Source organism: uncultured Sphingomonas sp. (assembly GCF_913778135.1).
Lineage (GTDB): Bacteria > Pseudomonadota > Alphaproteobacteria > Sphingomonadales > Sphingomonadaceae > Sphingomonas.
Genome location: NZ_CAJYVU010000012.1, coordinates 1 through 57671 on the forward strand (window position 1 = coordinate 1; position 57671 = coordinate 57671).

A 57671-nucleotide genomic window follows, 5' to 3' on the forward strand; every position below is an offset into this window, starting at 1 on the left:
ACCATGGGCTGTTGACGGACATGACGAGCGGTACCGGCGTGACCAGCAAAGCGTAGACGAGCAGCGCCGATTTGCGCGCGGCGTTGACGCTCCAGCCGCGCGCCATCAGTCGCGCGGGCAGCACGCCACCGCTGATCGCGCCCATTGCGGCGAGGCCGTAGGTCAGCGCGATCGGCCAACCGAGCGTTCCCTGCTGCAACCCGAACAGGCGGTGGAACAGGTCGGGCAGCCACAGCAGCATGAAGAACCACACCTGATCCGACAGCACCTTGGCGATCGCGATCGCGAGCGTGCGGCGGCTGCGCAGGATGTCGCGCCAGCGGACCGGCGCGGCCGTGATCGCGTCGAGCGCGACGGGCCGCACACGCAGCGCGAACCAGACCGCGACCCAGACGAGCCCGAGCCCGCCCGCGAGCAGGAACGCCGACTGCCACCCGAACGCGACCGCGAGTGGCGGAATCAGCGCGGGCGTCAGCACCGCACCGACGTTGGGCGCGGTGTTGCCGATGCCGAGCGCGATCTGCCGGTCGCGATGGTTGAAATAGGTGGCGGCGGATTTCACCGCGGCGGGCGTGCCGATCGATTCGGCAACGCCGAGCACGACGCGCGCGCCGAGAAACCCGGTAACGGTGGTCGCGAACGCGTGCGCCATGCCCGCGAGGCTCCACACGCCGACACCGATGCCGAACCCGCGCCTGAGCCCCACGCGGTCGATGAACCAGCCGGTCCCGAGGAAGGCGAAGGCGGTCGCGACCTGGAACGCGGTGCCCATGTTGGCGTAATCCTGATCCGACCAGCGGAACTCCGCCTCCAAGGTCGGTTTCAGCAGTGCCAGGATCTGTCGGTCGACGTAGTTGAGCATGATCGCGACGAACACCATCGCGACGATCACCCAGCGCGCGCGATTGCCCGCCTGCGCTTCAGCGTCGCCTGTCATGCCGTCCCTCACCGCGTCCGCCGCCATGTCCCTCTCCCGATTTGATTGACGACAACGTTGTCAGAGTGCGTGTGCTTAGGCTAGTCCCCTTCCACTCTAGCACTGGGATCGACGATGGCCGCTACACGTTCTGCCTCCCTGCCGATGGCGGCCGACCTGTACGGCGACCTCGAACCCAGCCCCAAGGCGACGTGGCGCGACCATGTACCGGGGTTGATCATCGTCGCGGCGGGGACGCTGTCAGCCGGTTTCATCTCGGACCATTACGGCGCGCCGCTGACATTGATGTCGCTGCTGATCGGGCTGGCGCTCAATTTCCTGTCGGCAGACGCGCGACTGACTCCGGGGCTGGCGTTCGCGTCGCGCTCGCTGCTGCGCTGGGGCATCGTGCTCGTCGGGCTTCGCGTCACCTTCGGGCAGATCGTGGCGCTGGGTCCGGTCGCGCTGCTGGCGGTGCTGGTCATCGTCGCGATTACGATCGGGTGCGGCGTGCTGGTGGGTCGCCGCCTCGGCTTCAATGCGGCGTTCGGGACATTGGCGGGCGGCGCGGTCGCAATCTGCGGGGCTAGCGCGGCGATGGCGCTGGCGACGACGCTGGGCGAGCGACGCGCGAGCCAGGCGCAGCTGACCCTGGTGCTGGTCGGCATTTCAGCGCTGAGCGCGCTCGCGATGGTCACCTACCCGTTCGTCGCGCACTGGCTGCACATGAGCGACCTGAAGGCGGGATTTCTGCTCGGCGCGTCGATCCACGACGTGGCGCAGGCGCTGGGCGCGGGTTATTCCTACTCGGACGCCGCGGGGCAGATCGCGGCGATCGTCAAGCTGACGCGCGTCGCGCTGCTCGCGCCCGTGCTGGCGATCGTGGCGATGTTCCTGCCGCGCGGCGAGAAGTCGGGCAAGCGGCAGGGGCTGCCGTGGTTCGTGGTCGGCTTCTTCGTGCTGGCGGGGGTCAACTCCACCGGCGTGATCCCTGCGCTCGTCACCGGGACCGCCGAGCGCGTGGCGGCCGGGCTGCTCGCCGCCGCGGTGACCGCGACCGCGATCCGCTCGCCGCTGTCGCAATTGCTGGAGGCGGGGCCGCGGCCGATGCTGGTGATCGCAGCGTCGACCTTGTGCGCGTTCGTGCTGGCGCTGGGCGCGGCGATGTTCCTGATCGGCTAGCTCACCGATCGTTCAGTCGGTCGAGTCGCGTACCATCAGCGCGTGGGGCAGTTCGCGCTGCTCGAAGGTTTCTTCCGGTGAGAGCAGCAGGTCGGCGGCGTTCCAGGCGAGATCGCGCACTGGCTGGCGCATGGTGGTGAGCGGCGGCCAGACGTAGCTGGCGAGCGGATCGTCGCCGAAGCCCGCGATGGCGAGCTCGGCGGGCACCTTGACCCCGCGCCGGTGCGCGGCGGCGAGTGCGCCGGCCGCCATGTCGTCCGACGCGGCGAAGATCGCGCTGGGCGGTTGGCCGAGCGACAGCATCGCCTCCGCCGCGCGTGCGCCGCTGGCGAAATCATAGTCGCCCTGCTCGATAAGCGCGGGATCAAGATCGATCCCCGCCTCCGCTAGCGCCATCAGATAACCCTCGTAACGCTGCGCGCTGGTGGCGAAGTCGCGCTGGCCGAGGATGTGACCGATGCGGCGATGCCCGAGCGAGAGCAGGTGGCGCGTGACCTCGGCCGCGGCGGCGCGATTGTCGATGAAGACCGCCGCGCTCGCCTCCGGCCGGTGACCAGGTGAGACGCGTACGACGCGGACGCCGCGTTCTTTTAAAAAGTCGAGCACCTCGTCGTGGTCGCTGACCGGCGGGGTCAGGATCAGCCCGTCCAGGTGGCTGGTCGCGACAAGCGCCTCGACCTCCTCGAGCAGCCGGCCCGAATTGCGGTCGTACGGCTGCGCGATCATGCGGACGCCGTCGGCCTCACAACGATCACGAATGCCGGTCTGCATCGCGTAGACGTAGGCGGGGCTGGGGTTGTCGCAGATCAGCCCGATCTGGAAACTGCGTCGCCCGGCGAGCGAGCGCGCGGCGAGGCTGGGGCGGAAGTTGAGCGCGCGCACCGCCTCCTCGACCTTCTCGCGCGTGGCGGCGCCGACGTAGCGTTCCTTGTTGAGCACGCGGCTGACCGTCTTGATCGACACGCCCGCGCGTTCCGACACGTCCTTGATCGTCGAGCGCACCAATTTCCCCCGCTTAGCCCGCTGTAGTGCACGCCCTAACCGAGCAGGACAATGGCCGAGGCGTCAGTGCGCGGGCGGCAACGCCTGCTCGACTAGTGGTGCGAGGCGGTCGGCGATGCGGTTGACGCCCTTCGCATTAGGGTGGACGCGGTCAGCCTGCATCAGCGCCGGGTTGCCGATCACGCCGTCGAGGATGAAGGGGTAGAGCCGGTCGCCGTCGCGCCTCGCCAGATCGGGCCAGATCGTGTCGAATGCGGCGACGTAGTCGGGACCGAGGTTGGGCGGCGCGCGCATGCCGGTCAGCAGCACCGGCAGGCGGCGGTGTTTCAATTCGTCCAGCATCGCAGTCATGTTCGCACGTGTCTCGGCCGGTGAGATCTGGCGCAACACGTCGTTGCCGCCGAGCCCGAGCATCACGAGGTCGGGCGCGCGCTTCTGCTGGTCGAGCACGAACGCCAGCCGCTCGCGCCCCGCCGCGGTCGTGTCGCCCGAGACACCCGCGTTGACGACGGTCGCATTGATGCCGACCCGCCGTAGCCGCGCCTGGATCGCGTCGGGCAGGCTCTGCCCGCGGTCGAGGCCGTAGCCGGCATACAGGCTGTCACCGAAAGCGAGGATGACGCGCTCGGGCCCCTGCGGCCGCGCGACCTCGGCGGGCGCAGTCGCGGCCGCGTTCGCCGCTTCGTTTACGGTTGCGGTAGGCTCCGAGGGTTGACGCTCGCAACCCGCGACCGACATGGCGCAGAGCATAACGGCCGCGATGCGCGTCACCGACCTGGCTGGGAACAAGGGTGTTTTCCTCATGGCGACCGATACCGACACTTCTATGGTGATCGACGCGCGTGATGTCACCTTGACGCTGGGCGAGACCGCGGTGCTGCGCGACATCTCCTTACGCGTTGCGCGCGGCGAGAGCGTCGCGCTGCTGGGCAGTTCGGGATCGGGCAAGTCGTCGCTGATGGCGGTGCTGACCGGGCTAGAGCGCGCGAGCGGCGGCAGCGTGATCGTCGACGGGCTCGATTTCGGCGCGCTGGGCGAGGACGAACTGGCACGGGCGCGTCGCGGGCGGATCGGCATCGTGCTGCAGGCATTCCACCTGCTGCCGACGATGACCGCGCGCGAGAATGTCGCGGTGCCGCTGGAACTCGCCGGCGCCGCCGACGCATGGGGGCGTGCGGCGGAGGAACTCGCCGCGGTCGGGCTGTCGCATCGGCTCGACCATTATCCGGCGCAGATGTCGGGCGGCGAGCAGCAGCGCGTGGCGATCGCGCGTGCGCTGGCGCCGCGCCCGCCGATCGTCTTCGCCGATGAGCCGACCGGCAATCTCGACACCGCGACGGGTGCCGCGGTGATGGACCTGCTGTTCGCCAGGCAGGAAGCGCTGGCGGCGACATTGGTGGTCATCACGCACGATCACGCATTGGCGGCACGCTGCGACCGCGTCGTGACGCTCGCCGACGGGCGGATCGCGTGAGCGACACTCCGAATGGCGTCGGCGGCAGCGTCGGCGGCAGCGGCTGGCGTTTCGCATGGCGTGTGGCGCGGCGCGAGCTCGATTGGCGGTTTAGGGGCCTGCGCATTCTGGTCGTGTGCCTGTTCCTCGGGGTCGCGGCGCTCGCGGCGATCGGCGGGCTGGCGGCGGCGGTCGGCGGCGAACTGGCATCACGCGGCGCGACGATCCTGGGCGGCGACGTGGAGCTGTCGGTGTCGCAACGCCGAGCAACCGCGGCAGAGCGCGCCTTGTTCGCGGCCGCGGGGCGCGTGTCGGAAACGATCCGCATGCAGGCGAACGCCGTCACGGCGCGCGGCGGCGCCCCGATTCAGCTGAAGGCTGCCGACGCCGCCTACCCGCTCTATGGCCGAGTGCGACTGAGCGACGGACGACGCGTCACGCATCCGGCGGACGGTGCGGCGTGGATCACGCCCGCGCTCGCCGACAGGCTGGAGCTGCGCCGCGGCGCGATCTTGCGTCTTGGCAGCGCCGTTGTGCGTGTCGACGGGGTGGTCTCGGATGAGCCCGACCGGCTGGCCGAGGGCTTCACGCTCGGCCCGGTCGTGCTCGTATCGCTGAAGACGCTGGAGCGGACCGGACTGGTCCAGCCGGGCAGCCTGTACGACACGCGCTATCGGGTCCGCCTGCCCGCCGGCACCAGCCCCGACGCGGTCGCGGCACGCGTGACGCGCGCGTTTCCGGCCGGCGGTTGGGAAACGAAGACGCGCGACCGGGCGTCGCCCGGCGCATCGCGCTTCGTCGATCGCATGGGCGAATTCCTGACGCTGGTCGGGCTCGCCGCGCTGGCGATTGCGGGTATCGGCGTCGGCGGTGGCGTGTCGTCGTTTCTTGCCAGCCGGCGGAGCGCCATCGCGACGCTCAAGACGCTGGGCGCGACGGGCGGCGACATGGCACGCGTCTTCGCGCTTGAGATCGGCGTCGCCGCCGCGATCGGCATCGGCGCAGGGATCGTGATTGCGATCGCGGTGATCCCGCTGCTCGGCGAGCTGCTCGGTCGCGTGCTGCCGATTGCGGGCGGGTTGGGGATCGCGCCCTGGCCGTTCGCCCGCGCGGCATTGTACGGCGCGTTGATCGCCACCGCGTTCGCCGCACCACCGATCGCGGCGGCGAGCGCGACGCCGGCGGCGGGGCTGCTGCGCGGCGCGCTCGCGCCGGTGCGCGCGGTGCCGTGGCGGGCGCGGCTGGTTGCGTTCGTGGCGGGAGGCGCGGCGGTTGCGCTCGCCGTCTTCACCTCGGACCAGCCGGTGCTCGCGGCCGGTTTCCTCGCGGCGCTGGCGGCGACGCTGCTGCTGCTGGCGCTGCTGGGGTACGCCGTGCGCGTGATCGCTGCGCGGCTGCCGGCGCCGCGGCGGCTGCTGCCGCGCCTCGCGATCGCCGCGCTGCACCGGCCGGGTGCGCGAACCGGCGCGCTGGTGGTCGCGCTCGGCCTCGGGCTGACGCTGTTCGTGCTGCTGACGGCGATCCGCACCAGCATCGACGCGGCGATCGCGACTACGGTGCCAGCACGCGCGCCCGCGCTGTTCGTGCTCGACGTGCCGCGCGATCGGGAAGCGGCGTTTCGACGCACCGTCGCAAGCGTTGCGCCGGGTGCGGAGGTGCGCACCGTGCCGCTGCTGCGCGGGACGATCACCGCCTACGGCAATACGCGCGTCGCCGACCTGAAGGAATTGCCCGAGGGCGCATGGGCATTGCGCGGCGAGCGTGGGCTGACCTACGCCGACGCGCTGCCCGCCGGTAGCACGATCACGGCGGGCAAATGGTGGCCGCGCGGCTACGCCGGACCGCCGCTCGTGTCGGTCGACGAACGGTTGGCAAAGGCACTCGACCTGCATCTGGGCGAGCCGCTGACGATCAGCGTGCTGGGGGTCGAGCGCAGCGCGCGGATCGCGTCGTTCCGGCGCATCCAGTGGGACACGCTCGGCTTCAACTTCGTGCTGGTGTTCTCACCCAATACCCTCGCCGACGTGCCGCACAATCTCGCCGCGACGATCGACGCGCCCGCCGCGCGCACGAGCGCGATCACCGCCGCGCTGCTGGCGCCCTTCCCTTCATCGTCCGCGATCGAGGTGGGCGGCGTGCTGTCGCAGGTGCGCGACCTGGTGAGCCAGATCGCGCTCGCGATTGCCGCCGCCGCGGGGGTGGCGGTCGCCGCGGGCGTGGCGGTGCTGGTCGGCGCGATTGCGGCGGCGCGTGAGGCGCGGACCTATGACGCGGTGGTGCTGCGCGTGCTGGGCGCGACGCGAGCGCAGTTGATCGCAGGTCAGGCAATCGAGTACGCGCTGCTGGGCGTGGTGGTGTCGGTTGTCGCGCTGCTGATCGGCCTGTCGGGCGCATGGTACGTCGTGACGCAGATGTTCGACTTTCCCTGGGCACCCGATCCAGTCGCGGTCGCGCTGACGCTGGTCGGCGGGTTGGGCGCGACGATGCTGATCGGGCTGGCCGGCGCGTGGCCGATCATGCGCGTGCGGCCCGCGCGGGCGCTGCGCACCATCTGATCCGAGGCTTGAGAGGAAGCATGCACAATTCGTGGGGTAGCAGTGGCGCGACGCCGACGCTGACCGGCACGCGCGACGAGCGCGAGGCGCAACGCGCAGAGGCAAGGACGCGCCGCGCGGCCGAGCGGATCGCGGCGGCGGAGGCGCGAACCGAGGCACGCGCGAGCGCGCGCGACACGCAGTCGTCGATGCGCGAACAGCAGCGCGAGCAGCGCCGCATCGAGGAGGAACAGCGCCGCGCCGCCGCCGCCGACGCGCGCGATGCACGGCCAAAGCGGCGCAGCAGCACCGGCTCGCTCGCACGGACGGGACACGCGACCGAGGAGCGCGACACGCGGCATTATGCGACCGAGCTCGACCTCGATCGATTGCGCTTGCTGGCGCGGCGCGGTGCCTCGGTCGCGGCGCTCGCGCACGCGTTCAAGATCAGCGAGGAGGCGGTCGCCGCGGCGCTGGCGGCTTAGGTCCCCGCGAGCGAGTCGAGCGCGGCGGCGATCCGCACGCGCGTGGCGGCGTCGCGCGTCACCTCCAGCATCGCGCCGAGGCTGGCGCGCGCGGCAGCGATGTCGCCGTCCATCAGCGACAGGCGCGCATGTTCCCACCAGACGTGCGGGTTGCCCGGCGCAAAGGTCGTCATCCGCGCGAACAGCGTCAGTGCACGCCCCGGATCGCCGCCACGCTCGGCACGAGTCGCCTGATTGATGAGCAGGCGGACGAGCACGTCCCGATTGGACATGGCGGCGACGTGATCGGCGCGCGGCACTGCTGCCGCGCCCAGCATCCGCTTGAGCAGGACCGACAAGCCCGCCTGGCTCATCTCCTGTCCGTCGTTGAACGGATCGATCAGCACGGGCGCGGTCGGCGGGCCGACCTGCGCCAGCACGTGGCCGGGCGTGTTGAGCACGTCGGCGGTCCAGCCGACGCGGCGCGCGGCGGCGACGTAGAGGATGGCGAGGCTGATCGGCATGCCGCGGCGGCGGTCGACGACGCGGATCAGGTCGGCGTTGTCGGGATCGTCATAATGGTCGCGGTCGCCCGAGAAGCCGAACTCGCCCGCTATCACCTGCGCCAGCGCGGCGCCCTGCGTGCTGGCAGAGGGTGCGACGTCGGAGAGCGCGGCGACCCGCTCAGTAATCGCGGTCAGCACCTCGGCATAGGGTTCGAGATCGACGTCCGGGTGATCGAGCGCGGCGAGTTCGAGCGCGGCGGCGTCGAGCTGGATCGTCTCGTCCTCGACCAGACCCAATTGTACGATGGCGGCATCCATGATGGCATGGACGGCTTTGCCGCGGGATGGTTCCTGCGCCATCGCGAGGCGCGGGCGTGGAACGGAGCGGCAACGCGGGTCGTCTGTGTGCGGAGCTAAGCGCGGGAGGGAGCAGGGTGAAGATCGCGACCTTCAACGTGAACGGCGTCAACGGTCGCCTGCCCGTGCTGCTGCGCTGGTTGAACGAGGCCAAGCCCGACGTGGTCTGCCTGCAGGAGTTGAAGGCTCCAGTGGCGAAGTTCCCGGCGGCGGCGCTGCGCGACGCCGGCTATGAGGCGGTGTGGTTGGGTCAGCCGCGCTGGAACGGCGTCGCGATGTTGAGCCGCATTGGCGCGATCCACCCGACGCAGCGCGGGCTACCGGACGATCCCGATCCGACGCAGCGCCGCTACGTCGAGGCGGCGGTGAACGGCGTGATCGTGGCAAGCCTGTACGTGCCGAACGGCAATCCGCGGCCGGGCGCACGGTTCGACTACAAGCTGGCGTGGTTCGACGCGTTGATCGCGCGGGCGCAGATGCTGATCGACAGCGGGGCGCCGGTGGTGCTGGCGGGTGATTTCAACGTCATCCCCGGCCCTCGCGACGTCTACGCGCCCGAACGCTGGGCGGAGGATGCGCTGTTCGCGCCCGCGGCGCGTACCGCGTTCGCGCGGTTGCTGGCGCAAGGATGGACCGATGCGCTGCGCCACCTGCACCCGGATGCGACGCTGTATACCTTCTGGGATTACCTGCGGAACGCCTACGGGCGCGATGCGGGAATGCGGATCGACCATCTGCTGCTCAGCCCCGCGCTCGCCGCGCGATTGTCGGACGCAGGCGTCGACCGGCACGTGCGCGGCTGGCCGCACGCGAGTGACCACGCGCCAACGTGGATCACGCTCGACGACGATGGCGAAGCACGACGTTGATGCTGTCGGGTGAAGAGGTGATCGCGCGCGCCACGAAAGTAGCCGCTGCGTTCCGCGCGACCTCACGCGGCAGTGCGCGGGCGGGTTACTCGGTCTACCTGATCCTGCTGCACAATCCGGCGCGACGGCAGCAATGGGGCATCTACGTCGGGCAGACGGTGCGCGACCCCGACCAGCGCTTCGACCAGCACAAGGCCGGGTACAAGGCGAGCGGCGCGGTACGGCGCTTCGGTGTCCAATTGCTGCCCGAGGCGGTCGCTCACCTGAACCCGATGGAGCGATGGGAGTCGATCGAGCTGGAAGAAGCGATTGCGGGCGCGATGAAGGCGGGCGGGATCGGCTGGATCGAGGGAGGCCATTAAGCCACCCCATATGTGCGATTGATTTGCAATAGCGCGGTGGCTATAGCGCGGTGGAGGGCGCCGCCGGCGCGTTACTGGAAAACGAGACGATGACGCGCACACCCTGGGACATGGTCGAGAACGCGCGGTGACGGCCGCCCTGCTCTTCGTGATCGCGTGCGGCATCGGTCTGGTCCGGCTCGGCTGGAGCGGACCCGGAGTGGCGGCGGCGCTCGGCTGGGCAGTGACGGCAGCGGCGCTTGTCGCGCTCACGTGGGCGGATGGTGCGTGGGGGCTGTCGGTCGGCGTGGTCGTCGGCATGGCGGCGGCGCTGGCGTGCGTTCTGTACGCCGGCTGGTCCTCCCCGGTTCGCGAGCGCCGCGCAGCCCGGGAAGCGCCCGCGATCTCGATCCCGCATCACCGCCGCGACGTGCTGCGGCGGTTGGCCGTGTTCGCACTGGCCGTGCCGTTCGCGTTCGCCGCGGCGCAGTGGCTCGCCTTCGGGGCTCAGGCGGCGGTGCGCGGCGGCGGCGAGCTCGACAGCGACTCGGTCGTGCTGACGCTGTTCCTGCAACCGGTGATCTGGACCGCATTGCTGACGGTGCAGCTGACGCGTGCACGGCCGTCACAGATGGTCGCGGCGCCGCTGGTTGCCGCAATCGCGGGCACGATCCTGTGGGGTGCGGCGTGAGCGCGTCGCCGGTGTCGCCGCGCCAGACGCTGGTCAAGCGCGCTTTGGGTGGCCACGCCGCGATCGGGCTGCTCGCCAGCGCGTTGATCTACATCATCTGCCTGAGCGGCACGTTGGTGGTGATCCACGACCGCTGGCAGCGCTGGGAACAGCCGGACGTGCCGGAGATGATCGCGCTGGCACCGGCGGCGGTGCAGCGCGCGATCACGGGCGCGGTGGCGCGCGAGGCAGGCAAGCCGGCGACGACGCACCTGTACGTGCGGATGCCGAGCACGGAATTGCCGCGCGCGTCCGTCACGACCGACTCGGGCGGATGGTACGTCGACGCGGACGGCCGGATCGTCGCGCGGGAGGGGCATGCCTGGACCGACTTCATGATCGCGATGCACGAGTACCTGCACCTGCCGATGACGTGGGGCCTGATCCTGGTCGGTGCGCTGGGCGTGATGCTGTGCGCGCTGGTGACGACGGGGGTGCTGGCGCATCCGCGCATCATCCGCGACGCCTTCTGCTTGCGCGCGCGCCACGACGCCCAGCTCGCACGCGCCGACTGGCATAATCGGCTGGGCGTGTGGACGCTGCCGTTCGTGCTGGCGGTCGCGCTGACCGGCGCGTTCATCGGGCTGGGCGGCGTCGGCACGACGATGCTGGCGAAGGCATACACGAGCGGCGACACGCTGAAGGTCTACGCGCACATCTTCGGGCATGAGCCGCCGTCCGATCCCGCGCGCACGGGAATCGCCGACGCCGCCGCGGCGCTGCGCACGCTCGACGCGCGGGTGCCGGGGGCGATGCCGACCTACGTCATCGTTCACGAACCCGGTACCGCGGGGCAGCACATCCAGATCCTGACCGCGCAGCCCAAGCGGCTGGTCTATGGCGAGAGCTATTTCTTCGATCGCACCGGCGCGTTCCATTCCAAGGCCGGGCTGTCGGACGGTGCCGTGGGTCAACAGGTCGCAGCGTCGTCGTACAACCTCCACTTCGGCAATTTCGCCGGGCTGCCGGTCGAGATCGCCTACATGGTGATGGGGCTGGCGCTGTGCGCGATCACCGCGACGGGTAACACGCTGTGGTTGGAGAAGCGGCGGCGGCGTGGGCTGGGCGGCGAGCGGCTGCGCGCGGGCTGGAACATGACAGTGTGGGGGACGCCGACGCTGATCGTGTGGGCGCTCTGGCTGCGCGCCGGGATGGGTGCGGAGGCGCCGCTCGCGCTGGTGTTCTGGAGCGCGTTCGCGGCGGCGCTCGTAGTAGCGGTGCTCTACCCGCGGGTTGCCGAGGCGATGCTGCTGCGGCGGGTGTGTGCGGGATCGGTGCTGCTCACCGCGATCGGGCACCTCGTGCTGCTGCGTCCGGCGATCGCGGAGCCGGTCGTGATCGATCTCGTCGCGATCGGCCTGTCGGTGCCGCTGTTGCTGTGGGGCATGCGCGCGCGTCGGACCGCCCGGCGTGCTTCGATCAAGGCCGATCCGACGCTGGCGTGATCGTCAGACGTCGCTGTCCTGCGGGTGATGCGGCGTCAGGATCAGCGTTCGCCCCTCGACCCGCCAGCTTTTCAATCGCGACAGGAAGTTCATCCCGATCACGTCGATGTTCCCGAACGCGGGCGACACGACGACCGCCAGATCGCGCGCGACGACATTGCCGAAGCGAAGTTCCTTGACCTCGCCCGTCTCCGCGCGGATCGCGCCGTTGGCGGTTTGCAGCACGACCGGGAAGAGCGCGGGCTTGACCTCGACGCCGGCGGCGGCGGCAGTGTCGGGCGAGAGCGCGGTGATCGTCGCGCCACTGTCGACCAGCAGGCGCTTCTCGACCCCGCCGATCTGCGCACGGACATAGAAGTGACCGTCGGGCGACATGCGGATGCGCGTTTCCTCGCCCGACACCTGCTGGCTCTCGATGTCGAGCGCGGCTGCCATCCGCCCCATCCAAGGATCGAACCGCTCGCGCTGCGCGACGACCATGTAGAGCAGCCCGGCGAGCCCGGCCCAGACCGCGAGCGATACGAGCGTGCGCAGCACCGGCACGCGCCGCGCGATCACCGAGGCGAGCAGCAGCACGCCGATCAGGATGTAGAAATGGGTGTTGCCCGCGAAGTCGGTGCTCATCGTGAGGAAGATATAGGTAGGCGCCCTGCCCCTCCCAATGGCGCAGGCTGGCGTGATCACTGCATTCGCGCTATCGTTGCGCGCGATGACGCCGTGCCGTTTCCTCGCGCGAACTAGCACCGCCCCGGTGGCTCCGGGGTTCGGCGGCACGCGCGCCTGAGCGGCGCCGATCGCCCGACGTTTGCGTGCGCCCTCTTTCGCCGCGCGCGCTTCCGCCATAAGCGGCACTAAAGATTTCCTCAGGATTGATCCATGAACATGCTCTCGATCACGCTGCCCGACGGTTCGGTTCGCGAGGTCGCACCCGGCACCACGCCCGCCGACATCGCCGCCGCGATCGGACCTTGTCTCGCCAAGGCAGCGATTGCTGCGCGCGTGGACGGCGAGTTGCGCGACATCACGCGTCCGCTGACGCAGGACGCGCGGCTGGCCTTGGTCACGCAGAAGGACGAGGCCGATGCGCTCGAACTCGCGCGCCACGATCTCGCGCACGTGATGGCGGAGGCGGTGCAGCATCTATTCCCGGGGACGCAAATTACCTTCGGTCCGGCGACCGACGACGGTTTCTACTACGATTTCGCGCCCAAGGACCGGCCGTTCACCGACGATGACCTGCCGGAAATCGAGGCGGAGATGCGCCGCATCATCGCCAAGAACGAGCCGTTCACGCGCGAGGTGTGGACGCGCGAGCAGTTGATCGAGACGTGGAACAAGCAGGGCGAGACGTTCAAGGCCGAATGGGCGGCGGAGCTTCCCGACAACGAGGAGCTGACGATCTACCGTCAGGGCCAGTGGCTCGACATGTGCCGCGGGCCGCACATGGCCTCGACCGGCAAGCTCGACCCACAAGCCTTCAAGCTGACGCGCGTGTCGGGAGCCTATTGGCGCGGCGACCAGAAGAACGCGATGCTGAGCCGCATCTACGGCACCGGCTGGCTCAACAAGAAGCAACTCGACCAGCATCTATTCATGCTGGAGGAAGCCGCCAAGCGCGACCATCGCAAGATCGGACAGGAGATGGACCTGTTCCACCTTCAGTCCGAGGCGCAAGGGTCGGTGTTCTGGCACCCCAAGGGCTTCGTGCTGTGGCGGCAGATGGAGGCGTATATGCGCCGCCGGCTGGACGCGGCCGACTATGCCGAGGTCAAGACGCCGCAGCTGATGGATGCGCGGCAGTGGGAGCAGTCGGGCCACTGGGGCAAGTACCGCGAGAACATGTTCGTGGTGCCCGACGAGATCCCCAACACCGAGGACGAGGGTGCGGTGCTGTCGGGCGATGCCGACCTGATGGCCTTGAAGCCGATGAACTGTCCCGCGCACGTGCTGATCTTCAAGCAGGGGATCAAGAGCTACCGCGACCTGCCGATCCGCATGGCGGAGTTCGGCTGCTGCCACCGCAACGAGCCGCACGGCGCGCTGCACGGCATCATGCGCGTGCGTCAGTTCACACAGGACGACGCGCACATCTTCGTGCGCGAAGACCAGCTGGTTGAGGAAGTGCGCAAGTTCTGCGAGCTGCTCGACAGCGTGTACCGTGACCTAGGGTTCGAGGATTACGCGGTGAAGCTGGCGCTGCGTCCCGAGAAGCGCTTCGGCTCGGACGAGATGTGGGACAAGGCGGAGGCCGAGCTGCGCGAGGCGGTGCAGGCGTCGAGCCTGTCCGACGCGATCAAGGCGAAGTTCGAGGAGCTGCCGGGCGAAGGCGCCTTCTACGCCCCCAAGCTCGAGTTCCACCTGACCGACGCGATCGGGCGGACGTGGCAGGTCGGCACGATCCAGTCCGACCGCGTGCTGCCCGAGCGACTGGACGCGTCGTACGTCGGCGAGGATGGCAATCGGCACCGCCCGGTGATGCTGCACCGGGCGATCCTGGGTACGTTCGAGCGCTTCATTGGCATCCTGATCGAGCATCACGCCGGGCGTTTCCCGCTGTGGCTCGCGCCCGTGCAGGTGGTGGTGGCGACGATCGTCAGCGACGCGGACGATTACGCGCATCAGGTCGCGGCCGAGCTGCGCGCCGCCGGGCTGCGGGTCGAGACCGATCTGCGCAACGAGAAGATCAACTACAAGGTGCGCGAGCACTCGGTCGCCAAGGTGCCGGTGCTGCTGGTCGTCGGCAAGCGCGAGGCGGACGAGGGCACGGTCGCGGTGCGTCGCCTGGGCAGCCAGGGGCAGGAGGTCGTCACGCTCGGCCAGATCACCGAGCGGCTGCGTGACGAGGCTCGCGCACCCGATATGGCGCGCTGACGGGCGAGCGGGTCGGCGGTCGCACGCCGCCGATCCGCTCGCCTGAAGGGGCTGCGGCGCAACGGCCTGCCGCAGCGCAGCAACAAAGCGCGTGACTTTCCCCGCGCGACCGCTAACCGCGCCCGCCTAACCCAGCGGCGCACAGATGCCGCGGTCATCAGGGATCGCACCCATGTATCGTTCGTATCGACCCGCGCTGGCGGCGGGCCTGCTCTCGTCCGCGCTGCTGCTCACGCTCCCCGCTGCCGCGCAGCAGTCACCGGTCGGGCAAGCGGGCGACCAGTCCGCGCCGCCAGCGACTGACCAGACCGGCGACACACCGGGCGACATCCTCGTCACCGCGACGCGGCGCGCCGAGCGCCTGTCGGACGTGCCGATCGCGATCACCGCGATCTCGGGCGAGACGCTCGCCGCGACGGGCGCGGTCGACCTGCGCGGGATCGATCAGGTCGCGCCGTCGCTGCTCGTCTCGGGCGCGACGAGCGAGGCGAACTTTACCGCGCGCATCCGCGGCGTCGGCACGGTGGGCGAGAACCCGGGGCTGGAGAGCTCGGTCGGGCTGTTCGTCGACGGCGTGTACCGCGCACGGAGCGGAGTCGGGCTGACCGAACTGGGCGAAGTCGACCGCGTCGAGGTACTGCGTGGGCCGCAGGGAACGTTGTTCGGGCGCAACTCGACCGCGGGGACGATCAGCATCGTAACGCGCGCACCCGAACTCGGCCGCACCGATGCGCACGGATCGGTGTCATACGGCAACTACGATTACTGGCGGCTCGACGGCGCGGTGAACCTGCCGGTGGGTCAGACCGCCGCGCTACGCGTCGACGGCGTGTGGCAACGCCGCGACGGCTTCATTCGCCAGTTGACCCCCAGCGAGCCCGACATACAGGACCGCAACCGCTGGCTGGCGCGCGGGCAGTTCGCCTGGGCACCGAACGACGCGCTGTCGGTGCGCATCATCGGCGACTATGCCGAGCGGCATGAGAATTGCTGCAACGGCGTGCTGCTGGGTCCGGTGCGTAACCTGACGCGGACCGATCCGGCGGGGGGCGCGATCGCGGTGGGCGCGAACACGCTGCTGCCGCTGCTTCAGGCACTGGGCGCGAATTACCAGCTGCCGCCCGCTGGCGAGCGGTTCCAGTTCCGGACCTCGACGAGCGCTGGCGTGCCGTACCGGTCGGAGGTGCGCGACTGGGGCGTGTCGGGCGAGGTCAACTGGCAGCTGGGCGCGGCGACGCTGACGTCGATCACCGCGTGGCGCGATTACAAGAACCGGATGGGGCAGGACAACGACTTCAACCGGCTCGACCTGCTCGACCGGCAGGACCTCGACCGGCGGTTCCGCAACTTCTCGCAGGAACTGCGCCTCGCCGGACGCGCGTTCGACGGACGGCTCGACTGGCTGGTCGGGGGTTATTACGGCAACGAGAAGCTGAACGTCGACGACGACCAGCGCTACGGGCAGGATTACACCCGCTTCGCCAATTGCATCATCGCGACCTCGTTCGCGGCATCGGGACTGGGACAGGTCAACCTCGCCTCCCCGACCTGCTCGACCGCGCCGACGAGCGTGTTCGCAGGCTATGACGCGGTCGCGCGGCAACTGGGCGCGGCGCCGCTCAACGGCACCGGCGCGAACGACGGCAATTTCACGCAAGTCAGTCGCAACTGGGCGCTGTTCACGCACAACACGCTGGCGATCGTGCCCGATCGCCTGTTCGCGACGATCGGCGTCCGCTACACCGACGAGCACAAGCGCGTCCGCGCCGACTACCGCGCGACCAACACCCTGTGCCCAGCGCTGCTCAACTCCTCGCTCCAGTCGCTCGCCGGGCTCGCCTGCGTGGTGAACGGTGCCGGGATCGACATTCCCGCCGGCACACCGGGGTCGACGTTCGACGACGGGCAGTGGACCGGCACCGCGGTGCTGGGGTTCAAGCCGGTGCAGAGCCTGCTCGTCTACGCCTCCGCCTCGCGCGGATACAAGGCGGGCGGGTTCAACCTCGACTTCTCCGGGCTCGACCGGCCGTGCTTCGCGGGCGCGGGTACGGCGGCGCAACAGGCGGCGTGCGCGACATTGCTCAGCCGGCCGGCGAACACGCCGGGCAACGGCCGCGCCGAGGTCGCCGATCTCGCCTACGCCAGCGAGAAGGTGACGGCGTACGAGGTCGGCGCAAAGTGGAACGGGCGCAGCATCGACGTGAACGTCGCGGCATTCCACCAGCTGTTCAGCGGCTACCAGCTCAACACCTATAACGGGACGAGCTTCGAGGTCGCGAACATCCAGTCGTGCCGCGATGGCCTGAACCGCGCCGACACCGATGCGTCTGCGGCGACGGGGGCGTGCGCGCCCGACCGGCTGCGGCCGGGCGTGGCGTCGACCGGCGTCGAGCTGGAGAGCACGATCCGCCCGGTGCGCGACGTGGCGGTCAATCTTGGCTTCACCTACGCGCACACGCGCTATCGCCGCGATCTGGTCGGGACCGGCGGGCGCCCGCTGTCGCCGGTGCTGTTCCAATTGCCCGACCATGATCTGTCCAACGCGCCCGAGGTCGTCACCACCGCCGGCATCGGCTGGACACCCGCGGTCGGCACACGCGGGCTGACCGGGCTGGTCTATGTCGACGTGCGTATGCAGAGCGATACCAACACCGGCTCCGACCTCGATCTGGAAAAGGTGCAGGACGCGTTCGCGGTGGTGAACGGACGCCTCGGACTGTACGGCGCAAACAAGCGCTGGGGCGTCGAGTTGTGGGCGCAAAACCTGCTGAACCAGCGCTACTTCCAGCTTGCCTCCGACATACCCGCTCAAGGATCGGGCACGTTCCGCAGCGTCCAGCAGGCGGCGTCGGGCGGCTTTTCAGGTACTGCCAATCAGCTGTTCATCGGCTTCCCGGGCGAGCCGCGCACCTACGGCGTGACGCTGCGCGGCAGTTTCTGATGCGCGCGTCGGCGCACGCGCGTGACGCGTGCGGTCGCCGACGCGAGGGAACGCACCGGGCATCTTCCGATTTTGCGTGCGAACGCTTATATCGGCGCGAGTGAATCAACAGGAGAAGTATCTATCCGTCCGCCTATGATGCGCCGCCCGATGCAGGCGCCGCCGATGAATGGTCCTCGCTTCAACGAGTGGATCCAGAGCCAGAAGGTCCGCGTGATCGATCACGAGGGCGAGAATCTCGGCGTCATGTACACGCGCGAAGCGATGGCGCAGGCCAAGGAAGTCGGGCTCGACCTGGTCGAGGTGTCCCCCAACGCGGACCCGCCCGTCGCCAAGTTCCTGGATGTCGGCAAGTTCAAGTACGAGGCGCAGAAGAAGGCCAATCTCGCCCGCAAGAGCCAGAAGACGCAGGAGATCAAGGAGATCAAGATGCGTCCGAACATCGATGACCACGATTACGACACCAAGATGAAAAAGGTGGTCGAGTTCATCGAGGAAGGCGACAAGGTTAAGGTCACCATGCGCTTCCGCGGTCGCGAGCTGAGCCACGGCTCGCTCGGCATGGCGGTGTTGCAGCGCGTTGCCGAGGCGACCAACGAGATCGCCAAGGTCGAGGCCTATCCACGCATGGAAGGGCGTCAGATGCTGATGGTGCTGTCGCCGAAATAAAGTTGATGCGCGTCGACGGGTCGGCCGTCGGCGCGCCGCTTTCCAGCACCTTGCGTGCATTCCGTAGCGTCACCTGCAACCACGCTTTTGTTTCGTTGCGTGTCGCATGTTGCTCCTATGCCACAGCCTGGCGTTTTCCGTTACGCGGCACGTAAGAATTACTAGACGCGTAAACCCAGCCGCATAGGATCGGCACCAAACCCGATATTCAAATCCGGGAGAGGACCGATCTTGATGCGCACCTACGCGACCCTTCTGTCCACCGTCGCCTGCCTGGCGGCCTGCCCCGCACTGGCGCAGGAACAGACGAGCCCCGTCACCACCAACGCCGCGGTCGATGGTCAGGGGAACACTGCCGCCGCACAGGCGAGCCCGACCGGTGAACTGGGCGCGGGCGACATCGTCGTCACCGCGACGCGTCGCGCCGAGCGACTGGCCGACGTGCCGATCTCGATCAACGCGGTGAACCAGGAGAGCTTGCAGAATTCGGGCGCGACTGACATCCGCGGTGTGGCACAGCTCGCCCCGTCGCTGAGCGTGTCGTCGACCGGTTCGGAAGCGAACGCCTCGGCCCGCATCCGCGGCATCGGCACCGTGGGTGATAACCCGGGTCTCGAAAGCTCGGTCGTCACCTTCATCGACGGCGTGTATCGCAGCCGTACGGGATCGGGGCTGAACGACATCGGCGAGATCGAGCGGGTCGAGGTGCTGCGCGGGCCGCAGGGTACACTGTCTGGGCGCAACTCGTCGGCGGGTGCGATCAACATCTACACCAAGGCGCCGTCGTTCGACTTCGGCGGCTACGGCGAGGCAACCTACGGCAATTACGACAACGTCCGCTTGGCCGGCGCGCTGACGGGTCCGATCGTCAAGGACCTGCTCGCCTTCCGCGTCGACGGCGTCTACGCCAAGCGCGACGGCTTCTACCGCGACGTCATCAACAACACCGACTATAACGATCGCAACCGCTATTTCGTCCGCGGGCAACTCCTGCTGGAGCCGTCGAGCGATTTCTCGGTTCGCCTGATCGGCGACTACACGCGGCGTGACGAGAAGTGCTGTGGCGCGGTCTACGTCGACCTGCGCGAGAAGATCGATCCGACGCCGGGCACGCCGGGCGATTACGCGATCAATCCGGCGGGCAACCGTATCGTGCAGGTCATGCAGTCGCTGGGCGCGGTGTTCCCAAGCGCGGGCGATCCGTACAACCGCCGCATCGCGCAGACACGCGGCCGTGCCTATTCGAACATCACCAAGGATTATGGCGGGTCGGCGCAGATCGACTGGAACTTCGGTGGCGCGGCCCTGACCTCGATCACCGCGTACCGCGAGTACAAGTCGGGCGGTGCAGGCGATTTCGATTACGGCAATCTCGACCTCGTCTACCGTGCCGACGACGGCAACGCGTATCGCCGCTTCCGCACCTTTACGCAGGAACTGCGCCTGAACGGCGAGGCGTTCGGCGACCGGCTCAACTGGCTCGTCGGCGGCTTCTACAGCAACGAGAAGCTGCGCGTGGCGGACAACATTCGCTTCGGCAAGGACTATGGCCGCTTTGCCGCTTGCCGCGTAATCGCGACGGCGAACCCGACCGCCGCGCTGCGTAACCCGAACGCACCGGGTTGTCTGTCCACGGCGCTGGTCGCTCCGGGTGTGACCGCACGAGCCGCGGTCGGTGCATCGTTCGGGCAGGCGGCTGGCACGATCCTGGGCGCTCTCGACGCGCTGTCGACGATCAGCGACCGCGGCGGCATCCGCGACAATTACGATCAGAAGAGTGAAAGCTTTGCCTTCTTCACGCACAACGTGCTGAAGATCACCGACACGCTGTCGCTGACCGGCGGCCTGCGCTGGACCAAGGAGACGAAGAACCTCGACGCGAGCTTCACCAACGACAACACCGTCTGCGCGTCGCAGCTCGGCAATCTGGCGCCACTGCTCGCCAATCCGCAGCTTGCCTCGACCGTGGCGGGCATCCTGACGCTCAGCTGCACGGGCAATTCGAGCTCGACGCTGAACGGCAAGTCGCTGAGCGACAAGTTCAGCAACGACGAGTTCACCGGCACCGCGGTGCTGTCGTGGAAGCCGGTCGAGCGGTTGATGACCTATGCCAGCTACTCGCGCGGCTTCAAGGCAGGCGGGTTCAACCTCGACAAGTCGGACCTGGGCCTCGCCTATTTGCCGCAGACGACGCTGGCGCCGAACGTCAACAACCTGCGCTTCGACCCCGAGACGGTCAACGCGTACGAGATCGGCCTGAAATATTCATCGCGGCCGTTCACGTTCAACCTGGCGGCGTTCCGGTCGGACTTCACCAACTTCCAGCTCAACACGTTCAACGGCACCAACTTCATCGTGCAGAACCTGAGCAGCTGCAAGGATGGGCTGAACGGCGGCGACAAGGACAACAACGCGACCACGGGGCGCTGCGCCGGAGACGTCGGCACGGGCGTCCGCAGCCAGGGCGTCGAGCTGGAAGCGGGCTTCTACCCGGCACGTTCGGTCGCGATCACGATGGGTTACACGCTCGCCGACACCAAGATCCGCAACAACATCGTCGGCTCGTCGTCGGGCGATCCGCTCGATCCGGCGCTGTTCCTGCTGCCGGGCGCGCAGATGCCGCTGGCGCCGCGCAACGTCATCACGACCTCCGCATCGTGGACGCCGGAGATCGGGTCGAACGGCATGTCGGCGCTGTTCTACATCGATCAGCGCACCTCATCCGACTATAACACCGGATCGGACATCTTCCCCGAAAAGGCGCAGGACGGGTTCACCGTCGTCAACGCGCGCGTCGGTCTGCGCGGGCGCGACGATCTGTGGGCGATCGAGGTGTGGGCGCAGAACCTGCTGAACCAGGATTACCAGCAGGTCGCCTTCGCCGCGCCATTCCAGGGCTCGGGCAGCCAGGCGCAGGTGCAGGCGTTCGGTAGCGCAGGCGGCTTTGCGGCGGCGAACCAGGTGTTCACCTCCTATCTGGCCGAGCCGCGCACCTATGGCCTGACGGTGCGCACGCGCTTCTGATCAACTCATCCGTTAACGAAGGGGGCCGGTCCGCACACGCGGGCCGGCCCCTTCTCTTACGCGGCCTCCTCCAGCGCGCGTCCTGCGGCAGCGGCGAGCAGGCGGCGCTCGAGCCCCTTGATCTTCGACGACAGCGAGATCTTGTCGCCGGTCAGATCGGTCAGGTAGAAGGTATCGACCGCGCGCTCGCCATAGGTCGAGACATGCGCGGAGTGGATCGTCACCTTCGACTGGAACAGCGCGTGGGCGAGCTGGTTGAGCAGCGCCGGACGGTCGCGCGCGTTGACCTCTACCACGGTGAAACGGTTCGACGCCTTGTTGTCGACCAGCACATTGGGCTCGATCGCGAAGGCATCGGCGCGCAGGCGCGGCAGCGGTTTCGCCTTCAACCGGTCGGTCAGGCGGACGCGCCCGGCGAGTGCGTCCTCGATCGTGACGCGGATGCGCTGCAACTGCTCGGCCTCATCGAACGGGCGGCCGAGCGGGTCCTGGACGAGGAAATTGTCGAGCGCCATGCCGTCGCGCGTGGTATGGATACGCGCATCGATGATGTTGCCGCCCGCAACGTTGATCGCCCCCGCAATGCGGAAGAACAGCCCCGGGTGATCGGTCGCGTAGACGGTGACGAGCGTCGCACCGCGTTCGGGATAGACCTGCGCCGCGATCGATAGCGGCGCGTCGCCCGCCCGCGTGACGACGCGCGCGTTCGCCTCCAGCACGTCGGCGGGCTCGGCGATCCAATAGGGTTCGGGCAGGCGGCGCACGTAGGCGGCGAGCGCGGCGGCGTCCCAGTTCATCGCATCGCGCAAGCCCTCCTGCTTCGCCTCGACCCGCTCGGCGCGGCCCTTCTGCTTGTGCCCGAGACGCAGCACCTCCTCCGCGCCCTCGTACAGGTCGGCGAGCAGCTGTCCCTTCCAGCCGTTCCATGTGCCGGGGCCGACCGCACGAATGTCGACCGTGGTCAGCACCAGGAGCAGCCGCAATCGTTCGAGGCTCTGCACGGTTGCGGTGAAATCGAGGATCGTCTTGAAGTCCGACAGGTCCCGCTTGAACGCGGTCGCCGACATGAGGAGATGGTGGCGCACCAGCCACGACACCGTCTCGGTCTCCGCGCGGGTGAGGCCGAGCCGCGGGCAGACGCGCAGCGCGACCTCCGCGCCCAGCACCGAATGATCGCCGCCGCGGCCCTTGGCGATGTCGTGCAGCAGGACGGCGACGTAGAGGACGCGGCGCGAGACGACCTGCTCCATCACCGCGCTGGCGAGCGGATGGTCGGCCTTGAGTGCGCCCTGCTCGATCCGCGCGAGCAGGCCGAGCGCGCGGATGGTGTGCTCGTCGACCGTGTAGTGATGGTACATGTCGAACTGCATCTGCGCGACGACGCGCGCGAAATCAGGCACGAAGCGGCCGAGCACGCCGGTCTCGTTCATCCAGCGCAGCACCAGCTCGGGATCGTTCGGACTGGTCAGCAGGTCGAGGAACAGCGCGTTGGCGCGCGGGTCGCGCCGGACCGAGGCGGCGAGTTTTGCGTCACGCGTAGCGCAGCGCATCGCGAGCGGGTGGATCTCCATCTTCGTCTGCGCGGCGATCGCGAACGCCTCGACCAGGCGCACCGGATCCTCGACGAAGAAGTCATCGCGCGGGATCGCGAGCCGACCACGGTCGACGGTGAAGCCGTTCAGTTTGCGCGGGCTACGCAGCAGACGTTTGATCCGCTCGCCGCTGTGGCGACGGTTGTAGCGCTCCTCCAAATGGGCGAGGAACAGGCCGGTGAGCGAGCCGACGGTCTTCGCCTGCAGGAAATAGAATTGCATGAAGCGTTCGACCGCCGGTTTGCCGGGTCTATCGGCGTAATGCATCCGCTGCGCGATCTCGCGCTGGTAGTCGAATGTCAGCCGGTCCTCGGCGCGGCCCGCGATCAGGTGGAGGTGGCAGCGCACCGCCCAGAGGAAATTGTCGGCGCGGTGGAACAGGCGATATTCGTCGGCGGTGAACAGCCCGGCTTCCTTCAACTCGCGCGAGCTGCGCACCTTGTAGGCGTATTTGCCGATCCAGAACAGCGCGTGAAGATCGCGCAGGCCGCCCTTCCCCTCCTTGACGTTCGGTTCGACGACGTAGCGCGTGTCGCCCATGCGGATGTGGCGCGCGTTGCGCTCCGCGAGCTTGTCGGCGACGAACTCGCGCTCGGTGCCGCTGCGCACTTCCTGGTCGAAGCGCGCTGCGGCTTCCTCGTACAATGCCTCGTCGCCCCACAAATAGCGCGCCTCGAGCAGCGCGGTGCGCACGGTCACGTCGCCCTTCGCCTGGCGCACCATGTCGTCGAGCGAGCGGCTGGAATGGCCGACCTTTAACCCCAGGTCCCACAATGCGTAGAGCATCGACTCTATCGCCTGCTCGGCCCAGGGCGTCTGCTTCCACGGGGTGACGAAACCGATGTCGACATCGCTGAACGGCGCCATCTCGCCGCGCCCATAGCCGCCGACCGCGATCAGCAGCAGCCGCTCCGACGCGGTCGGATTGTTCAGTGGGTAAAGCCGCGCGACCGTGAAGTCGGCCAGCGCGACGATGACCTGATCGACCAAATACGCCTGCGCGTTCGCCGCCTCCAGCCCGCGCGAGGGATGTTCGGTCAGGCGCCGCGCGATCTCTGCGCGGCCGGCGTCGAGTGCGCCCTTGAGGATCGCGGTCGCGCCGCGGCGAAGCTGTGCGTCGCCCTTCCCCGGCAGCGCGGCGAGCGCCTCGGCGAGCACGCGGCGGTCGACGATGGCACGGCGGTTGGGCAGTTGCTCGAAGGTACGGCGCATGATCGCAGACATAAGCGTGCGATGCAGCGAAGGGGAGCCCCGCGTCAGCCCCGGACACTATCCTTCACGGGCGAGCGCCTTCAAGCGATACAGCGTGTCTAGCGCCTCGCGCGGGGTAAGCGCGTCGACGTCGATTGCCTCGACCTCGGCACGGATCGCGTCGCACTGCGCCTCCTCGGCCTGTGCCGCGGCGGCGAACAGCGGCAGGTCGTCGAGCCCGGCGGCGAGCCCGCCGGTCTTGGCGCGCCCGGCCTCCAGCTTGGCGAGCACCGACTTGGCGCGTGCGACGGTGCCGGGCGACATGCCCGCCAGCCGCGCGACCGCGAGGCCGTAGCTGCGATCGGCCGGCCCCTCCGCCACCTCGTGCAGCAGCACGAGATCACCCTTCCACTCGCGCGCGCGGACATGGTGGAGCGAGAGCGCGTCGCAGCGTTCGGCAAGCCTCGTCAGTTCGTGATAGTGCGTCGCGAACAAGCAGCGGCAACGGTTCTCCTCGTGGATCGCCTCCACCACCGCCCAGGCGATCGCCAGCCCGTCATAGGTCGAGGTGCCGCGCCCGACCTCGTCGAGGATGACGAAGCTGCGCGGCGTTGCCTGTGCGAGGATCGCGGCGGTCTCGACCATCTCGACCATGAAGGTGGAGCGGCCGCGCGCGAGGTTGTCCGACGCGCCGACGCGGCTGAACAGGCGATCGACGAGGCCGATCGTGGCGCGTTCCGCCGGAACGTAGCTGCCTGCCTGCGCAAGCACCGCGATCAGCGCGTTCTGGCGCAGGAAGGTCGACTTGCCGCCCATGTTGGGGCCGGTGACGAGCCACAGGCGGTTCGCCTCCGACAGGCGGCAGTCGTTGGCGACGAAGCGGTCGCCGGCACTGGCGAGCGCGCGCTCGACTACCGGGTGGCGTCCGCCCGCGACCTCGAAGCAGGGCTGCTCGACCATCTGCGGCCGAGTCCAATGACCCTCGGCGGCGCGTTCGGCGAGCCCGGCCGCCACGTCCAGTCGCGCGAGCGCGTCGGCGGTCGCGGCGATGTTTTCGCGCGCGGCGAGCGCGGTCTGCGTCAATTCTTCCAGATGCGCGGCCTCGGCGGTCAGCGCGTGGGCGCCAGCCTGCGTTACGCGCGCGGCGACCTCGTGCAGGTCGGGCGCGTTGAAGCGGATCGCGCCCGCCATCGTCTGGCGGTGGGTGAAGCCTGAATCGGCGCGCATCAGCGGGTCGGCGGCGCGCGCGGGCACCTCGATATGGTAGCCCAGCACGCCGTTGTGCTTGATCTTGAGCGCGGAAACGCCGGTGTCGGCGCGGTATTTTGCCTCCAGCGCCGCGATCGCGCGCCGCCCGCCCGCGCCCGCGTCGCGCAGGTCGTCGAGCGCGGCGTCGTAGCCCGTGGCGATATAGCCGCCGTCGCTCGCCTCGATCGGAGGTGCCGGCACCAGCGCGCGCTTGAGCAGGTCGATGAGCGTGCCGTGTCCGCGCAGCCGCGGCAGCGTGTCGGCGAGGAGTGCGGGAGAGGGTTCGACGCGGCCGAGCAGTTCGGCGAGGTGCCACGCGCCGTCGAGACCGTCGCGGAGTTGTCCGAGATCGCGCGGGCCGCCTCGCCCTGCCGCCAGCCGTCCGAGCGCGCGGCCCACGTCGGGGAGCGCGCGCAAGGCGCTGCGCAATCGCTCGCGTAAACCATCGTCGTCGTGGAACAGTGCGACGAGCGCTTGCCGCGCTTCGATCGCGCCCAGGTCCATCAGCGGCGCGGCGATGTCCTCGCTGAGCAGCCGCGCGCCAGCGCCCGTCACGGTGCGATCGACCGCGTCGAGCAGGCTGCCCTTGCGCTGCCCGGTGACGGTGCAGGTCAACTCCAGGCTCTCGCGCGTCGCCGCGTCGATCGCCATCGCCTCGGCGGCGGCGCTGAGTGCGGGCGGGCGGAGGAATGGCAGCGCACCCTTGGCGTTATGTTCGAGATAGGCGACCAGCGCCCCCGCCGCCGACAGCGCGGCGCGCGAGAACTGGCCGAAACCGTCGAGCGTCGCGACGCCGTACACGCGCTTCAACCGCGCCTCGCCGGCCGCGCTGTCGAAGTCGGCGCGCGGGCGCCACACGCTGGCGGGGTGGTCCGCACCCTCGCACGCCACCACCTCGGCCGCGCCCAGACGCGCGAGTTCGGCACCCATGCCGCCCGCGTTGGTCTCGACCACGACGAAGCGTCCGGTCGAAACATCCGCGGCGGCGATCGCGACCTGGCCGTTCACCTCGCCGATCGCCGCGCACCAGTTCGCCGCACGCGCGTCGAGCAATGCTTCCTCGGTCAGCGTACCGGCAGTGACGAAACGAACGATCGCGCGGCCGACCAGCGCCTTCGATCCCCGAGCCTTGCGCGCCGCCTCGGGTGTCTCGGTCTGCTCGGCGATGGCGACGCGGTGACCCGCCTTTATCAGGCGTTGCAGGTACGCTGTCGCGGCGTGGACGGGTACGCCGCACATCGGGATCTTCTCGCCCTCATGCTCGCCGCGCGCGGTCAGCGCGATGTCTAGCACCTGTGCCGCCACGCGCGCGTCGTCGAAGAACAGCTCGAAGAAGTCCCCCATGCGGTAGAACAGCAGGCAATCCGCCGCCTCCGCCTTCAGCGCCAGATATTGCGCCATCATCGGGGTCGGGGTGGAAACGCTCGCCATCGCCGGCGCGATACAGAAGCGCGCGCGGCCGCGAAAGGCGTGTCGGTGCCGACGAGGCGGCGCTATACCTGCGTGCAAGCAACCGGAAAGCGGCTCCATCATGCTGTATCGTTCGTCCCTGCCCTCCCCGATCGGTACGCTGACGCTGGTCGCGTCGGACGCGGGGCTGGTCGCGATCCTGTGGCCCGACGAGACGCCCGACCGGGTGCGTTTGGGCGACGCCAGCGAGCGCGACGATCACCCGGTGCTCACTGCCGCGGCTGCGCAGATCAGCGAGTATTTCGCCGGCACGCGCACGGCGTTCGACCTGCCGCTCGACCCGCAAGGCACCCCGTTCCAGCGCGATGTGTGGCTCGCGCTCGCCGACATCCCGTTCGCCGAGACGCGCAGCTACGCCGAGATCGCGCGCGCGATCGGCCGCCCTTCCGCCACGCGCGCGGTCGGCGCGGCGAACGGGCGCAATCCGCTGTCGATCGTGGCGCCGTGTCACCGGGTCGTCGGCGCGAACGGCGCGCTGACCGGCTTCGCCGGCGGGTTGGAGACCAAGCGTTTCCTGCTCGATCACGAGCGGCGCGTCGCGGGCGTCTGGTAGCGGTTCACATTGCGGCCACCTTTCCGTAAGGGCAGCGGCATGACCGATCCCCGCAACGGCGCCGCCGAAGAAGTGAGCAACGACCAGTTCTCGGAGCGCGAGGCGCTGCTGTTCCACTCGGAGGGGCGGCCGGGCAAGATCGAGATCATCGCATCGAAGCCGATGGCGACGCAGCGCGACCTCGCGCTCGCCTATTCGCCCGGCGTCGCGGTGCCGGTGCGCGCGATCGCGGACGATCCCGCCACCGCCTACGATTACACCGCCAAGGGCAATCTGGTCGCGGTGATCTCCAACGGTACCGCGATCCTGGGGCTCGGCAACCTCGGCGCGCTCGCGTCCAAGCCGGTGATGGAGGGCAAGGCGGTGCTGTTCAAGCGCTTCGCCGACGTCGATTCGATCGATCTGGAATTGGCGACCGAGGACGTCGACGCGTTCGTCAACGCGGTCGCACTGCTGGAGCCGAGCTTCGGCGGCATCAACCTTGAGGACATCAAGGCGCCCGAGTGCTTCATCATCGAGCAGACGCTGCGCGAGCGGATGAACATCCCCGTCTTCCACGACGACCAGCACGGCACTGCGATCATCTGCGCCGCGGGGCTGATCAACGCGTGCCTGCTGACGGGGCGTAAGCTGTCCGAGATCAAGGTGGTGGTGAACGGCGCGGGCGCCGCCGCGCTCGCCTGCACCGACCTGATCAAGGCGATGGGGGTCAGGCAGGAAAACGTCATCATCTGCGACCGCACTGGCGTGATCTACCAGGGGCGCGAGGGCGTGAACCAGTGGCAGTCGACGCACGCGGTTGCGACCGATCGCCGCACGCTGACCGAGGCGCTGGCGGGAGCGGACGTGTTCCTTGGCCTGTCGGCAGCGGGGGCGCTGAAGCCTGAAATGGTCAAGGACATGGCGAAGGCGCCGATCATCTTCGCGATGGCGAACCCGGAGCCGGAAATCCGCCCCGAGCAGGCACGCGCCGCGCGTCCCGACGCGATCATCGCGACCGGGCGCTCGGATTATCCGAACCAGGTCAACAACGTGCTGGGCTTCCCGTTCATCTTCCGCGGCGCGCTCGACGTGCGTGCATCCGCGATCAACGACGAGATGAAGATCGCCGCCGCCAACGCGATCGCCGAACTGGCGCGGCAGCGGGTGCCCGAGGAGGTCGCCGCGGCTTACGGCGTGCAGCACAGCTTCGGCCCCGAATATATCATCCCGGCGCCGTTCGATCCGCGGTTGATGGAGGAAGTGTCGGTCGCGGTTGCGAAGGCGGCGATGGACTCGGGCGTGTCGACCAAGCCGATCCTCGACATCGACGCGTACCGCCAGTCGCTGCGCGCGCGATTGAACCCGACCACCTCGGTATTGAGCCTCGCCTACGAAGGCGCGCGTGCGCATCCCAAGCGCGTGATCTTTGCCGAGGGCGAGGAAGAAGTCGTGCTGCGCGCCGCGATCGCGTTCAAGGAAGGCGGCTACGGCACGCCGGTGCTGGTCGGACGCGACGACGTGCACGACCGTCTCGCCGCGCTCGGCATCACGCATCCGGAAGAATATGAGGTGCATAACAGCCGCAAGTCGCCGCTGGTGCCGCGCATGGTCGACTTCCTCTACGGCCGGCTGCAACGCCGCGGCTTCCTGCGCCGCGATTGCGAGCGGATGATCAACCAGGATCGCAACACCTTTGGCGCGGTGCTGCTGCAACTGGGCGAGGCCGATGCGATGATCACCGGGATCACGCGCACCTTCGCGCAAAGCTACCGCGAGGTGCGGCGCGTGATCGATCCCAAGCCCGATCGCACGCCGTTCGGCATCCACGTGCTGGTGGGACAAAGCCACACGATCTTCATCGCCGACACGACCGTCAACGAGCGGCCGAGTGCGGAGGAACTGGCCGACATCGCGGAGCAGACCGCCGCGGTCGCGCGCCGCATGGGCCACGAACCGCGCGTCGCGTTCCTCAGCTACTCGACCTTCGGTACGCCCGAAGGCTCGTTCCTCGACAACATTCGCCAGGCGGTCACCGTGCTCGACGGGCGGCAGGTGAGCTTCGAGTACGAGGGCGAGATGTCGCCCGACGTCGCGCTCAATCCCAAGCAGCAGGCGAATTACCCGTTCGCGCGGCTGTCGGGTCCGGCCAACATCCTGGTCATGCCGGGGCTGCAATCGGCCAATATTTCGGCGAAGCTGCTGCGCGAGCTGGGTGGCGACGACATGATCGGACCGATGCTGATCGGGATGGAGAAGCCGGTGCAGATCGCGCCGATGACCTCGACCGCGGGCGACCTGATGACGCTGGCGGTGCTGGCGGCTGGCGGGATCGCGCGCTGAACGAAAGGGCAGCGGGGATGCGGACTTTGCTCGTCGCGTAAAATGCAACCGGCAGCCCAGGTCGTTCATTCCGCCTCCGTCACTTGGTTCAAGGAGGCGGATGATGAAGATGACGGTGATGGCGCTCGGCGCCGCGATGCTGGTGGCTGGTTGCGCGGGCGATTACGGCGGGCGGCCGGGTTATGCCGGCTATAACGGCTATGGCGCGTACGACTATAATCGGCCCGATCCGTCCTATAACGGTTATTACGCCGACCGTTACTACCGCGATGATCCGAGCTATCGCGAGCGCCGGCTGAGCCGCCGCGATCGCGTCTACGTCGGCAACGACGGGCGCTACTACTGCCGCCGCAACGATGGCACGACCGGGTTGATCGTCGGCGGACTCGCCGGTGGTGCGCTGGGTGCGGCGATCGCGCCGGGTGGATCGGGCCTGCTCGGCGCGCTGATCGGCGGCGCGGGTGGCGCGGCGCTGGGCCAGTCGGTCGACAAGAACAACGTGCGCTGCCGTTGAGGCCGATTACCTGAGCGGTTTGCCCGAGTCCTTCCAGCGATCGAGTATCTGGGACTCGGGCAGATCGCTCTTGGACGACACACCCGATGACGACGGGACGACGATCGCTTCGCCGCTGCTGGCATGACGTGGTTGGATATCGATCGCCGGTGTAATCTTGCGCTCGGTTGGCGTTGTATGCGCCGCCGTAGCAGCGGGCGGTACGGTTGCAGCGGCGGTGGGAGCGGGCAAGACGATCGCCTGATCGGCCGCAACGATCGGGGTAGGGATCACGGCGTCGATCGTGCGGTGCGGACCCGGTACCGGCTCATGTCCGGCATAACGCTGGACGAAGGCGCCCGCAGTACCCCAGAAGCCTTTCCAGCGGTGGAAGAAATGCGCGCCGATCGCGTCGGTCATCACCAGCGTGCGGTTCCACGCCGGCGTGACCGCGTAGGTATGGTAGTGCGTCGCGAGACCGACGGGTGCGAAGACGTAGCCGCCGAGCGCCGCTGCCGCGACGCGTGCCGCACGTGCCCAGCCTGAGGGTGACGGCACCCGCGCCATCGCGCCGTCGCAGGCGAAGCTGAACTGGCACGAGCGCCGCTCCGATCCCTGATAGACCACGCCGCAGACGGTGGCGGGAAAGGCGGGGTGGCGCGCACGATTGAGGATCACCTGAGCGACCGCGCGTTCCCCGTCGTCGGGCTCCGACGCCGCCTCGTAATAGATCGCAGCAGTAAGGCATTCGAGCGCGCGGCCGCGATCGACCGACGTGGCCGCCGCGGTGGAGAATGGTCGCGCGGCGATCACCGAGCCGTTGCTCGCGGGCAATCGCGCGAAGGCGAGCGGCACCGGCGGCAGCGCGATCGTGCCGGTGGTGCCGGCGGCGGGCGAGGCGTAGATCGGGTCAGCGGCGTCAGCGGCTTGCCCGCTCGCCTGCACAGTCGCGGGCACCGGCACGCTGAGTGCGGCGTGAGGCGCGCGGGCGTAGCCGTCACCGACGACGCGCAACACGCCCTGTATAGCGAGCGCCGAGGCAAGCAGGATCACGAGCGCCGCGACGATCGCCCACGACACGCGCACCTGGCGCAGCCGCACCAATGCGGTACCCGGTCCCGTTCGCCTCGCCATGCCGATGATCGCGCCTGCTCCGTGCCACACCCGCGGTCGCGCAGGGCAATGCACGCCTTAGCGCGGCAATCCTTGCCGATCCGCTATCACGCGTCCGCGCGAGGCGGAAACGCTCAGCGCTTCTTGCCGTTGGCGAACAGCAGCGCGGCCGCGACCGCGGCGGAACCGATGCCGACGCCGACGATGCCGCCCAATTGCCAGCGGCGCGCCTTGTCGCTCGCCTTCGCCTTATCGGCGCCCGCGTCCTTGTGTGCCTTCGCAGCCTTGGCGGCTTCGAGGATCTCGTTCGGCTCGTCGCTCATCGTCATTCTCCCTTGCCGCCGCCGTAGCGCGCGCGGAAATCGTCCGCAAAGGCCGAAAGCGTGCCCGCGGCGATCGCGGCGCGCAGGTCGGCCATCAGCGCCTGATAGAAAAAGATGTTGTGCTCGGTCATCAGCATCGCGCCCAGCATCTCGCCAGCGCGGACGAGATGGTGCAGATAGGCGCGGCTCCACGTGGCGCAGACGGGGCACGCGCACGCCGGGTCTAGCGGTCCCTGATCCTCGGCGAAGCGCGCGTTACGGATGTTGATCGGCCCTGCGCGCGTGAACGCCTGACCGGTGCGGCCCGAGCGCGTCGGCAGCACGCAGTCGAACATGTCGACCCCGCGCTCGACCGCGCCGACGATGTCGTCGGGCTTGCCCACCCCCATCAGGTAGCGCGGGCGATCGGCGGGCAACTGCGCGGGCGCATAATCGAGGCAGGCGAACATCGCCTCCTGCCCCTCACCCACCGCCAGACCGCCGATGGCGTAACCGTCGAAGCCGATGTCGATCAGCGCGTCAGCGGAGGCGCGGCGAAGTCCCTCGTCGAGCGCGCCCTGCTGGATGCCGAAGATCGCATTGTGTTCGGCGTGCGCCTCGCCACCGCGGCCGTCGAGCCCGTCGAAGGCGTCGCGGCTGCGCTTCGCCCAGCGCATCGAACGTTCCATCGCCGCAGCCTGCACCTCGCGCGTCGAGGTCGTCGGCACCAGTTCGTCGAACGCCATCGTGATGTTGCTGCCGAGCAGGCGCTGGATCTCGATCGAGCGCTCGGGCGTGATCAGATGACGCGATCCGTCGAGGTGCGAGCGGAAGGCGACGCCCTCCTCCGAGCGCCTGGTCAGCTCGGACAGGCTCATCACCTGATACCCGCCCGAATCGGTCAGGATCGGGCGGTCCCAGCCCATGAAGGCGTGCAACCCGCCCAGCCGCGCGACGCGCTCGGCACCCGGGCGCAACATCAGGTGATAGGTGTTGCCGAGGATGATGTCGGCGCCCGCCGCACGCACGTCGGCAGGCTTCATCGCCTTGACGGTCGCGGCGGTGCCGACCGGCATGAACGCGGGCGTGCGGACGACGCCGCGCTCCATCGCGATCTCACCGGTGCGCGCGCGTCCGTCGGTCGCGGCAATCGTGAAGGCGAAGCGGGTCATCGGCGCTTCTTCTCGGGCGCGGGCGCTGGACGTGGCAGGGGACGCCCGGCGGTCGGCCCCTTCGCATCGACCGGACCGGTGCGATAGGTAACCAGTTCGGCGCGGCTGATCCGGTGATCGCCGTTCTTGTCGTAGCGCGCGAACAAGCGCGAGAAATGGTCCTGCAATTCGTCGAGCGAGACCTGATCGTCCTGGTTGCGGTCGACCTCGAACGGGCTCGGCAGCGCGTTGCGGTCACCCAGCCAGCGCTCGGCCCAGTCGGCGAAGGCGATGTAGCGCAGATAGCCGCTCTTCGCCGTGTCGATCGCCTCGAACGATCGCCTGACCCCGTCCTGCATCTCCGACCGGTCGACGAAGCCGTCACCGTCAGCATCGAAGGTCGCGATCATCATCGCCACCGGCTCGACCACCATCGTCGCGGGCGTCTGCGGCGTGCCGGGCAGCGGCGCGCGCACGACGATCTCCGGGTCCGCAGCGGATGCCGCGGCCTGGAGCGCCAGCGCGAGCAGGCCTGCGATCACGCGGGCACCTGTCGCAACATGCCTACTGGATGATTTCGGCCGTTTCCACGCACCTTCAACGACCTTCCACTACGAGCCAGAACGCCGGCTGCTGCGATCCCTAGCCAAGCCGGCGCGGTGGGATCAAGCCGCAACGATCCGGCGCACTCGCCGTCACTGATCGGCGCGGAGCCGATAGCCGACGCCCAGTTCGTTGGCGATGACGCTGCCGACCGGTTCGGGCGCTTCCAATTTCTGGCGCAGGTTGCGGATGACGATGCGCAGATATTCGACGCGCGGGTCCTCGTCCGCGCCCCAGCATGCCGACAGCAACCGCTCGTGCGTGACGACGCGGCCGATGTGTCGCGCGAGGACGCCGAGCACGTCATGTTCCTTGCGAGTGAGGTGAAGCTCTTGCGCCCCGCGCAGGACGGTCCGGCGATCGAGGTCGATGCTCAGGTCGCCGCGGTGGACGATCTTCGGAATGGTCTCCGATCCACCGTGGTGGCGCAGCGCGACGCGCAGGCGGGCGAGCAGTTCGTCGGTGTCGAACGGCTTGGTGACGTAATCGTCGGCGCCGAGGTCCAGCGCGCTGACCTTTTCGTCGACCGCGTCGCGTGCCGACACGACCAGGATGACGAGGTCGGCCTGGGCGCGCAGCAAGGGTATGATGCTCAAGCCGTCGCGGTCGGGCAAGCCGAGATCGAGCAGCACCGCGCCGGGTTGCTCGGCCGCCGCCTGGCGCAGCGCATCGCGGCCGTTCGCCGCCTCGACGACGGTGTAATCGGCGCGGACCAGCGTGTTGCGCAGCAGGCGACGGATCGCGGCGTCGTCGTCCACCACCAGGATCTTGGCCGGCATGTCAGTTACCCTCGGACAAGGTTTCGCGAACGATCAGATCGGCGGGAAAGACGAGCGCGAACGCCGCGCCGGTCGCGTCGGGGCGGTTTGACGCCTCCACGGTCATCCCCATCGCCTCAGCAAACGCTTTCACGATCGCGAGGCCGAGACCGGTGCCGCCGACCGCGCGGTCCGATCCCTCCAGCCGGCGGAACGTCTCGAACACCTCGCCCTCCTGCCCCGGTGGCAGGCCGGGTCCGTGGTCGAGCACCGACAGCCTGAGCTCACCGAAGCGATTCCGTCCCTCGATCACGATGTCGCTGCCCGGATCGCCGTAGCGGCCGGCATTGTCGAGCAGGTTGAGCAGGCAGTGATGCAGCAGTTGCGGATCGGCGCGCACCAGCGGCAGGTCGGGCGGCACGTCGAGACGAACGGCGTGGCCCTCGAGCGCGCGGCGGGCGTCGTGCGCGGCGCCGGTCACCGCGTCGCTCAGGTCGATCGGCTCGACCCGCAGCCGGAGTGCGCCCGCCTCGACCCGCGCCATGTCGAGCAGGTTGGCGACGAACCGGTTCAACCGCTGCGCCTCGCTCTCGATCGTGCCGATCAGTTCGGGGCTCGCGCCGTGGTGCAGTTGCGCCGCAGCGGCGATCACCGCGGTCAGCGGCGTGCGCAGGTCGTGGCTGACCGAGGACAGGAGCGCCGCGCGCAACCGGTCGCGCGTGCGTACCGCATCGACGTCGCGCATCTCCGCCTGCAGTCGCAGCCGTTCGAGCACGAGCGCCGACTGGTCGATCAGGCTGCTGAGCAGCGGCAGCTGATCGGCGCGAACCGGGTTGCCGACCTTGTCGCTAGCTACGCCGAGTACGCCCAGCACGCGCTCGCCCGCCTTCATCGGCTGGAACAACCATTCCGAAGCGGCGAGCGTGCCCGATCCCTTGCCCGCTGGACTGCCGGTGTCGAACGCCCAGCCGGCGGCGGCGGTGTCCATCGTGTCGAGGCGGTAGGCGGGATCGCTGGCGGCGACGATCTCCAGTTCGGCCCCGTGCGCGCGCGACAGCAGCACGACCTGCACGTCGAGCAGACGGCGAACGTCGTCGCAGATCATCTGCGCGGCGGTGTCGAGGTCGTTGATGCCCGCGATCTGGCGCAGGAAGCCGGCGAGGATGGCGTTGGTCCGCGCGCTGGCGGCGGCGAGGTCGGCCTGCGCGCGCACCCGTGCGGTCAGCTGGCTGGTTGCAACCGCGATGCCCAGCAGCACGATCACCGAGACTAGGTTCTCGGGATTGCTGATCGTCAGCGTGCCGGTCGGGGGCAGGAAGAAGAAATTGTAGGCCAGGCTTGACGCGATGCCGGCGTAGAGCCCGGTGCGCAGGCCAAACAGGCTCGCCGCCGCCATGACGGGCAGCAGGTAGAGCAACGCGACATTGCCGAGATTGAGGATCTGGAACAGCGCGCTGGCGAGTGCGGTGACGCCCGCGACGATTCCCGTCGTGATCGCGTAGCCGGCGGGGCTTCCCCACTGCCCGCCGCGCCGATGCGTGGTGGTCGCCCTTGCCGGCCGCGTCGTACCGGTCACCGGCATCGGCAGCACGTGAACGGTAACGTCGGGCGTGTCGCGCACCAGCTGGTCGACGATCGAGCCGTGGCGCAGCTCGAACCAGCGCGAGCGGTGCGACTTGCCGAGCACCAGCTGCGTGGCGCGCAGATCGACCAGCACCGACTGGAGTCCGGCGACGACGCGCTCAGCGGGAACGGTCGCGACGGCGGCGCCGAGCTGGGTCGCGAGCGTCATCGTCGCGGCGACGCGGGCGTGCTGCTCGTCGGTGAAATGCGCCGCGCGCGGGGTTTCGATGAACACCGCGGTCCAGGGGCCCCGCAGCCCGTCGGCGACGCGCTTCGCCGCGCGCACCAGCGCATCGCATCCCGGCTGCTCGCTGATCGCGACGACGATGCGATCGCCGCCAGCCCAGGTGCCCCCCAGCCCCAGCGCGCGCACGTCGTCGAGCATCCGTGCGTCGACCGCCTGCGCGGCGCGGCGCAGCGCCAGTTCGCGCAGCGCCGACAGGTTGGACTTGGAGAAGAAATGGCCGAGCGCGCGCGTCGCCTCGGCAGGCAGATAGACCTTACCCGCCTTCAACCGCTCGATCAGCTCGTCGGGGGGAATGTCGACGACCTCGATCTCGGCCATCTCCAGGATCGAGTCGGGCACCGTCTCGCGCACGCGGACGCGCGTGAAGCTGGCGACGACGTCGTTCAGGCTCTCGACGTGCTGAATGTTGACGGTCGAGTAGACGTCTATTCCCGCCGCCAGCAGTTCCTCGACATCGCCGTAGCGTTTGGGATGGCGGCTGCCCGGCGCGTTGGTGTGCGCGAGTTCGTCGACCAGCACGAGGCGGGGCGCGCGCGCGAGGATGGCGTCGAGGTCCATCTCGTGCAGCGTACGGCCTTCGTAGGCCACGTCGCGCCGCGCGATGATCTCATGCCCGCGCAGCAGCGCCTGGGTTTCGGCGCGACCGTGCGTCTCGACCACGCCGATCACCACATCGACCCCGTCGCGGCGGCGCGCGGCGCCTTCCGACAGCATCTCGAACGTCTTGCCGACGCCGGGCGCGGCGCCGAGGAAGATCTTGAGCCGTCCCCGCCCCTCCTGCGCGGCGGCGCGCAGGAGGGCGTCGGGATCGGGTCTGTCGCCGCCCGCCGCCGCCATCAGCGCCGTGTAGAACGCGCCAGCGCGTCGAGCGCGCGGTTGAGCGCGAGCACGTTGACGCGCGGATCACCCAGCAACGGACGGACGGTCAGCTGCGCGACGAGCGTCCGCACCCGCACCAGCGGCAGCCCGCGCACCTGCGCGACCCTCGGCGCCTGCGCCTGCGCCGCGGCGGGCGACAGATCGGGATCGAGCCCCGATCCGCTAGCGGTGACGAGATCGGCCGGCAGCGCGCCCGCGACACCTGCGCCGCGCTGCTTCGCCACATCGGCCTTCACGCGGTCGACCAGCGCCTGCGACGTGGGGCCGAGGTTCGAGCCCGACGAGGCGAGCCCGTCATAGCCTTTGCCTGCCGCCGACGGACGCGTGTTGAAGTAACGATCGGCGATGAATGCCTGACCGACCACGGTCGATCCGATCACCTGGCCCTGCGCACCGCGAACGAGGCTGCCGTTCGCCTGAGCGGGAAACACCAGCTGCCCGATGCCGGTCATCGCGAACGGATAGGCCAGGCCGAGAAGTGCGGCGAACAGGATCGTCATGACGATCGCAGGGCGCAGCGCGGAGGAGAAGTCCTTACCCATGTGTTCTTATCCTTACGCTAGACCGAGGCCGCCGACCACGAGGTCGATCAACTTGATGCCGACGAACGGCGCGAGCAGCCCGCCGAGCCCGTAGACGGCGAGATTGCGCGCCAAGAGCGGGCCCGCCGCCATCGGTTTGTACGCGACTCCCTTGAGCGCCAGCGGCACCAGCAGCGGGATGATGATCGCATTGAAGATGATCGCACTCAGGATCGCCGACTCAGGCGTCGCGAGCCCCATGACGTTGAGCACGCCCAAGCCGGGGTAGAGCGCGACGAACATCGCCGGGATGATCGCGAAATATTTCGCCACGTCGTTCGCGACCGAGAAGGTGGTGAGCGCGCCGCGCGTCATCAGCAGCTGCTTGCCCAGCCCCACAACCTCGATCAGCTTGGTCGGGTCGCTGTCGAGATCGACCATGTTGCCGGCCTCGCGTGCGGCCTGCGTGCCGGTGTTCATCGCGACACCGACATCGGCCTGCGCGAGCGCGGGCGCGTCGTTGGTGCCGTCGCCGCACATTGCGACCAGCTTGCCGCCCTGCTGTTCCTTGCGGATCAGCGCCAGCTTGTCCTCGGGCGTCGCCTGCGCGAGAAAGTCGTCGACGCCTGCCTCGGCGGCGATCGCGGCGGCGGTCAGCGGGTTGTCGCCGGTGATCATCACGGTGCGGATGCCCATCGTGCGCAGCTCGCCGAAGCGTTCGCGGATGCCTGCCTTGACCACGTCTTTCAGGAAGATCGCGCCGAGCAGGCGACCGTCCTTCGCGACCGCGAGCGGGGTGCCGCCGGCGCGCGCGATCTCGTCGGTGATGCGGCGCAGTTCGGTCGCGGCCGCGGTCGAGCCCGACCCTTCATTGGCGCGCAGGATCGAGTCGACCGCACCCTTCTGGATCAAGGTATCGCCGAAGCGCACGCCCGAGACGCGCGTCTGCGCGGTGAACGGGATCACCTCCGCCCCGTCTGGCATCGGACGCTGGAGGTTGAAGCGGTCGCGCGCGAGCACGACGATCGAGCGGCCCTCGGGCGTTTCGTCGGCGAGACTGGCGAGCAATGCCGCCTCAGCCAGCTCGGCGTCGCTGGTGCCGCCGACCGAGCGGAACTCGCTTGCCTGACGGTCGCCGATCGTGATCGTGCCGGTCTTGTCGAGCAGCAGCACGTCGACATCGCCCGCCGCCTCCACCGCGCGACCCGATTTTGCCAAAACGTTGAAGCGGACGAGCCGGTCCATGCCCGCGATCCCGATCGCCGACAGCAGTGCCGCGATCGTCGTCGGAATAAGGGTGATGAGCAGCGCGGCGAGGATCGCGACCGGAATGCTGCCGCCGGCATAGCTCGCGAAGCCCGGAATGGTGCCGACCGCGATCAGGAAGATGATGGTGAGACCCACGAGCAGAATCGTCAGCGCGACCTCGTTGGGCGTCTTCTGCCGCTCGGCGCCCTCAACGAGCGCAATCATGCGATCGAGGAAGCCCTTGCCCGGCTCGACGGTCACCTTGACGCGGATTTCGTCGGAGATGACGCGCGTGCCCGCGGTGACGGCCGATCGGTCGCCGCCTGCCTCGCGGATCACCGGTGCGCTCTCACCGGTGATCGCGGCCTCGTTGACGCTGGCGACGCCCGAGACGACTTCGCCGTCCGACGGGATCAGGTCGTTCGTCTCGACCAGCACCACGTCGCCGACCTTCAGCTGGCTCGCGGGAACATTGTCAAACTGACGTCCGTCGCCTTTCAGCCGCTTGGCGACGAGTTCGGCCTTGGTGGCGCGCAGGCTGGCGGCCTGCGCCTTGCCGCGACCCTCGGCCAGTGCCTCGGCAAAGGTGCCGAATAAGACAGTCAGCCACAGCCAGACCGCCAGCTGCGCCTTGAAGGCAACGGTCAAATTGTCGTGACCGACGACGAGCAGGACCGTCATCAGCGCAGCGACCGCCGCGGTCACGAACATGACCGGATTGCGGACGAGTTCGCGTGGGTTGAGCTTCAGGAACGACGCCTTGATCGCCGGCACAACCAGGTCGGCGGTGAACAGGCTTTTGGCCGAAGACTTTTGGGTTTGGGCTTTTGCCATGATGGCCCTCGATCAGAACAGCTGGCCGCGGATCATGCTGAGATGATCGGCGATGGGACCGAGCGCGAGGCTCGGCAGGAAGGTGAGACCGCCCAGGATCAGGATGATCCCGACGAGCAGGCCGACCCAGAGGCCGCCGGTGGTCGGGAACGAGCCCGCGCTTTCCGGCGTGTATTTCTTCGCCGCCAGGCTGCCAGCGATCGCCAGCATCGGCACGATGACGAAGAAGCGGCCGAACCACATCGCGATGCCGAGCAGCCCGTTATAGTAGGGCGTGTTGGCGGTCAGACCCGCGAAGGCCGAGCCGTTGTTCCCGACCGCGCTGGTGAAGGCGTAGAGGATCTCCGAGAAGCCGTGCGGTCCCTTGTTGAGCGGCCCCGCCAGCCCCTGCTGCAACACCGACGACAGCGAGGTCAGGCCGAGGATGACGAGCGGCAGCACCGCGATCGCCAGCACGGCGAGCTTCACCTCGCGACTCTCGATCTTCTTGCCGACATATTCGGGCGTGCGGCCGACCATCAGCCCGGCGACGAACACCGCGAGGATCGCGAACAGCAGGAAGCCGTAGATGCCAGCGCCGACGCCGCCGATCACGACCTCGCCCAGCTGCATGTTGAACAAGGGTATCATGCCGCCGAGCGGGGTGAAGCTGTCGAGCATGCCGTTGACCGCGCCGCACGACGCCGCAGTCGTGACGACCGAGAAGAGCGCGCTGGCGGCGATGCCGAAGCGGACCTCCTTACCCTCCATGTTGCCGCCCGCGACGCCGAGCTGGTGCAGGACCGGGTTGCCCGCGGCCTCCTGCCAGTAAGTGACGGTGACGCCCGCGAGGAACAGGATCACCATCGCCGACAGGATCGCCCAGCCCTGGCGCGTGTTGCCGACGGCCTTGCCGAAGGTCCACGTCAGACCGAAGCCGATAACGAAGATTGACAGCATCTGCACGAGGTTGGTCAGCGCGGTCGGGTTCTCGAACGGGTGCGCGGAATTGGCGTTGAAGAAGCCGCCTCCGTTGGTGCCGAGCATCTTGATCGCTTCCTGGCTGGCCACCGGCCCGAGCAGGATCGACTGGCGCGCGCCCTCCAGCGTCTGCACGTCGACGACACCGGCCATCGTCTGCGGCACGCCGCTGGCAATCAGGAACACGGTGTAGATGACGCAGAGCGGCAGCAGCAGGTAGAGCGTGATCCGGGTCACGTCGGCCCAGAAGTTGCCGATCGCCTTGGCCTCGCGGCGCGCGAAGCCGCGGAACAGCGCGAAGGCGAGCGCGATGCCGGTCGCGGCCGACAGGAAATTGTGGATCGTCAGCCCCAGCATCTGACTGAGGTTCGACATCGTCGCCTCACCGCCGTAGCTCTGCCAGTTGGTGTTGGTGGTAAAGCTGACCGCGGTGTTGAAGGCGAGGTCGGGCGACAGGCCTGCCAGCCCCTGCGGATTGCCCGGCAGGACGCCCTGCAAGCGCAGTACGGCGTAGGTGAGCACAAGCAGCGCCACGTTGAACAACAGCATGTGGACCGCATAGCGGCGCCAGCCCTGCTCTTGCGCAGGATCGATGCCCGACAGTTTGTAGAAGCCGCGCTCGACGGGGCCGAGCACGACATGGAGCGGGGTGCGCCGCCCTTCGTAGAGCGCGTGGAGCCACAAGCCGACCGGCTTGGTGAGCGCCAGCAGGATGCCGACGAACAGCAGGATCAGGAACCAGCCCTGAAGAGTCATGGAACCGCTCCTTTCAGAAGCGTTCGGGGCGGATCAGGACCGCCACGAGATAGACGAGAAGGCCGATCGCGGTCAGCGCCGCCAGCCAGAGATCAAGCGTCATGTCAGCCGTCCCTCACGCATTGTCGCACAGGCGGGCGAAGGCGAGCGTCAGCGCCACCAACCCGACCAAAATGCCGATCCAGAGCAGGTCCTGCATTGCTATCCTCCGATGCTCAGAAGGCCGCGGTCAGCGAGACGACCACGGTGCTGCCGGCGATGTTGCCGGTGCCGTCCTGCCCCTTGCTGAAACTCGGGCGCAGATAGGCCGCGTCGCGGTTCGAGATGTCGGTGTCGACGTAGCTGACGTTGAAGGTCAGGTTCTTGTACGTGGCATCGGCGCCGAGCGACCAATCCCAGTAGGCGCCGGTCGGCGACACCGCGGTCGCGTTCGGCCCCAGTCCGTCCTGTCCCCAGCTGTGCCCGACATGCGCCTTGGCGGTGAACGGTGTCCCCGGCACCGCGGCCACGCCGTCACCCCACAGGTAGAGGTTATCGTCCTTCGCGCCCGGGCGATTGTAGACGCCCGCCGCCGCATCGGCGCCGGTATTGTACCATTTGCCGATCGCCTGCTGTTTCGGCGCATAGGCGACGCCTGCCGTCAGCGTGGCCGGGCCGGCAGTACCGGTCAGCTTTGCATAGGGTTCGGCGAAGTCGGTCTTGTCCGCGCCGCCTGGATACATGTACCAGGTAAGGCCAACGTCGAGCGTCGCATTGTCGGCTAGCTTCGCCTTGTAGCCGCCGATCAGGTCGAGCTCCATGTTGGCGCCGCCGAACGTGCCCCAGCCCGCAAGGTTCGACGCCCAGGTGCCGACGTACAGCCCGCTTTCGTGCGCAACGGTGATGCCGCCCTGCACTGCCAGCTGCTCGTCCGACTGCGACACGCCGCGAAAGCGGTAGTCGGACGCGATCCCGACCGACCCGCTGACGGTCAGCGCGGGCGGCGGCGCGGTTTCCGCGACCGCGACCGCCTTGTCATTGGGCGTCGACGCCGGTTGCGACTGCGCCTGCGCGGCGGCCGGCAGTGCCAGCACGGCGACCGCGACGGCGGCGGCGAAATGGACCTTCATTCTTGCACCCCTTGAGGAGCGACCGTCCCGCGACGTCGCTTTCAGGGATGCTCGATTAGGCGCAGCCGTCGTTTGAATTCGAGAGCGATTCGGGCAAATCGCATAGTGCTGGCATATAGAAGACGTATTCTCATGCCCCCGCCCGCGCCGCTCGCACGGGCCGACTTCGTCGGATCAGCGGCGCCGCGCCGCCGGTGCGCTCAGGAACAGCACGGCGGACCCGATCAGAGCCGACAGCACCGATCCGGCGAGCACGCCGAGCTTCACCTCGCGTTCGAGCAGCGGGTCGGCGAAGGCGAGCCCGCCGATGAACAGGCTCATCGTGAAGCCTATCCCGCAGAGCAATGCGGTGCCGTAGACCTGTCCCCAGCTGGCCCCGCGCGGTCGCTGCGCCCAGCCGAGCCGCTGCGCGCCCCAGACCGCACCGAACACACCCACCTGCTTGCCTACGACCAGCCCCGCCGCGATGCCGAGCGGCAGCGGATCGAGCAGCGTAGCTGGGCTGAACCCCGCCAGCGACACGCCGGCGTTGGCGAAACCGAACACCGGCACGATCAGGTAGGCGACCCACGACTGCAGCGCGTGCTCCAGCCGGTGGAGCGGCGATCCCGCCGCATCCGGCGCGCCCGGCGAGCGCCGGATCGGGATCAACGCCGCGGTGACCACGCCCGCGATCGTCGCGTGGATGCCCGACATCCACACCGCCACCCACAGCAGCACGCCCAGCACCATGTACGGCAGCAGACGCACCACCCCTAGCCGATTGAGCACGAACATGACGCCCGCGAGCCCAGCCGCCGCTAGCAGCGCCAGTCCGCTGATCTCGTTGGTGTAGGCAAGCGCGATCACCGCGACCGCACCCATGTCGTCGACGATCGCGACCGTCGTCAGGAATAGTTTGAGCGAAGTCGGCACGCGCTTGCCCAGCAGCGCCATGACGCCGATCGCGAAGGCGATGTCGGTGGCGGACGGGATCGCCCAACCGCGTGCAAGGCCGGGCGTGCCGCCCGCAATCGCGAGATATACGCCGGCGGGCACTGCCATGCCGCTGATCGCCGCGATCGAGGGCAGCGCGCGGTCGGACCAGCTCGACAAATGCCCGTCGACCAGTTCGCGCTTGATCTCGAGCCCGACGAGCAGGAAGAACAGCGCCATCAGCGCGTCGTCGACCCAGTGCCGCACCGACAACGGACCGACATGGCTTTCTAGAATGCGTGCGTAACCGTCGCCGAGCGGGCTGTTGGCGACGATCATCGCCGCCGCGGCGGCTGCCATCAACACCAGCCCGCCCGATGCCTCGCTGCGCAGGAACGCGCGCAATGCCGATTTGGGCTTCAGGCGGACCGCCAGCTTCGCCGCGGTGACGATGGGAGAGGTCTCGGCCTCGGACGAGGAAACGGGATCGTGGTCGGGCAAGCCGATGCTCCGGGCGCAGGGATTCGAGCGCTGGCGGCCCGACCAGCGCTGACAAACCTGCCGTGCGCGAACGCGCGACACCCGGTGCGGTCAGTCGCATCGTGACGACGCCATGACAACCCCGAACGGCCACGATCCGCAACCGCGCGCCGGAAAGCAGCCGGGACGCGCGCGGCGTCCCGGCCGGTCAGCTTACCAGATACGCACGCGGTCGGCGGGCGCGATATACTGCTTCTCGTCCGGCGTGATCTTCCACGCGGCGTACCAAGCGTCGACGTTGCGCAGCGGGTTGACCGCGCGGATCTGCCCCGGCGAGTGCGGATCGCTGACGAGCTGCTGGCGCAGCGCCTCGTTGCGGAACAGCGTGCGCCACACCTGGCCCCAGCCGAGGAAAAAGCGCTGGTCGCCGGTATAGCCGTCGATCACGCGCGCCGGCTTGCCCTTCAACGAGTTGTGATACGCGTCGAGCGAGATCAGTACGCCGCCCAGATCGGCGATATTCTCGCCCATCGATGCCTTACCGTTGATGTGGATGCCCGGCAGGCCGGGGAAGTCGTAGGCCTCGTACTGCGCACCGTAGCGGTCGGCCTGCGCCTCGAACTTCTTCGCATCCTCGGGCGTCCACCAATCGCGCAGCACGCCGTGGCCGTCGGACTTGCGCCCCTGATCGTCGAAACCGTGCGTGATCTCGTGCCCGATCACGCCGCCGATTCCGCCGTAATTGATCGCATCGTCGGCCTTGGGATCGAAGAACGGCGGTTGCAGGATCGCGGCCGGGAATACGATCTCGTTCTTGACCGGGCTGTAGTAGGCGTTGACCGTTTGCGGCGTCATGCCCCACTCGGCGCGGTCGACCGGCATGTTCATGCGGTTGCGATCGTAATCCCACTCGAACCGCGACGCGCGCTCGGCATTGCCGACGAGGTCGCCCGGAACGATCCGCAGGCCCGAGTAGTCGCGCCACTTGCTCGGGTAGCCGACCTTGACCGTGAAGTTCTTGAGCTTGTCCTGCGCCTGCGCCTTGGTCGCGGGGCTCATCCAATTGAGGTTCTGAATACGACCCGCGAGCGCGACGCGCAGATTGGCGACCAAAGTGTCCATCTTCGCCTTCGACTCAGGCGGGAAGTACAGCTGTACGTAGTCGCGCCCGATGCCTTCGCCGACGCCGTTCTCCGCGAACGCCACCGCGCGCTTCCAGCGCTCGCGCTGCTGCGGCTGGCCGTTCAGGAACTTGGAGCGGAAATCGAACTGCGCGTCGACGAAGCGCTTGGACAGGAGCGGCGCGATCTGATCGGCGGTACGAAACGCCTCCCACGCCTTCAACGTGTCGAGATCGGTGTCGGCATAAACCTTGGCGATGTTCGGGAAGGCGGTGTTCTGCGCTACGATCGCGCGCTCTGCCTTGCCAAGGCCTGCACCCTGCCAGAATGAATCCCACGCGAAGCCCGGCGCCTGCGCCTTCAGCTCCGCCAGCGTGGTCAGGTTATAGGTCTTGTCGCGATCACGGCTCTGCGCGCGGGTCCAGTGCGCCTGCGCGAGCCGGGTTTCCATCGCGACGACGTCGTTCGCGGCCTTTTCCGCATTGGGCCAGCCCGCCATGCCGAGCATTTGCGCGACATACTGGCGGTAGCGCGCGACCTGCGGCTGGAACTTCGCGTCGAGGTACAGGTCGCGGTCGCCCAGACCCAGCCCGGACTGGCGCAGGTAGAGCGCGTAGGTGTCGGGCTTCTTCGCGTCGTCAGACACGCCGGGACCGAAGAAGCTCGATCCGAAACCGCCAATCGCGCGGCCCATCGTCGCCGCCATCTGATCCTTGTTCTGCACCGCCTTGATCGCGGCGAGACGCTGCGTCAGCGGCGCGGCGTCGAGCTTCTCCGCCGCGGCCTGATCCATGAACCCGTTGTAGAGGATCGCCGCCTTCATCCGGTCGGGATGCGCGGTGTCGCTGGCGCTATAGCCCTGCAGCAGCGTGCGCAGCCGCTGCTCCGACAGGTCACGCAGCACCGCGAAGGCGCCGTAGGACGAGCGGTCGGCCGGGATTTGCGTGTTCTTCGCCCAGGTGCCGTTGACGAAGTTGAACCAGTCGTCGCCCGGCCGGATGCTGCGGTCCATGCCCGCGGTGTCGAAGCCCCACGGACCGTAGCTGGTCGCCCCGGCGTCGGTCGCGGGTGCCTGTGCAGACGCCGGCGCTGCCTGCTCGACCCGGCTGAGCGCGGGCGCGCCGATCGCGACCGATGCCGCGGCGGTGGCCGCGAGGAAAAAGTGCTTCTTCGACAAGGACTAATCTCCGAAAGGAAGGATAGTATCGCTGGTAACGACACTGACATAACCGGACATATGTTGCAACATCCCTGCCCTATGTTGGTTGAGTGATGTGACGGGCTCGATCGGGGTATGGCGGCCGAGCTTCCAGCGTCCATCAATCGCGGAGAACACATGATGCGTTTCGTGCAAATCGACATCTTGCCGGACGGCCGCGCGCTGGTTGACATCGACAAACTAACCCATGCCGTTCCGCAGCCGGACGGCGGCACGCGGCTGTTCCTCGGCGCGCAGCACCTCGACGTGCCGCACACGCTGGACGAGTTGGAGAACGTGCTCGCCGGCCGGGCGCGCGACGACGACGGGGAGCATAGCGGCGCGGGCTTCGGCGTGCGCGGCGGCAAATGGGTGTGACCGGTAGGTTTGCGCGACGGTGGTCTGTGCTGCTTGCGGACGCTTGTCGTGGCTGGCAGATGCCGGGGTAACAGATGGAGTTTCCATGCGCCTGATCGCTACCCGCCTGACCGCCACCCTTCTCGCCTCCGCGCTCGTGTCGCCCGCAGCACTTGCTCAAACGACGACCCCCGCGCCCGCGATCCCCGTCCAGACGCTCAAGGACGTGACCAAGGAACTGTCGTCCGACGCCTATGAAGGTCGCGCACCGACCACGGCGGGTGAGACCAAGACGATCGACTATCTGGTCAAGCGGATGAAGGCGGCGGGGTTGAAGCCCGGCAACGCGGGCAAGTGGACGCAGGACGTGCCGATGGTCGCCAGCACCGCTAGCAGCGTGCGCCCGATGGTGTTCTCGGGCGGCACGACCCCGCTGTCGCTCGCCTACAAGAGCGACATGGTGGTCGGCACCTACCGCGTGGTCCCACAGGTCAGCATCGCGAACTCGCCCGTCGTATTCGTCGGTTACGGCGTCAACGCGCCCGAAAAGGGCTGGAACGATTACGCCGGGCTGGACGTGAAGGGGAAGACGGTCGTCATCCTGTCGAACGACCCCGACTGGTCGACGCCCGAGACGAAGGGCGTCTTCAACGGGCGCGAGATGACCTATTACGGTCGCTGGACCTACAAGTTCGAGGAGGCCGCGCGGCAGGGCGCCACTGCCGCGATCATCGTCCACGATACCGAACCCGCCGCCTACCCTTGGGCGGTCGTGCAATCGTCGTGGACCGGCGAACAATACGAGCTCGACGCCGCCAACAACCACATGGACCAGAGCCAAGCGATCGGCTGGATGCAGCTGGCGCAGGCAAAGGCGCTGTTCGCCAGCGCGGGCAAGGACTTCACCGCATTGTCGCGCGCCGCGGCGACCAAGGGGTTTCGTGCCGTGCCGCTGGGCGTCACCATGTCGGTCGGGTTCGAGAACAAGATCAAGAAATCGCTGTCGCACAACGTCATCGGCGTGCTGCCAGGCAAGTCCGCAGCACAGGGCGGTGCGCCGGGCGATTACGTGCTCTACTCGGCGCACTGGGATCATCTGGGCCGCTGCGAGCCGGTCAACGGCGACGACATCTGCAACGGCGCGGTCGACAATGCGTCGGGCACCGCCGGGCTGATCGCACTCGCCGAAACGTTCGCCAAGGCGCCGCCGACGCGCCGCTCGGTCGCATTCCTGGCGGTGACCGCGGAGGAATCGGGGCTGCTCGGCAGCGCTTATTACGCGCAGCACCCGGTGTTCCCGCTGGCGCGTACGGTCGCGGGCATCAACATGGACGTGCTGAACGTCAACGGCGCGGTGCGCGATTTCGAGATCACGGGTGCGGGCAAGAGCGAGCTGGAGGACATGGTCAAGCCACTGCTCGCCGCTCAAGGACGCCGGATAACGCCCGAGGCGACGCCGGAGAAGGGGCATTACTTCCGCTCCGACCATTTCTCGTTCGCGAAGCTCGGCGTGCCGATGCTGGCGGGCGGCAGCGGCGAGGATCTGGTCAACGGCGGGGTCGCGGCAGGCAAGGCCGCGGCGGAGGATTACACCGCCAATCGCTATCACAAGCCGCAGGACGAATATCGCGCTGACTGGAATTGGGACGGCGCGGTGCAGGATCTGACGATCTACTATCAGCTCGGCCGCGAGCTGGCGGACGGCAGCGCCTGGCCCAATTGGTACAAGACCGTCGAGTTCCGCGCCGCGCGCGATCGCTCGCGCGCCGGAGCCGTCAAGTGATGACGCGCACGCCGCCGGCCGAATGGGCGCCGCACGCCGCGGTGTGGATCGGCTTTCCGAGCCATCCCGAGCTGTGGCAGGACGACCTCGATCAGGCGCGCGACGAGGTCGCGGCCTTCGCCGCCGCGGTCTACGCCGACGGCGCGGGCGAGACGGTGATCCTGGTCGCCGCCGACGACGAGGCAGCCGACGCCGCGCGCGCGCTGGCGCCGTTCGCCGAGGTAGTGGTCGAGCCCTTCGGCGACATCTGGCTGCGCGATACGGCCGCGATTTTAGACGGCGCAGGTGTGGCGCACGACTTCCGGTTCAACGGCTGGGGCGGGAAGTATGACCTGCCCGGCGACGACGATGTCGGTGAGCGTCTCGCCGCCACCCGTGGCCTTGAGGCGGAGGCGCACGACTGGGTGCTGGAGGGCGGCGCGATTGACGGCGACGGGACTGGGACCGTTGTCACGACCGAGCAATGCCTGCTCAATCCCAATCGCAACCCGTCGCTGTCGCGCGACGAGATCGAGCGGCGACTGCGCGACGATCTGGGCTACTCACGCGTGGTCTGGCTGGGCGACGGGCTGCTGAACGATCATACCGACGGGCACGTCGACAACCTCGCCCGCTTCGTCGGCGAGAACCGGCTGGCGCTGCCGCAGGCGGCGGAGAACGACCCCAATTGGCGCGTCTACCAGGACGCCGCGGCGCGCGCGCGCGCCGCCGGGCTGGAGGTCGTCCACGTCCCCTCCCCCGGCCGCGTGCTGCGCGACGAGGAGGTGATCCCGGCGAGCTACATGAACTTCTACATCGGCAACGCCGCCGTGGTAGTGCCGCTCTACGGTACCGAGCACGATCAGGCGGGCGTCGCCGCGGTGCAGGCGCTGTTCCCCGACCGCCACGTGGTGGGCCTGCGCGCCGACGCGATCCTGACCGGGGGCGGAAGTTTCCACTGCATCAGCCAGCAAATCCCGGACTAGCCGCGTCAATCCCAGCCTAGCCGCGTCGGCAAAGCGACGGCGGCCTTGCGCGGCCCGTCCGCGCAAGGCCGGGATCGGCAGGCGGGTCGGCAAAGCCGAACCCATCCGACGTCCAGGCGGCGGCTACGCCGTCGCCCACTCCCTACCGCTCACACCATTAAACCTTGCGCTGCCCCACGTTCGCGCCCACATTGGTACCGCTATAGTCGCACATCGACGGTTTTTCGGCGCTCTGCGACCTTTCTTCCTTCCTTCCCTGCAGCCTTGAGCGGCGTGCGCGTCCGTCTGTCGGCGCGCCTTCGATAAGGGAAGAACATGAGCATCACCGGCACCGTCAAATTCTTCAACCTCGACAAGGGTTACGGCTTCATCGCGCCCGATGGCGGCGGCGATGACGCGTTCGTGCACATCTCCGCGGTCGAGCGTTCGGGCATGACGACGCTCAACCAGAACCAGCGTGTCGGCTACGAGCTAGAGCAGGATCGTCGCGGCAAGATGGCGGCGGTGAACCTCAGCCACGCGGAATAAGGCACGCCGTGGTGGCGGTCGGCCGACCGTCACCGTCGTTTCTGGTCGGCGCCGTGACGTGATAGGTTCGCGTCGTGCCCGATCTACGGAGTTCGAGCCCATGTCCAACGACGCCGCCTTTTTCCGCCGCCAAGCCAGCACGCAACGCGATGCCGCCGCGGACGCGACACTCAGCAACGTGCGCGAACGCTGCGAGCGTGCCGCCGCTTCATGGGACGCAATGGCCGTCCGGGCCGAGCGAACCGACAAGCTGCGTGCCGACCGCCAGCCGATCGCACGGACCGAGAGCGACGCGCCCGCGACCGGAGCGCTCGCGTCCGAAGCCGGCCCGATCGTCTCGGCGGAGTGACCGGGCTCGCACTGGCGCTGCGGCAACATTCCAAGTTCCTACACGACCAGCCCGCGCCTACCCCGCAAGTCGAACTCGACCGCGCGGTGGCATTGCTCCTGCGCGCCACCCAGTGTTTGAGCGCTGTCGCAACCGAAGGCAGCCTCTCGCACCCGTGGCCTCGAGGCGATGCGGCAGGCGTACGTGCACGCTATGTCGCCAACTGCCTGCGCGAACTCGATACTTTTCTCAAAGGCGTGCTCAATGAAGTCGCGCCGACCCGCATCGGGCAGCCGCGCGAGCATAACGCCGCCAACCGTGTCGAACGCCTGCTGAGCGCGACAACGCCGGCGCCGACGCTCACCACCTTGCGGATGCCGGGTGTGACGACGGACGCCGACCGGCTGCGCGCACTCGGCCGCTCGCGCGCGTGCCTATGGCATTGTCACGGGCTAGTGCGACGCGCCGACCGGCCGGAGGTCGCGTGGATGTCGGCGGGCTGGTGCGCATCCGGCTCGACACGCCTACGTCGCTACGGCGTCGGCGAGCGGATGAGACCCGACGGACGCGAACTCGCCGGCGTGGCGGCCTTCTACCATGATCTTGCGGGCAGGATCGCGCGGCGCTGACCCTGCCCGCGTTTTCGATCAGCGCGTCGGGACCGGCGTTTCACCCGAGTAATCGTAGAAGCCGCGCCCGCTCTTGCGACCGTACCAGCCCGCCTCGACGTATTTGATGAGCAGCGGCGCGGGGCGGAACTTTGGATCGCCCGTGCCCTCGAACAGCACGCGCGTGATCTCCAGGCAGGTGTCGAGCCCGATGAAGTCGGCGAGCGTCAGCGGACCCATCGGATGGTTGAGCCCCAACTGGCAGGCGAGATCGATGTCGGGGACCGTCGCCACGCCCTCTCCCAGCGCGAAGCACGCTTCATTGAGCATCGGCATCAGCACGCGGTTGACGATGAAGCCCGGCGCGTCGTTGGCGCGCACCACCTGCTTGCCGAGCTGCTGCGCGTAGTTTTCGATCGTCGCCACCGTCTCATCGCTGGTCGCGAGCCCGCGGATGATCTCGATCAGGCCCATGACGGGCACCGGATTGAAGAAGTGCACGCCGATGAAGCGCGCCGGATCGGGTGCGGCCTGCGCCAGCCGCGTGATCGGGATCGACGAGGTGTTGGACGCGAGCACCGCGTCGCTGCCCAGCACCTTGCCGACGCGCTCAAAAATCTGCCGCTTGATCGCCTCCCGCTCGGTCGCCGCCTCGATCACCAGCGCGCAATCGGCCATCGCACCCACGTCGCCGACGGCCTCGATCCGCCCAAGCAGGCTGTCGCGCGCCTCCGCGTCGATCTTGCCCTTCTCGACATCGCGTGCCAGCCGCTTGGCGATGCCCGCCTTGCCCGCCTCAGCGCGCGCCTGGTCGACGTCGCTTAGGATCACGCGGTAGCCCGCCGCCGCCGACACCTGCGCGATGCCGGCACCCATCTGCCCCGCACCGATCACGCCCACTGATTGCATTCGCTCGTTCCTCATCCTCATGTGCCCGCGCGCTCTAGCCCGCTTTGCCGCCGCCGCGCCACCGCGCTATCGGTTTGGCATGCGCCTGATCGTTACCGCCGCCATGCTGTTCGCCGCCTCGCCTGCCATCGGACAGGCGCGACCCGGCGCACTCAAGACGTTCAGCGATTGGGCAGCAGGATGCGACAATACGCATCGCTGCACGCTCGCCTCACTCGCGCCGGAGCGGGTGTCGGGGTCCGGCTACACGGTCGCGATCACGCGCGCGGCCGGACCGGCGGGCGGCTACGAGATCGCGATCGGCAACACGGGCGACGGTGCCGCGCCGACCGCACTGCGCGTCGGCGCACAACGGTTCGTAGTGGCAGGCAGCGGGCTGGCCGGGGCGAACGCAGCGCGGATCGTCGCGGCGCTCACCGGCGCACGCAGGCTCGTGCTCGTCGGGCGGGCGGGCAAGCCGCTCGGCACCGTGTCGCTCGCCGGCATCTCGGCCGCGCTCCGCTACGTCGATGCGGTCCAGCACCGCGTCGATACGGTCACCGCCGCCGTGGCGAAGGGCCGCAACGCCGCCGCCACGGTTCCGCCCGCGCCCGCCGTACCGATCATCCGCGCGCCCGCGCTCACCGGCACGCCAGCGCGTCTGTCCAGGGCGCAGGTCGCCGCGATGAAGCGCACCGCGCGCTGCGAGGCGCCGCCTAGCCCCGATGTTGACTGGAGCCCGGTCGTCTCCGCGGTGGGCGGTGGCGTGTCGCTGGCGGTGCTGCCGTGCTCGGCGGGCGCTTACAACGTCAACGGCGCGTTGTTCGTCATCCGCGGCAACCGCGTCACCCTGGCGCAGACCGACGCGCCCGCGGGGTTCGAGGCGACCGGCGCCGATCCCGAAACGCCGGTGCCGAGCGTCGTCAACGGGCGCGTCGAGAACGGCATGCTCACCAGCTACGCCAAGGGTCGCGGGTTGGGCGACTGCGGCGTGTCGCAAGCCTTCGTCTGGGACGGCACCCGCCTCCGCCTGACCGAGCAGGCGGAGATGAGCGAGTGTCGCGGCAATCCCGAGTTCATCCGCACCTGGACCGCGCGCGTCGAGCGGCGCTGACGCCGTTTACAGGCCGCTTCACCTTCGGCTGCGCTCAGGGCGCGGGCCGCTCCGCCTGCGCCTCGGCCAGGATGACCGCGAACTTGCCCTCGTCGTCGGTCCATTCGCGGATCGGCGTCCAGCCGCCGCTGCGCAGCATGATGCGCGCGTCGCGCGGGCCGTATTTGTGACTGTTCTCGGTATGGATCGTCTCGCCCGCCGCGATCTCGAACGCGCGGCCTTCGACCGTGAACGACACGTCGCGCACTGCTTCCAGATGCATCTCGATCCGCGCGCGATCGTCGTTCCAGATCGCGCGGTGGCGGAATGCGTCAACGGGGATCGTGCCCGCCAGTTCGCGGTTGATCCGCTCGAGCAGGTTGAGGTTGAACGCCGCGGTCACGCCCTGCGCATCGTCATAGGCGGGGACGAGGACGCTCTCGTCCTTGATCCGGTCCATCCCGATCAGCAGCATCGCGCCCTCGCCCAGCGACCCGCGCATCGCACGCAACAAGTCGACCGCGGCGAGCGGGATCAGGTTGCCGATCGTGGAGCCCGGAAAGAAGCCGAGCTTTGGCGCGTCCTTGATCGTGTGCGGCAAAGTCAGCGTGCGGGTGAAATCGGCCTCGAACGGCAGCACCAGCAGGTCGGGGAACGCCGCCGACAAGGTGCGCGAACTCTCGCGCAGGAAGTCGCCCGAAATATCGATCGGGACATAGGCCGACGGCTTGACGCATTTGAGCAGCGTCGGCGTCTTGGTCGACGATCCGGAGCCGAACTCCACCACCGCGCGGCCCTCGCCGGTCAGCTGGTGCAACTCGGGGCAGAGGCTTTCCAGCAGCGCGACCTCGGTGCGGGTCGGGTAGTATTCGGGCAGGTCGGTGATGTCTTCGAACAGCTCCGACCCGCGATGGTCGTAGAACCAGCGCGCGGGGATCGCGCGCGGACGGCGTGCGAGGCCCGCCAGCACGTCGGCGCGGAACTGCGGGTCGGCGAGGCTCGCCTGACCGTCCTCGATTTCGGGTTTCAGCATCTTACAGGTCCTTGGCCAGCCGTACGCCGGTGAACTGCCAGCGCTGATGGGGGTAGAAGAAATTGCGATAGCACGCGCGCGCGTGGTTGCGCGGGGTGGCGCAACTGCCGCCGCGCAGCACGAACTGCCCGTTCATGAACTTGCCGTTATATTCGCCGACCGCACCTTCGACCGCGCGGAAACCGGGATAGGGACGGTATGCGCTGCCGGTCCATTCCCACACGTCGCCGAAAAAGGCCGGGCCGTCCGCCGCCGGGCGGGGCTCGACCGGGCCGGCGGCGTCCATCTGGTTGCCGGCGTGCGCGTCATACCCTTGCGCCGCCGCCTCCCACTCGAACTCGGTCGGCAACCGCGCGCCCGCCCAGGTGGCGTAGGCATCCGCCTCATAAAAACTGACGTGCGTCACGGGTGCGGCGGGATCGAGCGCACGACGCCCGTCCAATCCGAAGCGCGTCCACACGCCTTCACGCTCTTCCCAGTAGAGCGGCGCGACGACGCCTTCGCGCTGCACCCAGCCCCAGCCGTCGGACAGCCACAGCCGCGCGTCGCAGTAGCCGCCGTCGGCGATGAAGCGCTGCCACTCGCCGTTTGTGACCGTTCGGTCGGCGATCGCGTGCGCGGGCACCAGCGCGCGATGGCGTGGCCCCTCGCAGTCGAATGCGAACCCCCCGCCGTCGTGGCCAATCTCGACCACGCGTTCATCGCTCTCGATCCAGCCGATCGCGCCCGGCATCGCGACCGGCACCTTGGGCGCGGCGGGCCAGACGGCGGGTTCGAGCGGGTTCTCGCTCATCAGGTGGAGCAGATCGGTGACGAGCAGTTCCTGATGCTGCTCCTCATGGTGGCAACCGAGCGTGACCAGCTCGATCGCGGCGTCCGGCAGATCATCGATCGCCGCCAGTAGCGCGTCGTTCACTGCCGCACGGTAGGCCAGCACCTCGTCCAGTGTTGGCCGCGTTACCATGCCGCGCCGCCCGCGCGCGTGCCGGCGTCCTTCGGCTTCGTAGTAACTGTTGAACAGGAACGGAAAGCGCGCGTCGTGCAATCGGTAGCCGGCGACGTGATCGCGCAGCACGAACGTCTCGAAGAACCACGTCGTGTGCGCCAGATGCCATTTCGCCGGGCTGGCATCGTCCATCGACTGCACCGTCGCGTCGGCGTCGGAGAGCGGCGCAACCAGCGCCTCGCTCAACGCGCGGACGCGGGCGAAACGGCGTGCCAATTCATTGTGCGATCCAGCGGTCTGGCGCTGCGGTTCCATCATCATCTCCCCGCCGCCAACCAGATTAGTCTATGTTAGCGATTTTCCCCGGCTACCCACAGAACGTCCCCACCCGCCGATAAGTTCACCGCGCGGCACGCGACGAACAGGAAATCGGATAAGCGGTTGAGATAGGCCAAGGCCTGCGGGTTCGCCGCGTCGCCGATTGCAACCGCCGCACGCTCGGCTCGCCGCACGATCGCGCGCGCCAAATGCAGCGACGCCGCCGCCCCGCCCGGCAGCACGAAGCTGGTCAGCGGCGGTATGTCGGCGTTCATCGCGTCGATCTCGCGCTCCAGCCGCTCGACCTGCGCTGGCACGATGCGCAGCGTCATCTCACCGGGCGTAAAATCATCGCCCGGCGTCGCCAGATCGGCGCCCAAGTCGAACAGGTCGTTCTGCACCCGCGTCAGCCGAGCTCGCAGATCGCTGTCGGTCAGGCTCGCGATCGCGACCCCGATCGCGCTGTTTGCCTCGTCAACGTCGCCGATCGCGACCATGCGCGCATCTGCCTTCGACACGCGGCTGCCGTCCACCAGCCCGGTCGTGCCCTGATCACCCGTTCGCGTGTAGATGCGGTTGAGCTTGACCACCCCTACGGTGCGCTCAGCTACGTCCGGCGGCGGCGAGCAGCAGTACGCAGACGAGGATCGCGGCCGCCTGGAACATGATGCGCTGCTGCATCATGCGGTTCGACTTGAGCTGCCCCGCAGTCGGCCCGTCGCCGCCACCGCGTACCTGCGCCGACTGCTCCTGAAGAAAGGAGATGATGCCGCGGACGAGCGCAACCACCGTGGCGAGCATCGCCGCGACGAGCAGGATGACGAGAAAGGTGTTCATGACTTCAACCTAGGTATGAAACGCGCCGTTTGGAAGCTGCCCGCGGCGCAAATCGTCCGCCAGCGGAACGCCGTCGACGCCGCTTTCTCTCAGTGCCGCCAGTGTCGGAGCACCGTGCCGCTTCGCCAGCCGCTCGCCGTCCGGACCGGTCAGCAACTCGTGGTGGTGATAGCGCGGGGTCGGCAGGTCGAGCAGCGCCTGGAGCAGCCGATGGATGTGCGTCGCCTCGAACAGGTCGCGCCCGCGCACCACGTCGGTGATTCCTTGCGCCGCGTCGTCGACCGTGACCGCCAGATGGTAGCTCGCCGGCGCATCCTTGCGCGCTAGCACCACGTCGCCCTGCTGCTCGGGCACCGCCACGATCGTCTCGCCCCGATCGGTCCAGTCGAGTGCACCGATACGCGCGACCGCCGCCACCATGTCGAGCCGCCAGCAATGCGGCTCGTCCATCCGCGCCGTCGCATACGCGCCGCGGCACGTGCCAGGATAGACGCTGGCGGGTCCATGCGGGGCGCTCATCGCCTCGGCGATCTCCGCGCGGGTGCAGAAGCAGGGGTAGAGCAGCCCATCTTTGCGCAGGCGATTGAGTGCCGCCTGGTACAGCGCCAGCCGTGCCGACTGGAACACGACCGGACCGTCCCACGCCAGCCCGAGCCACGCGAGGTCGGCCGTGATCGTCTCGACATGCTCTGCGCGGCTGCGCGTGCCGTCGATATCCTCGATCCGGAGCAGGAACTGCCCCCCGCCGCCGCGCGCCAGATCATGCGCGCGGATCGCGGAATAAGCGTGGCCGAGATGGAGGCGCCCGGTCGGTGACGGCGCGAAGCGTGCGACGATCATGCGCTGCGTCACATGCGCACGCCGGCGCGCGCGCTCAAGCGGTGGCGAAGAACTTCGTCCCCACGACCCCGATGATGATCAGTGCGATAAAGCCGATCTGCGCGGTGTTGAGTCTTTCGCCGAACAGGATCACGCCGAAGATCGTGACGCCGACCGCGCCGAGTCCGGTCCATACCGCATAGGCAGTGCCCGCCGGCAGCCCGCGCATCGCCATTGCGAGCAGCCCCATGTTGACGAAGCTCAAGGTCACCGGCACCGCAGATGCGGCCCAACTGCCCTGCACTGCCGCCCACTTCAGGCTCAGTGCCCAGATGATCTCGGTCACGACCGCCACGCCCAGAATGACCCACGCCATCGGGTTTTCTCCACTCACGGGCTCAATGGAATGGGCACAGCCGCCGGAAACCCGAAAGAGGCGCGGTACCGATGCCGCATGAGGCGGCGCGGCAGCGCGTTAGGTGCTCAACGCGCGATTGTCCACGCTCGCGCCACCCGCCCACGCAATCGGCGTGACTAAATCGCACCTCGCACGTTAGGACGCGCGCATGACCGATCACACCGACGCCGCCGCCGCGCCTACTCCGCCCGTCGCCCCGACGCGCCCGCACGAATTCACCACCCACGGCATCACGATCAGCGATCCCTGGGCGTGGCTGAAGGACTCGAGCTACCCCGAGGTCAACGACCCCGACGTACTCGCCTACCTCGAGGCGGAGAACGCCTATTTCGAGGCGCAGATGGCGCCGCACCGGCCGCTCGTCGACCGGCTCTACGAAGAGATGAAGGCGCGCATCAAGGAGGACGAGTCGTCGGTCCCGCAGAAGGACGGCGACTATCTCTACTGGGCCGCGTTCGAGACCGGGGGCCAGTATCGCAAGTGGTGGCGTCGGCCGGTCGACGCGCCCGCCGACGGTTCGGCCGACGAGCTGATCCTCGACGAACCCGCGCTGGCCGAGGGCAAGGAATATTTCCGGCTCGGTGGCTTCTCGATCTCGAACGACGCGACGAAGCTTGCCTATGCGGTCGACGACAATGGGTCGGAACGCTTCACGGTTCGCGTGAAGGACCTTTCCACCGGCGAACTGCTACCCGACGTGATCGAGGGGATGCTGTCCAACATCGTGTGGATCGCCGACGACAGCGGCTTTCTCTACGG

At 68.5% G+C, this 57671-nt stretch carries 49 protein-coding genes and 1 pseudogene (1 of these 50 running past the window's edge); 23 read left to right on the forward strand and 27 right to left on the reverse strand.

Annotated features, from left to right (window positions below; translation table 11 throughout):
* On the reverse strand, positions 1–964 hold a 964-nt coding region (locus QZ847_RS00885; protein WP_294352239.1), incomplete at its 3' end, for an MFS transporter.
* Between the two features lie 117 nt (positions 965–1081).
* On the opposite strand from QZ847_RS00885, the gene QZ847_RS00890 reads away from it, so the two are divergent.
* Positions 1082–2098, forward strand: a complete 1017-nt coding sequence (locus QZ847_RS00890) for a putative sulfate exporter family transporter (protein ID WP_294352309.1) — start codon at positions 1082–1084, stop codon at positions 2096–2098.
* A 12-nt stretch (positions 2099–2110) separates the two neighbouring features.
* On the opposite strand, the gene QZ847_RS00895 is transcribed toward QZ847_RS00890, so the two are convergent.
* Together QZ847_RS00895 and QZ847_RS00900 are read right to left on the reverse strand one after the other, a co-directional pair.
* Positions 2111–3100 carry a LacI family DNA-binding transcriptional regulator gene (locus QZ847_RS00895; protein ID WP_294352240.1) on the reverse strand — a complete coding sequence of 330 codons (990 nt, stop codon included), beginning with the start codon at positions 3098–3100 and terminating at the stop codon, positions 2111–2113.
* 63 nt (positions 3101–3163) lie between these two features.
* Complete coding sequence (locus QZ847_RS00900; RefSeq protein WP_294352242.1) at positions 3164–3838, reverse strand: arylesterase; 675 nt, start codon at positions 3836–3838, stop codon at positions 3164–3166.
* A 64-nt stretch (positions 3839–3902) separates the two neighbouring features.
* On the opposite strand from QZ847_RS00900, the gene QZ847_RS00905 reads away from it, so the two are divergent.
* Genes QZ847_RS00905 through QZ847_RS00915 form a run of 3 tightly spaced genes read left to right on the forward strand, consistent with a single transcriptional unit; the run spans position 3903 to position 7572 of the window.
* Complete coding sequence (locus tag QZ847_RS00905; RefSeq protein ID WP_294352311.1) at positions 3903–4574, forward strand: ATP-binding cassette domain-containing protein; 672 nt, start codon at positions 3903–3905, stop codon at positions 4572–4574.
* On the forward strand, positions 4571–7108 hold the full coding sequence (locus QZ847_RS00910; protein WP_294352243.1) for an FtsX-like permease family protein: 2538 nt from the start codon (positions 4571–4573) through the stop codon (positions 7106–7108). Before QZ847_RS00905 ends, QZ847_RS00910 begins: the two co-directional genes overlap by 4 nt.
* A 20-nt stretch (positions 7109–7128) precedes the next feature.
* On the forward strand, positions 7129–7572 hold the full coding sequence (locus QZ847_RS00915; RefSeq protein ID WP_294352245.1) for a hypothetical protein: 444 nt from the start codon (positions 7129–7131) through the stop codon (positions 7570–7572).
* Here QZ847_RS00915 and QZ847_RS00920 read toward each other — a convergent pair.
* Complete coding sequence (locus QZ847_RS00920) at positions 7569–8375, reverse strand: SirB1 family protein (RefSeq protein WP_294352247.1); 807 nt, start codon at positions 8373–8375, stop codon at positions 7569–7571. The two genes, QZ847_RS00915 and QZ847_RS00920, sit on opposite strands and share 4 nt — an antisense overlap.
* Before the next feature lie 116 nt (positions 8376–8491).
* Here QZ847_RS00920 and QZ847_RS00925 point away from each other — a divergent pair, with 116 nt between their 5' ends.
* From QZ847_RS00925 to QZ847_RS00940, 4 genes are all read left to right on the forward strand, one after another.
* Entirely contained in the window at positions 8492–9283 is a 792-nt protein-coding gene (locus QZ847_RS00925) for an exodeoxyribonuclease III (protein WP_294352249.1), read from the forward strand.
* Positions 9283–9645 (forward strand): GIY-YIG nuclease family protein, encoded by a 363-nt coding sequence (locus QZ847_RS00930; protein WP_294352251.1) that lies wholly within the window; start codon positions 9283–9285, stop codon positions 9643–9645. Before QZ847_RS00925 ends, QZ847_RS00930 begins: the two co-directional genes overlap by 1 nt.
* A gap of 127 nt (positions 9646–9772) precedes the next feature.
* Complete coding sequence (locus tag QZ847_RS00935) at positions 9773–10315, forward strand: hypothetical protein (RefSeq protein WP_294352254.1); 543 nt, start codon at positions 9773–9775, stop codon at positions 10313–10315.
* On the forward strand, positions 10312–11799 hold the full coding sequence (locus QZ847_RS00940; RefSeq protein WP_294352256.1) for a PepSY domain-containing protein: 1488 nt from the start codon (positions 10312–10314) through the stop codon (positions 11797–11799). Before QZ847_RS00935 ends, QZ847_RS00940 begins: the two co-directional genes overlap by 4 nt.
* A 3-nt stretch (positions 11800–11802) precedes the next feature.
* On the opposite strand, the gene QZ847_RS00945 is transcribed toward QZ847_RS00940, so the two are convergent.
* Positions 11803–12423 (reverse strand): TIGR02281 family clan AA aspartic protease, encoded by a 621-nt coding sequence (locus QZ847_RS00945; RefSeq protein ID WP_294352258.1) that lies wholly within the window; start codon positions 12421–12423, stop codon positions 11803–11805.
* A gap of 258 nt (positions 12424–12681) precedes the next feature.
* Here QZ847_RS00945 and thrS point away from each other — a divergent pair, with 258 nt between their 5' ends.
* The 4 genes from thrS (at position 12682) to QZ847_RS00965 (ending at position 21304) form a co-directional block, all read left to right on the forward strand.
* Positions 12682–14670, forward strand: a complete 1989-nt coding sequence (gene thrS, locus QZ847_RS00950) for a threonine--tRNA ligase (RefSeq protein WP_294352313.1) — start codon at positions 12682–12684, stop codon at positions 14668–14670.
* 172 nt (positions 14671–14842) lie between these two features.
* The gene (locus tag QZ847_RS00955; RefSeq protein WP_294352259.1) at positions 14843–17611 is read left to right on the forward strand and encodes a TonB-dependent receptor; all 2769 of its coding nucleotides are present in this window, start codon (positions 14843–14845) and stop codon (positions 17609–17611) included.
* Between the two features lie 135 nt (positions 17612–17746).
* Positions 17747–18280, forward strand: a complete 534-nt coding sequence (gene infC / locus QZ847_RS00960) for a translation initiation factor IF-3 (protein WP_019517390.1) — start codon at positions 17747–17749, stop codon at positions 18278–18280.
* A gap of 234 nt (positions 18281–18514) precedes the next feature.
* Complete coding sequence (locus tag QZ847_RS00965) at positions 18515–21304, forward strand: TonB-dependent receptor (RefSeq protein ID WP_294352261.1); 2790 nt, start codon at positions 18515–18517, stop codon at positions 21302–21304.
* A gap of 56 nt (positions 21305–21360) precedes the next feature.
* On the opposite strand, the gene QZ847_RS00970 is transcribed toward QZ847_RS00965, so the two are convergent.
* Together QZ847_RS00970 and mutS are read right to left on the reverse strand one after the other, a co-directional pair.
* Positions 21361–24108 carry a [protein-PII] uridylyltransferase gene (locus tag QZ847_RS00970; RefSeq protein WP_294352263.1) on the reverse strand — a complete coding sequence of 916 codons (2748 nt, stop codon included), beginning with the start codon at positions 24106–24108 and terminating at the stop codon, positions 21361–21363.
* Positions 24109–24165: 57 nt separating this feature from the next.
* Positions 24166–26739: a DNA mismatch repair protein MutS gene (mutS, locus tag QZ847_RS00975; RefSeq protein WP_294352315.1), complete on the reverse strand. Its 2574-nt coding sequence runs from the start codon at positions 26737–26739 to the stop codon at positions 24166–24168.
* A gap of 127 nt (positions 26740–26866) precedes the next feature.
* On the opposite strand from mutS, the gene QZ847_RS00980 reads away from it, so the two are divergent.
* The 3 genes from QZ847_RS00980 (at position 26867) to QZ847_RS00990 (ending at position 30194) form a co-directional block, all read left to right on the forward strand.
* On the forward strand, positions 26867–27358 hold the full coding sequence (locus QZ847_RS00980) for a methylated-DNA--[protein]-cysteine S-methyltransferase (RefSeq protein WP_294352264.1): 492 nt from the start codon (positions 26867–26869) through the stop codon (positions 27356–27358).
* Between the two features lie 39 nt (positions 27359–27397).
* Positions 27398–29680, forward strand: coding sequence for an NADP-dependent malic enzyme (locus QZ847_RS00985; protein ID WP_294188820.1), 2283 nt, complete (start codon positions 27398–27400; stop codon positions 29678–29680).
* Positions 29681–29780: 100 nt separating this feature from the next.
* Positions 29781–30194 (forward strand): hypothetical protein, encoded by a 414-nt coding sequence (locus QZ847_RS00990; protein WP_294352266.1) that lies wholly within the window; start codon positions 29781–29783, stop codon positions 30192–30194.
* A gap of 6 nt (positions 30195–30200) precedes the next feature.
* On the opposite strand, the gene QZ847_RS00995 is transcribed toward QZ847_RS00990, so the two are convergent.
* The 13 genes from QZ847_RS00995 to QZ847_RS01055 form a co-directional block, all read right to left on the reverse strand.
* Positions 30201–31307, reverse strand: a complete 1107-nt coding sequence (locus QZ847_RS00995; protein ID WP_294352269.1) for a cell wall hydrolase — start codon at positions 31305–31307, stop codon at positions 30201–30203.
* A 113-nt stretch (positions 31308–31420) separates the two neighbouring features.
* Positions 31421–31609 carry a hypothetical protein gene (locus tag QZ847_RS01000; RefSeq protein ID WP_294188825.1) on the reverse strand — a complete coding sequence of 63 codons (189 nt, stop codon included), beginning with the start codon at positions 31607–31609 and terminating at the stop codon, positions 31421–31423.
* Between the two features lie 2 nt (positions 31610–31611).
* On the reverse strand, positions 31612–32760 hold the full coding sequence (tgt, locus tag QZ847_RS01005; protein WP_294352271.1) for a tRNA guanosine(34) transglycosylase Tgt: 1149 nt from the start codon (positions 32758–32760) through the stop codon (positions 31612–31614).
* The gene (locus QZ847_RS01010) at positions 32757–33281 is read right to left on the reverse strand and encodes an EF-hand domain-containing protein (protein ID WP_294352273.1); all 525 of its coding nucleotides are present in this window, start codon (positions 33279–33281) and stop codon (positions 32757–32759) included. The genes tgt and QZ847_RS01010 overlap by 4 nt, the downstream gene beginning before the upstream one ends.
* A 153-nt stretch (positions 33282–33434) precedes the next feature.
* Positions 33435–34121, reverse strand: a complete 687-nt coding sequence (locus tag QZ847_RS01015) for a response regulator transcription factor (protein ID WP_294352275.1) — start codon at positions 34119–34121, stop codon at positions 33435–33437.
* A 1-nt stretch (position 34122) separates the two neighbouring features.
* Positions 34123–36807: a sensor histidine kinase KdpD gene (locus QZ847_RS01020; RefSeq protein ID WP_294352277.1), complete on the reverse strand. Its 2685-nt coding sequence runs from the start codon at positions 36805–36807 to the stop codon at positions 34123–34125.
* Positions 36807–37391, reverse strand: coding sequence for a potassium-transporting ATPase subunit KdpC (gene kdpC / locus QZ847_RS01025; RefSeq protein ID WP_294352279.1), 585 nt, complete (start codon positions 37389–37391; stop codon positions 36807–36809). Before kdpC ends, QZ847_RS01020 begins: the two co-directional genes overlap by 1 nt.
* Before the next feature lie 12 nt (positions 37392–37403).
* Positions 37404–39452: a potassium-transporting ATPase subunit KdpB gene (kdpB, locus tag QZ847_RS01030; protein ID WP_294352281.1), complete on the reverse strand. Its 2049-nt coding sequence runs from the start codon at positions 39450–39452 to the stop codon at positions 37404–37406.
* Positions 39453–39464: 12 nt separating this feature from the next.
* Entirely contained in the window at positions 39465–41168 is a 1704-nt protein-coding gene (gene kdpA, locus QZ847_RS01035; protein WP_294352283.1) for a potassium-transporting ATPase subunit KdpA, read from the reverse strand.
* Between the two features lie 13 nt (positions 41169–41181).
* A complete protein-coding gene (gene kdpF / locus QZ847_RS01040; protein ID WP_019517694.1) occupies positions 41182–41271 on the reverse strand; it encodes a K(+)-transporting ATPase subunit F in 90 nt (29 codons plus the stop codon).
* Between the two features lie 112 nt (positions 41272–41383).
* A complete protein-coding gene (locus QZ847_RS01045) occupies positions 41384–42277 on the reverse strand; it encodes a TorF family putative porin (protein ID WP_294352284.1) in 894 nt (297 codons plus the stop codon).
* Between the two features lie 174 nt (positions 42278–42451).
* On the reverse strand, positions 42452–43627 hold the full coding sequence (gene nhaA / locus QZ847_RS01050) for a Na+/H+ antiporter NhaA (RefSeq protein WP_294352316.1): 1176 nt from the start codon (positions 43625–43627) through the stop codon (positions 42452–42454).
* Between the two features lie 258 nt (positions 43628–43885).
* Positions 43886–45970, reverse strand: a complete 2085-nt coding sequence (locus tag QZ847_RS01055; protein ID WP_294352286.1) for a M13-type metalloendopeptidase — start codon at positions 45968–45970, stop codon at positions 43886–43888.
* 117 nt (positions 45971–46087) lie between these two features.
* Here QZ847_RS01055 and QZ847_RS01060 point away from each other — a divergent pair, with 117 nt between their 5' ends.
* The 6 genes from QZ847_RS01060 to QZ847_RS01085 all read left to right on the forward strand — a co-directional run bounded on the left by QZ847_RS01060 (position 46088) and on the right by QZ847_RS01085 (position 50581).
* Positions 46088–46369: a hypothetical protein gene (locus QZ847_RS01060; RefSeq protein WP_294352288.1), complete on the forward strand. Its 282-nt coding sequence runs from the start codon at positions 46088–46090 to the stop codon at positions 46367–46369.
* Between the two features lie 85 nt (positions 46370–46454).
* A complete protein-coding gene (locus tag QZ847_RS01065) occupies positions 46455–48131 on the forward strand; it encodes a M28 family metallopeptidase (RefSeq protein ID WP_294352290.1) in 1677 nt (558 codons plus the stop codon).
* Positions 48131–49096, forward strand: coding sequence for an agmatine deiminase family protein (locus QZ847_RS01070; protein ID WP_294352291.1), 966 nt, complete (start codon positions 48131–48133; stop codon positions 49094–49096). The genes QZ847_RS01065 and QZ847_RS01070 overlap by 1 nt, the downstream gene beginning before the upstream one ends.
* 315 nt (positions 49097–49411) lie before the next feature.
* Positions 49412–49624 carry a cold-shock protein gene (locus tag QZ847_RS01075; RefSeq protein ID WP_093004040.1) on the forward strand — a complete coding sequence of 71 codons (213 nt, stop codon included), beginning with the start codon at positions 49412–49414 and terminating at the stop codon, positions 49622–49624.
* A gap of 100 nt (positions 49625–49724) precedes the next feature.
* Entirely contained in the window at positions 49725–49973 is a 249-nt protein-coding gene (locus QZ847_RS01080) for a hypothetical protein (protein WP_294352293.1), read from the forward strand.
* Positions 49970–50581, forward strand: coding sequence for a hypothetical protein (locus QZ847_RS01085; RefSeq protein WP_294352295.1), 612 nt, complete (start codon positions 49970–49972; stop codon positions 50579–50581). Before QZ847_RS01080 ends, QZ847_RS01085 begins: the two co-directional genes overlap by 4 nt.
* A gap of 18 nt (positions 50582–50599) precedes the next feature.
* On the opposite strand, the gene QZ847_RS01090 is transcribed toward QZ847_RS01085, so the two are convergent.
* Positions 50600–51469, reverse strand: coding sequence for a 3-hydroxybutyryl-CoA dehydrogenase (locus QZ847_RS01090; RefSeq protein WP_294352297.1), 870 nt, complete (start codon positions 51467–51469; stop codon positions 50600–50602).
* 79 nt (positions 51470–51548) lie between these two features.
* Here QZ847_RS01090 and QZ847_RS01095 point away from each other — a divergent pair, with 79 nt between their 5' ends.
* The gene (locus tag QZ847_RS01095) at positions 51549–52562 is read left to right on the forward strand and encodes a DUF1176 domain-containing protein (protein WP_294352300.1); all 1014 of its coding nucleotides are present in this window, start codon (positions 51549–51551) and stop codon (positions 52560–52562) included.
* 34 nt (positions 52563–52596) lie between these two features.
* Here QZ847_RS01095 and egtD read toward each other — a convergent pair whose 3' ends face one another.
* Genes egtD through QZ847_RS01125 form a run of 6 tightly spaced genes read right to left on the reverse strand, consistent with a single transcriptional unit; the run spans position 52597 to position 56870 of the window.
* Positions 52597–53574, reverse strand: a complete 978-nt coding sequence (gene egtD / locus QZ847_RS01100) for an L-histidine N(alpha)-methyltransferase (protein ID WP_294352301.1) — start codon at positions 53572–53574, stop codon at positions 52597–52599.
* A gap of 1 nt (position 53575) precedes the next feature.
* Complete coding sequence (gene egtB / locus QZ847_RS01105; RefSeq protein WP_294352303.1) at positions 53576–54835, reverse strand: ergothioneine biosynthesis protein EgtB; 1260 nt, start codon at positions 54833–54835, stop codon at positions 53576–53578.
* A gap of 35 nt (positions 54836–54870) precedes the next feature.
* Complete coding sequence (locus tag QZ847_RS01110) at positions 54871–55428, reverse strand: cob(I)yrinic acid a,c-diamide adenosyltransferase (protein WP_294352305.1); 558 nt, start codon at positions 55426–55428, stop codon at positions 54871–54873.
* A 13-nt stretch (positions 55429–55441) separates the two neighbouring features.
* Complete coding sequence (locus QZ847_RS01115) at positions 55442–55675, reverse strand: twin transmembrane helix small protein (RefSeq protein WP_093004054.1); 234 nt, start codon at positions 55673–55675, stop codon at positions 55442–55444.
* A 9-nt stretch (positions 55676–55684) separates the two neighbouring features.
* The gene (gene gluQRS, locus QZ847_RS01120; protein ID WP_294352318.1) at positions 55685–56515 is read right to left on the reverse strand and encodes a tRNA glutamyl-Q(34) synthetase GluQRS; all 831 of its coding nucleotides are present in this window, start codon (positions 56513–56515) and stop codon (positions 55685–55687) included.
* 34 nt (positions 56516–56549) lie between these two features.
* Positions 56550–56870 carry a multidrug efflux SMR transporter gene (locus QZ847_RS01125; protein WP_294352307.1) on the reverse strand — a complete coding sequence of 107 codons (321 nt, stop codon included), beginning with the start codon at positions 56868–56870 and terminating at the stop codon, positions 56550–56552.
* 190 nt (positions 56871–57060) lie between these two features.
* On the opposite strand from QZ847_RS01125, the pseudogene QZ847_RS01130 reads away from it, so the two are divergent.
* Positions 57061–57671: pseudogene (locus QZ847_RS01130) on the forward strand (S9 family peptidase); its annotated part runs 491 nt beyond the window's last position; the annotation flags it as partial.

Coding starts and splice junctions, on each gene's coding strand:
- QZ847_RS01125 (WP_294352307.1), bottom strand. CDS start 56,870: ATGGCGTGGGTCATTCTGGGCGTGGCGGTCGTGACCGAGATCATCTGG.
- QZ847_RS01065 (WP_294352290.1), top strand. CDS start 46,455: ATGCGCCTGATCGCTACCCGCCTGACCGCCACCCTTCTCGCCTCCGCG.
- QZ847_RS00920 (WP_294352247.1), bottom strand. CDS start 8,375: ATGGATGCCGCCATCGTACAATTGGGTCTGGTCGAGGACGAGACGATC.
- egtD (WP_294352301.1), bottom strand. CDS start 53,574: ATGCTGAAACCCGAAATCGAGGACGGTCAGGCGAGCCTCGCCGACCCG.
- QZ847_RS00945 (WP_294352258.1), bottom strand. CDS start 12,423: ATGAGCACCGACTTCGCGGGCAACACCCATTTCTACATCCTGATCGGC.
- tgt (WP_294352271.1), bottom strand. CDS start 32,760: ATGACCCGCTTCGCCTTCACGATTGCCGCGACCGACGGACGCGCGCGC.
- QZ847_RS00970 (WP_294352263.1), bottom strand. CDS start 24,108: ATGCGCCGTACCTTCGAGCAACTGCCCAACCGCCGTGCCATCGTCGAC.
- QZ847_RS00995 (WP_294352269.1), bottom strand. CDS start 31,307: ATGGCGAGGCGAACGGGACCGGGTACCGCATTGGTGCGGCTGCGCCAG.
- QZ847_RS00990 (WP_294352266.1), top strand. CDS start 29,781: ATGATGAAGATGACGGTGATGGCGCTCGGCGCCGCGATGCTGGTGGCT.
- QZ847_RS00985 (WP_294188820.1), top strand. CDS start 27,398: ATGACCGATCCCCGCAACGGCGCCGCCGAAGAAGTGAGCAACGACCAG.
- QZ847_RS00965 (WP_294352261.1), top strand. CDS start 18,515: ATGCGCACCTACGCGACCCTTCTGTCCACCGTCGCCTGCCTGGCGGCC.
- gluQRS (WP_294352318.1), bottom strand. CDS start 56,515: ATGATCGTCGCACGCTTCGCGCCGTCACCGACCGGGCGCCTCCATCTC.
- QZ847_RS00900 (WP_294352242.1), bottom strand. CDS start 3,838: ATGTCGGTCGCGGGTTGCGAGCGTCAACCCTCGGAGCCTACCGCAACC.
- QZ847_RS01015 (WP_294352275.1), bottom strand. CDS start 34,121: ATGCCGGCCAAGATCCTGGTGGTGGACGACGACGCCGCGATCCGTCGC.
- QZ847_RS01045 (WP_294352284.1), bottom strand. CDS start 42,277: ATGAAGGTCCATTTCGCCGCCGCCGTCGCGGTCGCCGTGCTGGCACTG.
- QZ847_RS01000 (WP_294188825.1), bottom strand. CDS start 31,609: ATGAGCGACGAGCCGAACGAGATCCTCGAAGCCGCCAAGGCTGCGAAG.
- kdpA (WP_294352283.1), bottom strand. CDS start 41,168: ATGACTCTTCAGGGCTGGTTCCTGATCCTGCTGTTCGTCGGCATCCTG.
- QZ847_RS01070 (WP_294352291.1), top strand. CDS start 48,131: ATGACGCGCACGCCGCCGGCCGAATGGGCGCCGCACGCCGCGGTGTGG.
- QZ847_RS00890 (WP_294352309.1), top strand. CDS start 1,082: ATGGCGGCCGACCTGTACGGCGACCTCGAACCCAGCCCCAAGGCGACG.
- kdpC (WP_294352279.1), bottom strand. CDS start 37,391: ATGGGTAAGGACTTCTCCTCCGCGCTGCGCCCTGCGATCGTCATGACG.
- QZ847_RS01115 (WP_093004054.1), bottom strand. CDS start 55,675: ATGAACACCTTTCTCGTCATCCTGCTCGTCGCGGCGATGCTCGCCACG.
- QZ847_RS01080 (WP_294352293.1), top strand. CDS start 49,725: ATGTCCAACGACGCCGCCTTTTTCCGCCGCCAAGCCAGCACGCAACGC.
- QZ847_RS01090 (WP_294352297.1), bottom strand. CDS start 51,469: ATGCAATCAGTGGGCGTGATCGGTGCGGGGCAGATGGGTGCCGGCATC.
- mutS (WP_294352315.1), bottom strand. CDS start 26,739: ATGATGGCGCAATATCTGGCGCTGAAGGCGGAGGCGGCGGATTGCCTG.
- QZ847_RS00915 (WP_294352245.1), top strand. CDS start 7,129: ATGCACAATTCGTGGGGTAGCAGTGGCGCGACGCCGACGCTGACCGGC.
- QZ847_RS00955 (WP_294352259.1), top strand. CDS start 14,843: ATGTATCGTTCGTATCGACCCGCGCTGGCGGCGGGCCTGCTCTCGTCC.
- QZ847_RS00930 (WP_294352251.1), top strand. CDS start 9,283: ATGCTGTCGGGTGAAGAGGTGATCGCGCGCGCCACGAAAGTAGCCGCT.
- kdpF (WP_019517694.1), bottom strand. CDS start 41,271: ATGACGCTTGATCTCTGGCTGGCGGCGCTGACCGCGATCGGCCTTCTC.
- QZ847_RS01095 (WP_294352300.1), top strand. CDS start 51,549: ATGCGCCTGATCGTTACCGCCGCCATGCTGTTCGCCGCCTCGCCTGCC.
- kdpB (WP_294352281.1), bottom strand. CDS start 39,452: ATGGCAAAAGCCCAAACCCAAAAGTCTTCGGCCAAAAGCCTGTTCACC.
- QZ847_RS00980 (WP_294352264.1), top strand. CDS start 26,867: ATGCTGTATCGTTCGTCCCTGCCCTCCCCGATCGGTACGCTGACGCTG.
- QZ847_RS01020 (WP_294352277.1), bottom strand. CDS start 36,807: ATGGCGGCGGCGGGCGGCGACAGACCCGATCCCGACGCCCTCCTGCGC.
- QZ847_RS01060 (WP_294352288.1), top strand. CDS start 46,088: ATGGCGGCCGAGCTTCCAGCGTCCATCAATCGCGGAGAACACATGATG.
- infC (WP_019517390.1), top strand. CDS start 17,747: ATGATGCGCCGCCCGATGCAGGCGCCGCCGATGAATGGTCCTCGCTTC.
- QZ847_RS00905 (WP_294352311.1), top strand. CDS start 3,903: ATGGCGACCGATACCGACACTTCTATGGTGATCGACGCGCGTGATGTC.
- egtB (WP_294352303.1), bottom strand. CDS start 54,835: ATGGAACCGCAGCGCCAGACCGCTGGATCGCACAATGAATTGGCACGC.
- thrS (WP_294352313.1), top strand. CDS start 12,682: ATGCTCTCGATCACGCTGCCCGACGGTTCGGTTCGCGAGGTCGCACCC.
- QZ847_RS01075 (WP_093004040.1), top strand. CDS start 49,412: ATGAGCATCACCGGCACCGTCAAATTCTTCAACCTCGACAAGGGTTAC.